The organism is Butyrivibrio sp. WCD2001 (assembly GCF_000424485.1).
In the GTDB taxonomy this organism is placed as follows: Bacteria; Bacillota; Clostridia; order Lachnospirales; family Lachnospiraceae; genus Butyrivibrio.
In genome coordinates this window covers 461,370-519,040 of record NZ_AUJZ01000001.1, presented here as the reverse complement: position 1 = coordinate 519,040, position 57,671 = coordinate 461,370, and the positions used below count along the sequence as shown (strand labels likewise).

44 protein-coding genes (2 of these 44 cut by a window edge) are annotated in these 57,671 nt (G+C 41.4%); 39 read left to right on the top strand and 5 right to left on the bottom strand.

All coding sequences use genetic code 11. From position 1 onward, the window contains the following. From G630_RS0102235 to G630_RS0102205, 7 genes are all read left to right on the top strand, one after another. On the top strand, window positions 1–29 hold the 3' portion of the coding sequence (locus tag G630_RS0102235; RefSeq protein ID WP_022759811.1) for a hypothetical protein. It extends 160 nt beyond the left edge of the window; only the last 29 of its 189 coding nucleotides appear in the window; its start codon lies off the left edge, out of view; its stop codon occupies window positions 27–29. 53 nt (window positions 30–82) lie between these two features. After that, the gene (locus tag G630_RS0102230) at window positions 83–334 is read left to right on the top strand and encodes a GlsB/YeaQ/YmgE family stress response membrane protein (protein ID WP_026497599.1); all 252 of its coding nucleotides are present in this window, start codon (window positions 83–85) and stop codon (window positions 332–334) included. Window positions 335–449: 115 nt separating this feature from the next. Beyond that, the gene (locus G630_RS20365) at window positions 450–1,499 is read left to right on the top strand and encodes a glycoside hydrolase family 43 protein (RefSeq protein ID WP_049946040.1); all 1,050 of its coding nucleotides are present in this window, start codon (window positions 450–452) and stop codon (window positions 1,497–1,499) included. A gap of 139 nt (window positions 1,500–1,638) precedes the next feature. After that, window positions 1,639–1,935, top strand: a complete 297-nt coding sequence (locus tag G630_RS0102220; RefSeq protein WP_026497598.1) for an STAS domain-containing protein — start codon at window positions 1,639–1,641, stop codon at window positions 1,933–1,935. A 124-nt stretch (window positions 1,936–2,059) separates the two neighbouring features. Continuing rightward, entirely contained in the window at window positions 2,060–3,499 is a 1,440-nt protein-coding gene (locus G630_RS23215) for a PP2C family protein-serine/threonine phosphatase (protein WP_049946039.1), read from the top strand. A gap of 108 nt (window positions 3,500–3,607) precedes the next feature. After that, window positions 3,608–4,756, top strand: a complete 1,149-nt coding sequence (locus G630_RS20355; RefSeq protein WP_022759816.1) for an HAD family hydrolase — start codon at window positions 3,608–3,610, stop codon at window positions 4,754–4,756. Beyond that, complete coding sequence (locus G630_RS0102205) at window positions 4,753–5,112, top strand: hypothetical protein (RefSeq protein ID WP_022759817.1); 360 nt, start codon at window positions 4,753–4,755, stop codon at window positions 5,110–5,112. Before G630_RS20355 ends, G630_RS0102205 begins: the two co-directional genes overlap by 4 nt. A gap of 71 nt (window positions 5,113–5,183) precedes the next feature. Here G630_RS0102205 and G630_RS0102200 read toward each other — a convergent pair whose 3' ends face one another. Both G630_RS0102200 and G630_RS0102195 read right to left on the bottom strand, forming a co-directional pair. Next, complete coding sequence (locus G630_RS0102200; RefSeq protein ID WP_022759818.1) at window positions 5,184–5,819, bottom strand: MBL fold metallo-hydrolase; 636 nt, start codon at window positions 5,817–5,819, stop codon at window positions 5,184–5,186. 66 nt (window positions 5,820–5,885) lie between these two features. Next, a complete protein-coding gene (locus tag G630_RS0102195; protein WP_081667756.1) occupies window positions 5,886–6,755 on the bottom strand; it encodes a helix-turn-helix transcriptional regulator in 870 nt (289 codons plus the stop codon). 330 nt (window positions 6,756–7,085) lie between these two features. Here G630_RS0102195 and G630_RS0102190 point away from each other — a divergent pair, with 330 nt between their 5' ends. Then, entirely contained in the window at window positions 7,086–9,503 is a 2,418-nt protein-coding gene (locus G630_RS0102190; RefSeq protein ID WP_026497596.1) for a glycoside hydrolase family 3 N-terminal domain-containing protein, read from the top strand. A 22-nt stretch (window positions 9,504–9,525) separates the two neighbouring features. After that, window positions 9,526–10,884 (top strand): MATE family efflux transporter, encoded by a 1,359-nt coding sequence (locus tag G630_RS0102185; RefSeq protein ID WP_026497595.1) that lies wholly within the window; start codon window positions 9,526–9,528, stop codon window positions 10,882–10,884. A gap of 34 nt (window positions 10,885–10,918) precedes the next feature. On the opposite strand, the gene G630_RS0102180 is transcribed toward G630_RS0102185, so the two are convergent. Further along, on the bottom strand, window positions 10,919–12,172 hold the full coding sequence (locus G630_RS0102180) for a helix-turn-helix domain-containing protein (protein ID WP_026497594.1): 1,254 nt from the start codon (window positions 12,170–12,172) through the stop codon (window positions 10,919–10,921). A gap of 287 nt (window positions 12,173–12,459) precedes the next feature. Between G630_RS0102180 and G630_RS0102175 the strand changes: the two genes are divergently transcribed. The 25 genes from G630_RS0102175 (at window position 12,460) to G630_RS0102055 (ending at window position 51,303) form a co-directional block, all read left to right on the top strand. After that, the gene (locus G630_RS0102175) at window positions 12,460–14,412 is read left to right on the top strand and encodes an ABC transporter substrate-binding protein (protein ID WP_026497593.1); all 1,953 of its coding nucleotides are present in this window, start codon (window positions 12,460–12,462) and stop codon (window positions 14,410–14,412) included. A 140-nt stretch (window positions 14,413–14,552) separates the two neighbouring features. Further along, window positions 14,553–15,557, top strand: a complete 1,005-nt coding sequence (locus tag G630_RS0102170) for an ABC transporter permease (protein WP_026497592.1) — start codon at window positions 14,553–14,555, stop codon at window positions 15,555–15,557. Between the two features lie 14 nt (window positions 15,558–15,571). Then, a complete protein-coding gene (locus G630_RS0102165; RefSeq protein ID WP_026497591.1) occupies window positions 15,572–16,813 on the top strand; it encodes an ABC transporter permease in 1,242 nt (413 codons plus the stop codon). 61 nt (window positions 16,814–16,874) lie between these two features. After that, window positions 16,875–17,918, top strand: coding sequence for an ABC transporter ATP-binding protein (locus tag G630_RS20350; RefSeq protein WP_022759826.1), 1,044 nt, complete (start codon window positions 16,875–16,877; stop codon window positions 17,916–17,918). Beyond that, window positions 17,875–18,741, top strand: a complete 867-nt coding sequence (locus G630_RS20345; protein WP_044958415.1) for an ABC transporter ATP-binding protein — start codon at window positions 17,875–17,877, stop codon at window positions 18,739–18,741. Before G630_RS20350 ends, G630_RS20345 begins: the two co-directional genes overlap by 44 nt. Window positions 18,742–19,014: 273 nt before the next feature. After that, window positions 19,015–20,511: an aminopeptidase gene (locus G630_RS0102150; protein WP_026497590.1), complete on the top strand. Its 1,497-nt coding sequence runs from the start codon at window positions 19,015–19,017 to the stop codon at window positions 20,509–20,511. 126 nt (window positions 20,512–20,637) lie between these two features. Beyond that, window positions 20,638–21,714, top strand: coding sequence for a tRNA preQ1(34) S-adenosylmethionine ribosyltransferase-isomerase QueA (gene queA, locus G630_RS0102145; RefSeq protein ID WP_305803574.1), 1,077 nt, complete (start codon window positions 20,638–20,640; stop codon window positions 21,712–21,714). Window positions 21,715–21,751: 37 nt separating this feature from the next. Continuing rightward, window positions 21,752–22,096: a PilZ domain-containing protein gene (locus tag G630_RS0102140; protein ID WP_022759830.1), complete on the top strand. Its 345-nt coding sequence runs from the start codon at window positions 21,752–21,754 to the stop codon at window positions 22,094–22,096. Between the two features lie 11 nt (window positions 22,097–22,107). Continuing rightward, window positions 22,108–23,358: a nucleotide sugar dehydrogenase gene (locus G630_RS0102135; RefSeq protein WP_026497588.1), complete on the top strand. Its 1,251-nt coding sequence runs from the start codon at window positions 22,108–22,110 to the stop codon at window positions 23,356–23,358. Between the two features lie 210 nt (window positions 23,359–23,568). Further along, entirely contained in the window at window positions 23,569–24,669 is a 1,101-nt protein-coding gene (locus G630_RS0102130; protein WP_026497587.1) for a prephenate dehydrogenase/arogenate dehydrogenase family protein, read from the top strand. A gap of 47 nt (window positions 24,670–24,716) precedes the next feature. Continuing rightward, window positions 24,717–26,048 (top strand): 3-phosphoshikimate 1-carboxyvinyltransferase, encoded by a 1,332-nt coding sequence (gene aroA / locus G630_RS0102125; protein WP_044958413.1) that lies wholly within the window; start codon window positions 24,717–24,719, stop codon window positions 26,046–26,048. Window positions 26,049–26,531: 483 nt separating this feature from the next. Continuing rightward, on the top strand, window positions 26,532–28,622 hold the full coding sequence (locus tag G630_RS0102120; RefSeq protein WP_022759834.1) for an elongation factor G: 2,091 nt from the start codon (window positions 26,532–26,534) through the stop codon (window positions 28,620–28,622). A 190-nt stretch (window positions 28,623–28,812) separates the two neighbouring features. After that, window positions 28,813–30,759 (top strand): EAL domain-containing protein, encoded by a 1,947-nt coding sequence (locus G630_RS0102115; protein ID WP_026497585.1) that lies wholly within the window; start codon window positions 28,813–28,815, stop codon window positions 30,757–30,759. A 95-nt stretch (window positions 30,760–30,854) separates the two neighbouring features. After that, window positions 30,855–33,272, top strand: a complete 2,418-nt coding sequence (gene leuS / locus G630_RS0102110) for a leucine--tRNA ligase (RefSeq protein WP_026497584.1) — start codon at window positions 30,855–30,857, stop codon at window positions 33,270–33,272. Between the two features lie 18 nt (window positions 33,273–33,290). Continuing rightward, a complete protein-coding gene (locus tag G630_RS0102105) occupies window positions 33,291–33,992 on the top strand; it encodes a fibronectin type III domain-containing protein (protein ID WP_026497583.1) in 702 nt (233 codons plus the stop codon). 203 nt (window positions 33,993–34,195) lie between these two features. Then, window positions 34,196–35,908: a methyl-accepting chemotaxis protein gene (locus G630_RS20340; RefSeq protein WP_049946038.1), complete on the top strand. Its 1,713-nt coding sequence runs from the start codon at window positions 34,196–34,198 to the stop codon at window positions 35,906–35,908. A gap of 166 nt (window positions 35,909–36,074) precedes the next feature. After that, window positions 36,075–37,496 (top strand): hypothetical protein, encoded by a 1,422-nt coding sequence (locus tag G630_RS0102095; protein WP_026497582.1) that lies wholly within the window; start codon window positions 36,075–36,077, stop codon window positions 37,494–37,496. Between the two features lie 57 nt (window positions 37,497–37,553). After that, entirely contained in the window at window positions 37,554–38,234 is a 681-nt protein-coding gene (locus G630_RS0102090) for a GntR family transcriptional regulator (protein ID WP_026497581.1), read from the top strand. Between the two features lie 14 nt (window positions 38,235–38,248). Then, the gene (locus G630_RS0102085; RefSeq protein WP_026497580.1) at window positions 38,249–39,454 is read left to right on the top strand and encodes an NADP-dependent isocitrate dehydrogenase; all 1,206 of its coding nucleotides are present in this window, start codon (window positions 38,249–38,251) and stop codon (window positions 39,452–39,454) included. 86 nt (window positions 39,455–39,540) lie between these two features. Then, entirely contained in the window at window positions 39,541–41,760 is a 2,220-nt protein-coding gene (locus G630_RS20335; protein WP_044958411.1) for a glycoside hydrolase family 3 N-terminal domain-containing protein, read from the top strand. Window positions 41,761–41,907: 147 nt separating this feature from the next. Then, a complete protein-coding gene (locus tag G630_RS20330; RefSeq protein ID WP_049946037.1) occupies window positions 41,908–44,832 on the top strand; it encodes a response regulator in 2,925 nt (974 codons plus the stop codon). A gap of 18 nt (window positions 44,833–44,850) precedes the next feature. Beyond that, window positions 44,851–45,618 (top strand): response regulator, encoded by a 768-nt coding sequence (locus G630_RS0102070; RefSeq protein WP_022759844.1) that lies wholly within the window; start codon window positions 44,851–44,853, stop codon window positions 45,616–45,618. A 7-nt stretch (window positions 45,619–45,625) separates the two neighbouring features. Further along, complete coding sequence (locus G630_RS0102065) at window positions 45,626–46,321, top strand: metallophosphoesterase (RefSeq protein ID WP_026497579.1); 696 nt, start codon at window positions 45,626–45,628, stop codon at window positions 46,319–46,321. Window positions 46,322–46,531: 210 nt separating this feature from the next. Continuing rightward, complete coding sequence (locus G630_RS20325) at window positions 46,532–49,306, top strand: FAD-dependent oxidoreductase (protein ID WP_044958537.1); 2,775 nt, start codon at window positions 46,532–46,534, stop codon at window positions 49,304–49,306. Window positions 49,307–49,308: 2 nt separating this feature from the next. Continuing rightward, on the top strand, window positions 49,309–51,303 hold the full coding sequence (locus G630_RS0102055; RefSeq protein ID WP_026497578.1) for an ABC-F family ATP-binding cassette domain-containing protein: 1,995 nt from the start codon (window positions 49,309–49,311) through the stop codon (window positions 51,301–51,303). Window positions 51,304–51,372: 69 nt separating this feature from the next. Here the strand turns inward: G630_RS0102055 and G630_RS0102050 are convergent, their stop codons facing one another. Next, a complete protein-coding gene (locus tag G630_RS0102050) occupies window positions 51,373–51,708 on the bottom strand; it encodes a hypothetical protein (protein ID WP_022759848.1) in 336 nt (111 codons plus the stop codon). A gap of 302 nt (window positions 51,709–52,010) precedes the next feature. Here G630_RS0102050 and G630_RS0102045 point away from each other — a divergent pair, with 302 nt between their 5' ends. The 4 genes from G630_RS0102045 to alr are packed head-to-tail and all read left to right on the top strand — an operon-like array spanning window position 52,011 to window position 56,252. Next, window positions 52,011–52,661 (top strand): redox-sensing transcriptional repressor Rex, encoded by a 651-nt coding sequence (locus G630_RS0102045; protein WP_022759849.1) that lies wholly within the window; start codon window positions 52,011–52,013, stop codon window positions 52,659–52,661. 32 nt (window positions 52,662–52,693) lie between these two features. Next, window positions 52,694–53,377: a hypothetical protein gene (locus G630_RS20320; RefSeq protein WP_044958409.1), complete on the top strand. Its 684-nt coding sequence runs from the start codon at window positions 52,694–52,696 to the stop codon at window positions 53,375–53,377. Then, on the top strand, window positions 53,355–54,998 hold the full coding sequence (locus G630_RS0102035) for a bifunctional ADP-dependent NAD(P)H-hydrate dehydratase/NAD(P)H-hydrate epimerase (protein WP_044958405.1): 1,644 nt from the start codon (window positions 53,355–53,357) through the stop codon (window positions 54,996–54,998). The genes G630_RS20320 and G630_RS0102035 overlap by 23 nt, the downstream gene beginning before the upstream one ends. 48 nt (window positions 54,999–55,046) lie before the next feature. After that, the gene (alr, locus tag G630_RS0102030; protein ID WP_022759852.1) at window positions 55,047–56,252 is read left to right on the top strand and encodes an alanine racemase; all 1,206 of its coding nucleotides are present in this window, start codon (window positions 55,047–55,049) and stop codon (window positions 56,250–56,252) included. A 158-nt stretch (window positions 56,253–56,410) separates the two neighbouring features. On the opposite strand, the gene G630_RS0102025 is transcribed toward alr, so the two are convergent. Further along, complete coding sequence (locus G630_RS0102025; RefSeq protein WP_196805728.1) at window positions 56,411–57,214, bottom strand: hypothetical protein; 804 nt, start codon at window positions 57,212–57,214, stop codon at window positions 56,411–56,413. 300 nt (window positions 57,215–57,514) lie between these two features. Here G630_RS0102025 and G630_RS0102020 point away from each other — a divergent pair, with 300 nt between their 5' ends. Next, window positions 57,515–57,671 carry the 5' portion of a hemolysin family protein gene (locus G630_RS0102020; RefSeq protein WP_022759854.1) on the top strand. It continues 1,250 nt past the right edge of the window, so 157 of the gene's 1,407 nt are visible here — the first part of the coding sequence; the start codon lies at window positions 57,515–57,517; its stop codon lies off the right edge, out of view.

Genomic DNA, 57,671 nt, shown 5'->3' with positions numbered 1-57,671 from the left:
TGCGTGAGAAAAATGAAGAAATGAAGTAAAGTGTGGTATTATTGTTTAGTATGTAAAAAGTATTTTGGAGAGGAGAACCAAAATGGGATTATTAAGAGGACTTATACTTGGTGCAATAGAAGGTTGTATAGCAAGCAGCATCATGAATGAGAAATCAGGAATGGTGAAGAATATTGTTCTTGGTATCGTTGGTGGATGCGTCGGAGGCTTTGTGTTCGGGCTTGCAGGTTTATCAGCAAGCGGACTTATAGGAAACCTTATCATTTCAACAATCGGTGCATGTATCTGCATCTGGATTGGAAGAAAGCTTTCCAGTTCTGACGATAAAAATTGAACCTAAGAAAATCGCACTATCTGAGCAGCACATATTCATTAGTGAATAGAGCGCTGCTCTTTTTATTTGTATAATTCATATAAATCATTTGGAAAAAGAGGGAGCATAGGGACTTATGGATGCAGAATACAGGAAAATTGTATGTGTTGCTGTAATAATCGCGTCTGCTGTTTTTCTAAGCGCTATCACTTTCAGCAACTATATTGGGACAAAGGCAAGTAAGGAGAATGACGTAATGAGTGAAGAAGTTAGTTTCAGGAAAAATCCTATTATAACGGATATTTATACAGCTGATCCGGCTCCGCTGGTGTATGGTGATACTCTTTATCTCTACACGACACATGATGAGGATGAGCTGATAAATGATTTTTATACTATGAGGGATTGGAGATGCTTTTCCACCAAGGATATGGTGAACTGGGAGGATCATGGATGCATTTTCTCTCTGGAGGATATCTCCTGGGCAGACGACAGGGCATGGGCTCCCCAGGCGATTGAGAGAAACGGTAAATTCTATCTGTATTGCCCGGTTCATAAGAGAAACGGTGGAATGGCCATAGCTGTAGGGATTTCAGACAATCCGGCAGGCCCTTTCAAGGATTTGGGTCATCCGCTTGTTGATGAGGGAGATTGGAACGACATAGATCCTACGGTTTTCATAGATGATGACGGACAGGCCTATCTTTATTTTGGCAACCCTGAACTTAGATATGTTCTTCTTAATGAGGATATGATTTCTTACGACAAAGAAGTGGGAGTTGTGAAGATACCCATGACAGAAGAAGCCTTTGCTAAGGGCAGTCATGATACCGGAACCTCCTATGGTGAGGGCCCCTGGTTTTATAAAAAAGACGGCCTCTATTACATGGTTTACGCTGCTTTCGGTGTGGGACAGCAAAATGAGCACCTGGCATATTCGACTTCGGATTCTCCGACAGGTCCCTGGAAATATGGCGGAGTTCTGATGACAGAAGAGGGCGGAGTTTTCACCAATCATCCCGGAATTGCTGACTTTAAGGGACATTCGTACCTGTTTTATCACACAGGAGAGCTACCGGGGGGAAGTCTTTTCCACAGAAGTGTATGCGTAGCGGAATTTAAGTATAACGAAGACGGTTCCATAGACACTATTTCCAAGTGTGATGGAGTACCGGCCATAAACTGAGCAAATGATAGTAGACTCTCAAGGTTAAAGTATTTATCGACCTTTGGGAGTCTTTTCATGTGGTGTGATAAATTTGTGATAGTAATATTGATACCATCAATACAGGATACATAAGGTGCACAAAGGTGAGGGTAGAAATATGACTATTACAAAAACTTTGAACGGAACTTCATTGTACATGGTACTTGGCGGAAGACTTGATACAAAGTCCGCGCCGGATCTTTATGAGGAGATCAATAATTCAATAGACCAGGTCGATAATCTTGAACTGGATATGGCGGATCTTAAGTACATTTCATCGGCCGGACTAAGAGTCCTTCTTACAACTCAGAAAGAGATGAACAAAAAAGGCACAATGGTCGTTAAAAATGTAGGCCCGGATGTGGGATACATTTTTGAGGTAACAGGATTTGACAATTTTCTTACAATAGAGTGATTTAGCAGATTTCCGGCAATTCCTGGGTAATACTTGTCAAAAAGTGATATGAAAATGCTGAACCAATCTGATATAATGATTGACGTATTACATATGTCCGAGCGGCATATTTGGGGAGATTGGTATGAGTTTATCACAGCATATTCATATTGCACTTGAGCTCTGGTGCGCTTTTTTCTGCGGCATTGCCATAGTCTGTGTTTTAGCGTCGAGATTTCAGGATAATGTAAAATCGAGACTTCTCATTTTTCAGTTGAATACCATTGCTTTTATAAATTTATTAGAGGTTCAGGCCTATTATTTCAGAGGGAATACCACAAAGCTTGGTTATTACTCTGTCAGAATAGCTAACTTTGGCGTCTTTTTTTTGAACCATCTGCTTTTGATATTCGCAACACACTATATCTGTCACAGGATGGGGAGTAGCCACAGCAAGGGAACAAAGCTAACCCGTAAGGCGATAACGATACTTTGCGTTATTGGAATGGTTCTGCTTATTCTCTCGAGAGTATTTGGGTTCTATTATGCATTTGACGATCAGAACAGATACTATAGATTAAACGGAACCTACTGGATTATGCTTTTTATTCAAATGCTGGCCATGATGATTTTGACAGGATACACCATATGTCACTGGAGGCATTTGAAAAATCTTGAGAAAGTCGCCTATTTATCCTATGAACTTCTTCCGGTTCTTGCAATAGGAGTTCAGAACTTTGTATATGGAATTTCACTTGCTACACTTGCAACCACTTACTCAGTTCTTCTCATGTTTGTTGTATATGAGATTGAGTATTCGGAGGTTGTGGTTCTGGACAAGCAGCGTATAGAAGCTGAATTATCTCTTGCGACATCAATCCAGACTTCAATGCTTCCGCATGATTTTCCGCCCTTTCCCGACAGGAAGGAATTTGATATTTTTGCCACAACTGAGCCTGCGAGAGAGGTGGGCGGCGATTTTTATGACTACTTCCTTGTTGATGATGATCACTTATGCATCGTTATGGCAGATGTTTCGGGAAAAGGCATACCTGCAGCACTTTACATGACAATATCCAAGGTGATCCTGAAAAATACTGCGATACTTGGAAAATCCGTATCTGAGATTTTGACCCTCACCAATGATGGGCTTACTAAGGAAAATAACACCGGTATGTTTGTGACTATCTGGTTAGGTATTCTGGAGATATCAACCGGAATACTTACCTGTGGAAATGCCGGTCATGAGTATCCTGCGATTATGAGAAAGGGTGGCAGTTTTGAGATTTTCAAAGATAAACACGGCTTCGTTCTTGGCGGAATGGAAGGCGTGAAATACAAAGAGTACACTATTCAGATGAATCCGGGAGACAGAATTTTCCTTTATACAGACGGTGTGCCGGAAGCAACTAATAATGCGGAAGATATGTACGGTATCGAGCGCATGATAGGTGCACTTAATAAAGAACAGGAAGCTCCTTTGGAAGAACTACTGAAAAATGTTCGCACGGATATTGGATCCTTTGTCAGGGATGCGGAGCAATTTGATGACCTCACAATGATGTGCCTCGAATACAGAGGATAGTTTTAATCATATATTTATGTGTAGTTTATCAGGTTTTTATTTCATTAATGCATAATGTAAGGTATATATGAATACACAAATTTGATTACTTATGAAGGGGAGATATTGATGGAAAATAAAAATCCAGAGGTTAATTACCTTAAGGTAGTAATTGTAATTGCGGTAATTTTTCTGATAGCAGCTTTCTGTATCATAAAAGGAGGAAGGGGAACGGTTAAGACGAATACTTCTTCCGGCAACGCCCTTGCATCCTGGACAGATACCGCGCCTGCGAAGGAAGCTCTTATAAATTATATGAGTGCAATCACTGATGAAAACAGTGCGGATTATATTCCTGTTGAGAGACGAATTGCCGTATTTGATCTGGATGGAACACTCTTTTCCGAGACAAATCCGATCTATTTTGATCACAGCCTTCTTCTTCACAGAGTGCTTGAAGATCCCGATTATAAGGATAAGGCATCCGATTTTGAAAAAGATGTTGCTGCACAGATTCTTCAGTGGATTCAGGACGGTGAATATCCTAAGACAATGGATATTGACCACGGAACAGCAATTTCAACTGCTTTTGCCGGAATGACAGTGGATGAATTCCAGGATTATGTTGAGGAATTCAGTAATCAGCCGGCTCCCGGATACGACGGTATGACAAGAGGAGAATCCTTCTATCAGCCGATGATGGAGGTTATTGATTTTCTTAATGAAAATGACTTTACAGTCTATGTTGTCAGTGGAACAGACAGATTCATAGTCAGAGGCGGAGTTAGAAATAACTTAAAGGTTCCAATGAATCAGATTATCGGTTCTGATGAAACTATCGAAGCCAGCGGACAGGGAGACGAGGATGGCCTTAAATACCAGTTTACAGCTGATGATAAGGTTATTACTGGCGGCGAGTTTGTGGTTAAGAATCTTAAGACGAATAAGGTTACCGCAATTGTTCGTGAAATAGGTGTTCAGCCTGTTCTTGCTTTTGGTAACAGCTCCGGCGATTTCAGCATGGCTAATTATGTAATTCATGATAATCAGTACAAGAGTCTTGCATTTATGCTTTGCTGTGATGACGTTGACAGAGAATATGGCAATCTTACAAAGGCAGAGAAAATGGAAGCTGACTGCGCAGAGCAGGGATTTATTCCGGTTTCCATGAAAAATGACTGGACTACAATTTATAAAGAAGGCGTTAAAAAGAATCCTGATGTAGGTCTTGATATCTATGATCAGGAATACGAAGAAATAATGGATGATGCGGCATGAGTGATAGAAGAAATAACGAGAGAATTCAAATGTACAGTAGTGCCCTTGTTTATATTGAGGGCTATGACGCTGAAATAGAAGCTATTGTCACCAATCTCAGCGAAGAGAATATTGGTTTAAAATGCCGTATTTCCGATGAGCAGAAAAAGAAGATTGAGGACAGTAAAATGATTACTTTCCAGTTTGTTGATACATATCTGGAAGGTAAAAAGGCAAAGACAGATGTTGTACAGGCCTGTGCTCTTATACAACGCATGGAATATTCAGATGGAGAATGTTTTATCGGCGGAGTGGTAAGAGACGAGAATTTTAAACGTTATGTTCTTCGAAGAAAGCTATCACCGTATTATAAATAAGTGATATAAAAAGCGTAGCAGTAGATGGTTTACTGCTACGCTTATTTTTTTCAAGTAATTATGAGATTGTCTTAGTGAATTTTGATTTCTACTTTAATATGAGAATCAACGTTTGACTTAAATACTTTCGCGTCTGAAGGGCTGCCAACAATGTTTCCGTAATGAGTGGGAATAGCTACTTCGGGTCTGATGATATTTACAAGCTCTGCTGCCTTCTGGGCATTCATGGTATACTTCCCTCCGATGGGAACAAGAGCGATATCACATCTGACCTGTTGTGCGTCCTTGGTGAGGCTGGTATCACCGGCCACATATATTCTTTTGTGATCGATTCTGAAAATGTAGCCTACATAGCCTGCTGCCTTCGGATGGAAGGGTTTAAGGTTGTTATAGGCGGGTACTGTCTCAAATTCAAGACCATCAAATTCTTTGTAAATTTTAGGCTTTACCCCAAGAACTTTTCCGTTCTCCAAAAGAAGAACTTCTGCTTTACTTGCGATTTTTTCCGGAGCAACAATACGTGTATCACTTTTAATGATTTTCTTTATGTCATCCGGAGAGAAGTGATCATAGTGATCATGTGTGATGAAGATATAATCCGCATCATGCGGAGCGTCCTTTATCTCAAAAGGATCGACATAGATTACTCCTTTGTCGGAATTGATTCTAATGCTACTGTGAGTAAGCACTTCAATGTTTTCAACCATTTACAACATTTCCCCCTGAAAAGATTCGTGTAAAAACACTATATATAGTATACCAGAAAATTTGACCTACAAACGAGAAAATGTTGTTTTATATTCATGCGGTGTAACTCCGTATTTTTGCCTGAAGTAGGTGATGAAAGCGCTGGTACTTGGGAATGCCAGAAGATCCGAGAGCGAAGATATGGATATGTCAGTAATCTCAAGTGCATGCGCTGCATATTCAAGCTTCTGATTTCTTATGAAAACCGAAGGCCTTTCAGATAATTCCTCTTCGAATATTTTGGAGATGTATCCCTCGCTTTTTCCGGTTATGGAAGAAAGGTCGGAAAGAGTGATTTTTTCATGGAGATGTCTTGAGATATACTCGCAGCATTTCTTCACGTACAGGCCGCAGCTTCTGTATTTGTAAGCGCTCACCTGATAGGTAAAATCGTAGAGCGCACAGTTTTGAAGATGATTGAGTTTTGAGATATCCGTCTCCATGAGGCTGTATTTAATATAGTTGTCACTCAGGGAATAAGCGATATGATCCGGGAGTCCGCCATCAAGTGCGGCTCTGGTATAGAGTGTTATTCCGCTGACAAACATACTGATTGCCTGGGAAAGAGGATTTTCCGAGACTTCGCCGATATCGTTGAAGGCTCCGGGACTGTAATGATTCTCGGAAGGATCGAAACTCTCTATTAGAGCCAGAATCTTGGTGAGATTACCTGTTGAAATATAGTACATGATTGTTTTTTCCGTTGCTCTCTTGTAGGAGATAGGATCTCCCTCGCCTTCAGTCTCGAAAAATACCTGCTCCTTGAAGCCCTTGAGGATGGTGTTTCTTATTTTTGAAACAGACTTGTCCGGTGTGAAGCTCTTTACTTCCGGTGCGAGCTCGTCATCGAGAAGGAGACGGTATAGATCTTGGGAGGTGGTAGTCTTTTTCATCATGTATACTCCTGTGTCCCCTCATCCGGCACTTCGTGCCACCTTCCCCCAGAGGGGGAAGGCAGAATAATATAAAGCCTTCCCCTAGGGGGGGCGCTCGACGTCCGGGGGACGTCGGTCCAGCGCGGACCGAAGCGGAGCGTAGACAGGTGCCCGAAGGGCGGATGAGGGGAATTAATAACATATATCATATAAATTAAATTGATTTCGTATATATTCATTTTATAAAAATGCTATTCTGAATTCAATGAGATAAAAACTTAAAGATTCTTTTTTAGGGTAAGGAAGCTTTAAGGGTAAGCAAAAACTACATCATTTATAGGAGAGATTACAATGGAAAAATACGAACAGGAACACTTGGAACTCGTAAGAAATACAGCCGCTGAGGGCACACTTTTTCTTAAAAAGGATGAGTCCTTCCCGCTTGCAGGTCCTTGCAAAATAGCGGCATTCGGAAACGGAATCCGTCACACGATTAAGGGCGGTACAGGTTCCGGTGAAGTTAACAGCAGATTTTCTGTTAACGTTGAAGAAGGTCTTAAGGATGCGGGTTTCACTATTACATCAGGTGAGTGGCTTGATGCTTTTGACGGCGTTCTTGCACAGACACATGAGAAATTCCTTGCAAAGATCAGAAAGGATGCAGAAGCTGTAGGAGCAAATCCTGTTATGTTTGCATTCGGTATGGTTCAGCCTGAACCCGAGCATGACCTTGAACTTACAGGTGACGGTGATGCTGCAATTTACGTTCTTTCAAGAAATTCAGGAGAAGGAAATGACAGAAAGCCTGAAAAGGGTGATGTTCTTCTTACGGATACAGAGGTAAGAGATATCCTCGCGCTCAACAAAAAGTTTGATAAATTCATGCTTGTTCTTAATGTAGGCGGCCCTGTTGATTTATCACCCGTTATGGAAGTTAGAAACATTCTTCTTCTTTCACAGCTTGGTGTTGTTACAGGTAACGTGCTTGCAGATATCCTTCTTGGCAAGGCTAATCCTTCAGGAAAACTTGCTACAACCTGGGCTAAGTGGGAGGATTACAGCACTCTCGGAGATTTTGGTGACAATGATGATGTTCACTACAATGAGGGAATTTATGTAGGTTACAGATATTTTGATACACAGAATGTAACTCCGCTGTTCCCGTTTGGATTTGGTAAGTCATACACTGAATTCACTGTTGAACCTGAAGCTGTTTCTAACAGTAAAGAGGAAATCACTGTTTCAGCTAAGGTTACAAACACCGGTAAGGTAGCAGGAAAAGAGGTTGTTCAGGTTTATGTATCATGTCCTTTCGGAAAACTGGATAAGCCTGTAAAGGACCTCGTAGCATTTGTAAAGACTTCCGAACTTGGATCAGGACAAAGCGAGACAGTAAAAGCTACCTTCAAGCTTTCTGATATCGCATCCTACGATGAGGAGGGACAGGCTTACATCCTTGATAAGGGTAATTATGTGATCTATGTAGGTAACTGCTCAAGAGACGTTAAGAAGGCAGGAGCTGTTGTTCTGGCTGATACAGTTACAACCATGAAGACAAGAAACTGCCTCGGAACTCCCGGTTTCAAGGATTTTGTTCCCGCATCCGCAAAGGAAGAGTCAGTAGAGGACCTTACCACAATAGAGCTTTCAGCTTCCGATTTTGATACACAGACAGTAACCTACGACGTTGATTATCCTGTGGATGATATTATTGCAGGTCTTTCTGATGAAGAACTAGCTTATATCAACACCGGTGCTTTTGATCCCAAGAACTCAGGTCTTCAGGTTATCGGTAATGCATCTTTTGCTGTTGCAGGTGCCGCAGGTGAGACCACAACAAGATATAAGGATAAAGGCATTAAGAGTATGGTTATGGCTGACGGCCCTGCGGGCCTTCGCCTTACCAAGGAATATTTTGAGGACGAGACCGGTGTTCACGGTATCGGTTCAGCACTTGGCAGCATGATGGAGCTTATGAGCGATGAGGAGAAGGCAGCAATCGCAGAGCTTGCCAAGGCTAATGCGCCTAAGCCCGGAACAGAGATTAAAGAGCAGTATGCTACAGCAATTCCGATTGGAACGGCTATTGCACAGACCTTCAACTATGATCTTGCTTATTCTTACGGCGATATCGTAGGAAAAGAGATGGAGAGATTCCATGTACAGCTTTGGCTTGCACCTGCTCTTAATATTCACAGAAGTATTCTCTGCGGAAGAAACTTTGAGTATTATTCAGAAGATCCGTTAGTAGCAGGACTTTTCGCAGCTGCTATAACAAACGGTGTTCAGAAGCATAAGGGCTGTGGTACTACAATCAAGCACTATGCAGCAAATAATGCTGAGACAAACAGATACAATAACAACAGCCATGTTTCCGAGAGAGCAATGAGAGAGATTTATCTCCGCGGTTTTGGAATCTGTGTAAGAAAGTCACAGCCTAAGGCAGTTATGACATCTTACAACCTTCTTAATGGCCAGCACACTTCAGAGCACAGAGGACTTATCGAAGATATCCTTCGCTGTGAGTATGGCTTTAAGGGTATCGTAATGACTGACTGGGTTGTTGAGATGCTCACAGTATCAAGCAAAAATAAGCACAGAGGTGCTCTTGCAAATGAAGTTGTAAAGGCTGGCGGAGATTTGTTCATGCCCGGAACTCAGGGTGATTTCGATAGAATCCTTGCAGACATTAAGTCCGGTGCAATCTCAAGAAAACAGATTGAGCAGAATGCTACAAGAGTATACAGAATGGCAAATGAACTTTCATGAATTTGATTCATAAAAGGTGATTATGAAAAAACTATTTGCAGATAAAGAATTTTATAACAAACTGGTGAGGCTCACTCTTCCAATTGCATTTCAGAGTCTGATGCTTGCTGCTGTTGCAGCAGCGGATGCCGTAATGCTTGGAAGAATAGAGCAGAACCAGATGGCGGCGGTTTCACTTGCTACGCAAGTGCAGTTTATTCAGAACATGGTTCTGAGTGCTGCGACAGCTGCGGGATCGATTCTTGGAGCCCAGTACTATGGTAAACAGGATACCGATACCATAAATAAAATTTTTGCGATGATGATGCGCTGTGTCGGCATTGTTTCCATAGTATTTGCAGGTGCATGTCTTCTTGTTCCGGAACTTCTCATGATGATATTTGCTCATGATCCGGAACTTATAAGAATTGGCGCGTCTTACCTTAGAATTGCAGGCTGGTCATATCTTCTTACAGGAATATCCGAATGTTATCTTACGATTATGAAGATAACGGATCATGTAAAGAGAGGAGCCCTGATCAGTTCCGGTACGGTTGTTATAAACATTATTCTGAATAGTATTTTTATCTTTGGCTTATTCGGAATCCCTGCTATGGGAGCAAACGGAGCAGCACTTGCAACGCTGCTTTCCAGAATCATCGAAGTTATATGGGCAGTTAGCTCAAGTTACCAGAAAGGATTTCTTCGTCCGCGGTTCGGTTATCTTTTGAAAAGCTTTCCGGGACTTAGAACCGATTTTATTAAAGTGTCGCTTCCATTACTCGGCGGTGGCCTTTTCTGGGGAGTAGGATTTACTTCCTACACCGCGATTATGGGCCACCTTGGAAGCGATGCGGCAGCTGCCAATTCTGTTGCAGCGGTGGTGCGTGATCTGTTCTGCTGTATGTGTAACGGTATCAGCAGTGCCGGCGGCATCATGGTTGGTAACGAACTTGGTGCAGGAAAACTTCAAAAAGGAAAGCAGTATGGAATACGCCTTGCAAAGATTTCTTACGTTATCGGATTTCTTTGCACAGCACTGGTACTTGCCGTAACAGTACCGGTGGTGAATTTTATGAAGCTTACGGATATTGCACGAAGCCATCTGATGGGGATGATGGTTGTCATGGCGATTTATATGATAGGGAGATGCGTAAACACGATTATCATCAACGGCATATTCGGAGCAGGGGGAGATACACTTTTCGATGTCTACAGCCTGGCTGTTTGCATGTGGTGTCTCGCAATACCGACTGCACTCCTGGGGGCCTTCGTATTTCACTGGCCGGTGGTGGCAGTATATGCCTGCACCTGTCTGGATGAAGTCGGGAAGATACCGTGGGTGATGTACCATTTTCAGAAGTATAAGTGGGTGAAGGACCTTACGAGGGAAGTTGTATAAAAAAGAACCGCGTGATGCGGTTCTTTTTTATGCCTTATTGTGAACTCATAACGAGCTCATCACGTTTTTCTCTGTATTCTTTAGGCGTCATGCCTTCCTTTTTCTTGAACAGGTTATTGAAGTAACTCTGGGAGCAGAAGTTCAGCATATTACTGATCTCCGAATAACTAAGATCCGTATTTCGCAGAAGGCGCTTAGCTTCATTGATTCTGATATTCTGCATAAAGTCAGATATTGAAGTTCCGGTCTCTTTATTGAAGAGAGCAGATAAGTATTTTGCTGAAATATGCAGTTCAGATGCAAGATCATCAAGAGTAATCTTATCAGGAAGCTTCTCAATGATGCGTTTAATGCACTTGTTGGTCATAGGAGAGTAGTTCTCACTTGTATGTGCATTAACCTCATGTGAACTCTTGGCAAACTCAAGTGTTCCGTTTCTAAGTACCGATACGATCTTTTCATAGCTCTTGCAGACCTTAAGCTCCTGTACAAACTTCTCGAACCTTGCCTGGCAGACCTTCTTGTCGGTCCCGCTCTCTATGGAGGCGATTTTTGCAATAGTTAACAGCTCAATTGAACGTATGCCGCAGTCTCTGTATGAAGTCTTGTCAGGGAACAGAACATCCATGATTTTTTCATCATCAAAAAGAGAGAAGAGTTTGTAAACACTTCCGTTTACAACAAATACATTGAATAATTCCTCGATTCTGCTGATCTCTTCATAGGCACGGGCATCCTCTGCAGATAACTCCGCGTCGAATGCTGCGATATCAGAAGACTGGGATTTCTTTTTTGCTGTATTAAGAAACTTCTCGGAATGAGCACTGAAATCCGGAGGCGTTTCTTCAAGAACTTCATTAAAGAAGTTTGTTATATGTAAAAGGAACTCTTCTTTGTTAATAACCGGAAGAGCATTGGAAAGAATTCTCTTTTGCTCAACGAACAGATTCTCGCCGAAAGTAAGATTAGGCCAGACGTTTCCGCTTGGCTTAACAGTCATGACGGGACCTATGACAACTGTATAGAACTGATGCTTTCCGCCGTCGGAGTTAAAGGAATAGTACATCTCATAAGGATTATCCAGATCGAGGTAGGATCCTTCAATAGAATGAGATATACGGAAATTCCTTGCCTTCTGCAACATTTCCTCCATGATATTAAGGATAGCGGAAGTGGTGAAGTTGGTAAAAACAAGGCTGTTATTCTGTTCGAAAACCCATACAGGAATTCGCGTTTTCTTGTAATACTCTTCAAATCGCCATGCAATGACTTTAAGATTAGTTTGCATATCATTTTCCTTACAATTATCAAATATTGCCTACACGAAAATTTTACATTAAATTCATAGAAAGTTCAAACTTATTATGCAAATAGACAACTGAAAACATGCGGATTTGTTAATAAAAGACAATCAAAATAGAAAAAAGAGAGTAAAAGTGTACAAATTGTATAAATGCGGAAATTTTTATATACATGTGGATATTTTTATATATAAAGCAATTTTTGATAAGTAAAATATTAACATGTTGTGGGTTATAAAACCCGAAAAAACACTTTTAGAAAGGGAGGTAAGTTATGAAGAAGAACTTACAGAAGGTTATGTCACTTCTGTGCGTATCAGCTATGTCACTTTCGATGATAGCTGGATGCGGCGGCGGTAACAACGGTGGCACAACTACAACTGAGACTCCTGCAGCTACAGAGGAAACTTCTGTTGAAGAGACCACAGCAGCTGAGGAGACCACAGAGGAAACCGCAGAAGAGACAACCGAAGAGACAGCTGAGGAAGAGACTACTGAGGAAGCTACTGAAGATACAGCAGCAGCTGACGGCGAGTCAACACCCAGAAACGAGACTCTGTATGAGGCTGGTCAGCAGTGGGGAACAATCAATGACTGGAACCCTATGTCAGCTAACTCAAACAATGGTCTTGCACTTTCAGCTAATGAGTCAGCACGTGAACTTGTTTATGAGACATTGTTCATGTTCAACGCTCTTGATGGCAAGCTCTATCCTCTTCTTGGATCAGAGTACAGCTGGAACGATGATCAGACAGAGCTTACTGTAACTCTTAACGGCGATGCTAAGTGGAGCGATGGCTCAGCTTTCACAGCTGAAGACGTAGCTTATACTTACGACACACATGTTAAGTATCAGTCTTCACAGGGTGCTGATTTCTCAACTTATGTTGATTCTGTAGAAGCTGTTGATGATTCAACAGTTCTCATCAAGGCTAAGGTTGAAAACGGCGTTGCTGTTAACCCTCTTAAGGTTACTTCTATCCTCAACACAATGTACATGATGCAGAAGGCTTATCTGCAGACTGTAGAGGAGAGAAACGGTGAGGATGCTGATAAGGTTAAACAGGATACTATGGAAGATCTTGTTCACACAGGCCCTTATGCTCCTTACATTTCTAACGACCAGAAGGCAGTTCTTCAGAGAGATGACAACTATTGGGGACAGGCAAGCTCCATGTGGGGTAAGCTTCCCGTTCCGAAGTACATCGCTCACACAATCTATAAGGACAATGCAGCAGGTCAGGTTGCGCTTTCTCAGGGCGAAGTTGATGTCTGCCAGCAGTTCATTACAGATGTACAGAACCTGTGGCTCGAAGATGATCTTCCGATTTCCACATGGCTCGATGATGCACCTTACGGCGCATGCGAAGTAATGCCTTCAATGTTCTTCAACACAGAGAGAGAAGGACTTGATCAGAAGGAAGTTCGTCGTGCAATCGCTATGGCAGTTGATTATGAGCAGATCATTGCATCCGCTATGTCAGGCCAGTCACCTACATTTGATGAGTATCCGAGATCAGTTGTTGGACCTACAGACGGCGAGAGAAAGTATGTAGACTTCGACGCTATCGCAGATCTTCAGTGGGATAACGCAGACGTTGACGGCGCTAACAAGCTCCTAGACGATGCAGGAATCGTTGATAGTGACGGCGATGGAATCCGTGAGTACAACGGTAAGAACCTTTCCTTCAAGGCTGAGTGCCCTACAGGATGGTCAGACTGGAACGCTTCTATGGAAATCGTAGCAGCAGCCGGCGAGAAGATTGGTATTGATATCCAGACATACTTCCCTGAGGCTTCTTCCTTCTACGATGACATGACAACATGTAACTTCGATATCTGCATGTGGTCAACACCCGGCGCAGGCGTTATGAACCCTTACTCAAAGGGAATGTTCTACTTCTCAGAAGAGTATGCAAAGCTTGCATCTAACTGGAGTGGTAACTTCGGTCACTACATGAACGATGATGCTGAGAAGATCCTTGAGGCTCTTCCTGCAGAGACAGACGAAGCTAAGCTTAAAGAGTACTATACAGAACTTTCAAGAATCCTTCTTGATGAGTGTCCTGCAGTTGCTCTTATGTATCGTCCTACATTGTTCTATGCTGTAAACGAGTCTGTATGGACAAACTATCCTGCAGCAGATGACGGAAGAAATATTCCTCCGACAGACTGCACAGACGGTTATGGTATTGCAGCACTTTACGAGCTTGAGCTTGTTGAGTAATTTGTAACAAAATAGTTTTAGTTAAGTAAATTGGGGGCTGCCGTGGGGCATGATCGCCAACGCGGCGACAAAACCACGCGGCAGTCCCTTAAATTACGCAAAAATTCGGCGTATGTTAGAAGAAGGGAGGTATTTCTAAATTGAAAGGCTATAAAAAATACTATGGTCAGAAATTATTCTGGTATTTTCTGACACTCATTTTCGCCGTAATCCTCAACTTTATTCTGCCGCGCCTGATGCCCGGAAATCCTGTTTCCGCTATAGCATCAAAGGCAGTCAGCGGTATGACGGATTCAACGGCTATTCAGAAGGTCTTAAATGACTATGCTACAAAATTCGGTATCAACGAACCGATGTACAAACAGTTCTTTATGTGGCTTGGAAATGCATTAAAGGGTGACTTCGGTGTTTCCTTCAGCCAGTATCCGAGACCTGTTTCCGATATTATTGCGAACGCAGTATGGTGGACAGTTTGCCTGCAGCTTCCCGCAATTATCGTTGGATGGATTCTCGGTAATATCTTAGGTGCGATTGCCGCTTATATCAAAGGTGCTTTTGATAAGGTAATCCTTCCTATTTTCCTCTTTATCGGAAATATCCCGGCATTTGGTATGGCAACAGTTCTTCTGTATCTGTTTGCAATCAGACTTAAAATAGCTCCTTCATCAGGTGGATATGGTTATGATCTTATACCTAATATGAGCTGGACTTTCATGAAATCGATTATCGCGCATTACCAGCTTCCTTTCTGGTCAATCGTTCTTATTACGATCGGCGGTCAGGCAATCGGTATGCGATCAATGTCAATATATGAGTTGAATGCAGATTATGTAAAATACTCAAGATTCCTTGGTATCAAGGACAGCAAGATTGTAGGATATGTGTTCAGAAACGCTATGCTTCCTCAGATCACAGGTCTTGCACTTTCACTCGGAACTATGATGGGTGGTGCTCTCGTTGCAGAGATGGTATTCTCTTATCCCGGACTTGGCATGACACTTCTTTCAGCTGTAAACGGTCAGGATTATCCGCTTCTTTCAGCTTGTACACTCATCATCACAATCATGGTACTTATCGCCAACCTTGCGGTCGAACTCCTTTATGGTGTTATTGATCCTCGAGTTAAGGCTAATCAGCAGGATTAAGGAGGGAATGAAAAATGAAAAATACAATAAAACAAGTTTTCCATTCCGGAAAATTCCTGTTCGGATTTGTAATCTTTATGTTCATACTGCTTACAGTCCTCATTTATCCTTTGTTTGTAACGGCTGACCCGCTGCAGATGATAGGTCAGGGTAACTTCTTCAAACCCGGTACATATGTATCTGTTGAGGAGGCAACACTTGAAAAATCTTATAACTTACAGATTCCCAAGCAGTTTTCAAAGCTTGAGATGGTACTCGATGTAGAAACAAGAGCAAAAATCCAGGAATTCCTTCTTAAGCAGGGCGTTGCAGAAGCTGATATAGATGTAACTGATGCTGAAGGTCTTGTAGCTCTCTGGAAAGCAAATTATGATCCCAACACAAAGTATAAGGGATACACAACTGCCAAGAGAAAAGCGCTTAAGAGACTTGATTCTCAGATTACAGCAGCTATGAAGGATTCCGGAGTTATCGTTGCTGAAAAGGACGAAGAGGGTAATCTTCAGCAGAGCAAGGTAATCAAGGATACAGATTATGTAAACATCAAAGATGTATCTAAGAAGACCTTCATTCTTGGAACAGATAACTTTGGACGTGATGTCCTCACAGAGCTTGTAGCAGCAACAAAATCTTCATTGAAGATCGGTCTTCTTGCAGGACTTATCGCTACTGCAATCGGACTTTTACTTGGCCTTCTTGCAGGTTACATGGGCGGACTTGCTGATAACATCATCATTTTCGTAACAAACCTGTTTACAGTTATTCCTTCCTTTGTAATCCTTATCCTCATTTCTTATTCAGTAGGAGATAAGGCAAGAGGTATTGCAATGGTTGGTATCATCATCGGTCTGACATCATGGCCCTGGACGACACGTTCCGTTCGTTCACAGGTTATATCACTCAGAAACCGTGATCACGTTAATTTGTCAAAACTGTCAGGACACAGCATGTTCAGGATCATCTTCACAGATATCCTTCCTTACATAGCATCCTACGTTGTTATGGCTATGATCCTGCAGATTTCATCAGGAATTCTTGCAGAAGCACAGCTGTCAATGATCGGACTTGGTCCTGCAACAACAAAGACAGCAACTCTGGGACTTATGATGCAGTGGGCAATGCAGTATTCTGCACACCTCAATGGTTCTTGGTGGGCATATTTCCCGGTAGTAATACTCATCGCACTTATTTCGTTCTCACTGAACCTTATGAATACAGGAATGGATCAGGTATTCAACCCGCAGCTGCGTGACTGATCGTAATCCGGAACAAAAGGTAACTGTGAATCTCACTTAAAAGAAAAGGAAAAGGTTAATAATGGGAAAAGTAATGCTTGAGGTTAAAGACCTCAAAACTAAATATATAACCAGATTCCATGAGGACGTATATGCGGTTGACGGTGTTTCCCTTAAAGTAGAAGAGGGAAAGTCACTCGGTATTGCCGGTGAGTCCGGATGTGGTAAATCCACACTTGCATTGTCACTTATGGGTTATTATTTCGCACCGCTTCATTATATAAGTGGTGACATAATCGTAGACGGTCAGACAATTTCTAACATGAAGCCTGACGATGTTCGTCGTAAAATTCTCGGTAACGAGATCGCGTACATCCCTCAGGCAGCTATGAATGCTCTGAACCCTACTCAGAAAATCATTCGTTTTATCGAGGATGTTATTCATGCACATGGAATTAAGATGTCCAAGAAGGATATCTATGACATGGCAAGAGAGCGTTTTGCTGAACTCGGACTTCCCGAAGAGGTTCTTGAGAAGCATGCGGTAGAGCTTTCAGGTGGTATGAAACAGCGTACAGTTATAGCTATTTCAACAATCCTTTCACCTAAGGTACTTATCGCCGATGAGCCTTCATCAGCGCTTGACGTTACATCTCAGAAGATGGTTATCCGTATGATGAGACAGCTCATGGAAAAGGGCTTCATCAAATCCATGATTTTCATCACACACGAGCTGCCGCTTCTTTATAACGTTACTGATGATATAGCAGTTATGTATGCCGGCCAGTTTGTTGAGCTTGGAACAGCAAAGCAGATGGTATTTGATCCTATTCATCCGTACGCTAAGGGTCTTATGGGATCTATCATCGTTCCTGAGGAGGGTATGAAAGCTCACAACCTTACAGCTCTTCCCGGAACTCCTCCGAACTTGAAAAATCCGCCTAAGGGCTGCAGATTTGCACCCAGATGTAAATATGCGGTTCCTACCTGTACCGCTATGGCACCGGATGAGAAAGAATTTGAGAATGGCAGATGTTATCGCTGCCTGATGTCAGTAAGAAAACTAAGGGAGGTATATTCAAATGGAAGCGACAGCAAACCAGAACCAGAAACAGACTTCGACTGATACCAATAAGCCCGCTCCGAAGCCATGCCTCTCAGGTAGAGGACTTACTAAGGTATTCGGTGTCGGTAAGGTACAGACCGTAGCAGTTGACCATGTAGACTTTGATTTCAACGAGGGTGAGATCATCTCAATCGTTGGAGAGTCAGGAAGCGGAAAGACAACACTTTCCAAGATGCTTCTCGGTCTTATCAGTACTACAGAGGGTACCATTGAATATCAGGGGAAACCCCGTGATATCAGTACAAATGCTAAAAAGAAGGAATACTGGAAGAATATTCAGCCGATTTTCCAGGATCCGTTTTCATCCTACAACATCTTCTACAAGATCGATGCGGTTCTTGATGACTGCCTTAATATGAGGGGCTTCAAGAATCTTCCCGAGGAGCAGAAGATACAGATGAAGACAGAGGCCTGCAGCTTCGTTAACCTGAAGTATGCAGAGCTTACAAATAAGTATCCTTTCGAGCTTTCAGGCGGACAGATGCAGAGACTTATGATCGCACGTATCTTCCTTCTCAAGCCGAAGATCCTTATGGCAGATGAGCCCACATCCATGATCGATGCCTGCTCAAGAGCTACAATCCTTGATATGCTCTTAAAGCTTCGTGATGAGATCAACATGACTATTATCTTTATCACACACGATATCGGTCTTGCATATTATATCTCCGATAAGGTTTATATCATGGAGCACGGTAAGTTCGTAGAGTCAGGTACAGCAGAGGATGTAATCATCAATCCTCAGGCTGATTACACCAAGAGACTTATCAGCGATGTACCTAAGATCTATGAAAAGTGGGATCTTGATACTGTTGTAAACTAAATAAGTATAAGAACTATTTCTTATAGTAAATATTCCTCCCTCCAGGTAGAAACAAGTTTCTTCTTCTACCTGGCAGGGAGGATAATTTTTGCCCTTAAGGAGCTTTGAATTGCAAACAGTTTTTATAAAAAAATAAGATTTAAAGACGCTTAAATATCCGGTGAACTGTTGAAAGTACTATTGATTTCATTTATCATATATAAGCACGATTTTTATGTAAATCTTACTGTTTTCTATAATAATAAACACGAAAACAGAGAAAGGAATAAATAAATGAAAAGAGCAAATGTATGGACAAAGTACAATGCAAAACAGCTTAAGGAAGTAGAGGCTTTTGCTGATGATTATAAGAACTTCCTTGATAATGCAAAGACAGAGCGCGAAGCAATCGACTGCATTGTTAATGAAATAGAGGAGGCGGGCTACCGCGAGCTTAACACGCTTATTGGATCTAAGACAAAGCTTAAGAAGGGTGATAAGGTTTACAGTGTTTGGATGAACAAATCCATCGCAATGTTCCAGATTGGTTCAGAGCCGTTGGAGAACGGTATGAATATTCTCGGTGCGCATATCGACTCTCCCAGAATGGATGTTAAGCAGAATCCGCTTTATGAGGATGGCGGTTTTGCTTATCTTGATACACATTATTACGGCGGAATCAAGAAGTATCTTTATGTAGCAATTCCGCTTTCACTTCACGGCGTTGTTGTTAAGAAGGACGGTACCACTGTTCAGCTTAATGTCGGTGAGGATGAGGATGATCCGGTATTTTTTGTAAGCGATCTACTTATCCACCTCTCAGGTGATCTTATGAGCAAGAAGGCTGCTCAGGTTGTAGAGGGAGAGGCTCTTGATCTTGTAATCGGTAACAGACCTTTTGTTGTTGAGAGTGATGAAAAGAAGAAGGCAGAGAAGAGAAACTCTAAGCTTACAGAGGGTCAGCAGTATGCTGTAGATTATGAGAAGGCAGAGAAGGAAGAGAGTGGCAAGGTTTCAGGTGCAGTTAAGCGCGGAATCCTTGGAATCTTAAATGACCTTTACGGAATAGAGGAGGAGGATTTCCTCTCAGCAGAACTTGAAATCGTTCCTGCAGGTAAGGCAAGAGATGCAGGCTTTGACCGCTCAATGATCCTTGGCTATGGTCAGGATGACAGAGTGTGTGCTTTCCCTTCAATGAGAGCACTCCTTGGAGTAAAGAACTTAAAGAGAACAGGCTGCTGCATTCTGGTTGATAAAGAAGAGATCGGCAGCGTTGGTGCTACAGGTATGCAGTCACGCTTCTTTGAGAATGCTGTTGCAGAGCTCATGAACCTCTGCGGTGATTACAATGACCTTAAGCTCAGAAGATGTCTTGCAAATTCCTGCATGCTTTCATCTGATGTTAATGCAGGCTTTGATCCTATGTACGCAGGCCAGTTTGAGAAGAAGAATGCATCCTTCCTCAGCCTTGGCCCGGTACTTAGTAAGTTCACCGGAAGCCGTGGAAAGTCCGGATCAAATGATGCAAACGCAGAGTTTTTAGCACATATCAGAAGCATTTTTGAAGAGGATGATATTACTTTCCAGACTGCCGAGCTTGGTAAGGTAGATGTAGGTGGTGGCGGAACTATCGCTTATATCCTTGCTCTTTACGGAATGAACGTAATTGATGCCGGTGTTGCTGTGCTCAATATGCATGCACCTTGGGAGGCAACATCCAAGGCTGATATATATGAAGCGCTTCGCGCCTACAAGACATTCCTTAATAAAGCAAGTCTGATGAATCAATAATTTATGCCCTCATCCGGCGCTACGCGCCACCTTCCCCCAGAGGGGGAAGGCAAAAAATATAAAGCCTTCCCCTTGGGGGGAAGGTGTCAGCGCAGCTGACGGATGAGGGGATTTTAGGAGAATACTTTGAACATAGAAACATCTACAAATGACCCTAACCTGGGTCTTCGCACCAGCGATTATTATTTTGATCTTCCTGAGGAACTGATAGCACAGGATCCGCTTCCCGCACGTGATGATGCTAAGCTCCTTGTGATGAATAAAAAGACAGGCAATATCGAACATAAGATATTCCATGATATTATCGATTATCTTAAGCCCGGTGACTGCCTTGTTCTCAATGATACAAAGGTTATACCGGCAAGACTTCTTGGAACAAAGAAGGATACCGGTGCTGCAGTCGAGATTCTTCTTTTAAAGAGAAGAGAGAACGATATCTGGGAGACTCTTGTTAAACCCGGTAAAAAGCTTCGCCCCGGTGCGGAGGTTACTTTTGGAGAAGGACTTTTAAACGCAAAGATCCTTGATATTGTTGAAGAAGGTAACAGACTCGTTCAGTTTTCATACGAAGGAATTTTTGAAGAGGTCCTTGATAAGCTTGGAGAGATGCCGCTTCCTCCTTATATTACGCATAAGCTTCAGGATAAAAATATGTACCAGACGGTTTATGCAAAATATGAGGGCTCGGCAGCTGCGCCTACAGCGGGACTTCATTTTACCAATGATCTTCTTAAGAAAATTCAGGACAAGGGAATTGATCTTGCTTACGTAACGCTCCATGTTGGACTCGGAACCTTCAGACCGGTTAAGGTTACAAACGTTCTTGAGCACCATATGCATACCGAATGGTATCAGGTGAATGCGGAGGCAGCTGAGAAAATCAATAAGGCAAAAGAGAGCGGACATCGTGTTATCTGCGTTGGTACAACCAGCTGTAGAACCATTGAAAGCGCAGCAGATGAGAACGGACATATTGAGCCCTGTGCGGACAATACTTCTATTTTTATTTATCCCGGTTACAACTTTAAGGTGACAGATTGCCTTATTACTAATTTCCATCTTCCGGAATCAACTCTGGTCATGCTTGTTTCGGCACTTGCAGGCAGAGAGAATGTTCTGAATGCATATGAGGAAGCTATAAGTAAACGGTACAGATTCTTTAGTTTTGGTGATGCTTGTTTCTTTACGGATGACGAGATTTAGGCTATAGTAATACTATATCTTATTCGAGGGGGATATTATGGAAGAAAGACGTAAATACAAAAGACTTGATCTGGACGGAGAGCTTTTAATGAGCCCTATCGGTAGTACTCAGGAACCAGAGGCTGTGGCTATTTCAGTTATGAACTGTTCACGTGCAGGAATGGGTTTTCAGTCAGATCTCCAGCTAACAATGGGAGACAATTACGAGTGTAATCTTACCATCTGGACCAAAGAGGTTCTTCATGTTTTTATTAAAATTGTACGAGGGACAGCTCTTGAGGACAGCTATGAGTATGGGGCTATTTTCATCGGAATGCCCGAGTATGACAGACAGAGAATCTCGGTGTACGAGACTGTTCAGGATACGCTCGATGAAATGTAGGGGTTAGAATTATGCGTGATTTTATGAATTTGCAGATCGCGGTTGCAGGTGCCGGTTATGTGGGACTTTCAATCGCGACTTTGTTGTCACAAAAACATAAAGTGACTGTTGTGGATGTCATTCAGGAAAAGGTGGATATGCTCGAAAAGAGGATTTCACCGATTCAGGACGAATACATCGAAAAATATTTTAAAGAAAAAGATTTGGATCTGCATGCGACAACAGACGGTGAGGCTGCTTATCGTGATGCAGATTTTGTAGTCATTGCAGCACCGACTAACTACGACAGCAAGAAGAATTATTTTGATACAAGTGCGGTAGAGGCTGTTATCAATCTTGTTCAGAAGGTTAATCCTGATGCTTATATGGTTATAAAAAGTACCATCCCTGTTGGATATACTGAGAAGATCAGAAATAAGACCGGCTCTGACAAGATTCTTTTCAGTCCGGAGTTTCTCAGAGAATCCAAGGCGCTCTATGACAATTTATATCCAAGCCGAATTATTGTAGGAACGGATATGGATGATGAAGATCTGACAAATGCCGCTCATATATTTGCAGAGCTTTTGAATGAGGGAGCACTCAAGGAAAATGTTGATGTTCTCTTTATGGGCTTTACTGAGGCAGAAGCTGTAAAGCTTTTTGCAAATACCTATCTTGCGCTGCGTGTTTCGTATTTCAACGAACTTGATACTTATGCGGAGATGAAGGGACTTGATACAGACAAGATCATCAAGGGAGTTTGTCTTGATCCCAGAATTGGTGATTTCTATAATAACCCGTCCTTTGGCTATGGTGGATACTGCCTGCCAAAGGATACAAAACAGCTTCTTGCAAATTATTCGGATGTTCCGGAAAACCTCATTGAGGCTATTGTTGAATCCAACAGAACCCGTAAGGATTTCATTGCAGATAGAGTACTCGACATCGCCGGAGCCTACGGCAACAGCGAAGCTTATGATGCAGCTCGTGAACATGAAGTTATCATAGGAGTTTACAGACTTACTATGAAGAGCAATTCCGATAACTTCCGTCAGAGCAGTATCCAGGGAGTTATGAAGCGAATCAAAGCAAAAGGCGCTACCGTTATTATTTATGAGCCTTCCCTTGAAAATGGGACAACCTTCTTTGGAAGCCTTGTGGTTAATGACCTTGATGAATTCAAAAAGAAAAGCGGCGCCATTATCGCCAACCGCTATGATTCTTGCCTTGACGATGTAAGCGATAAAGTATATACAAGAGATATCTTCAAAAGGGATTAAAAAAACAAAGTCCCCGAAAAATATATTCAGAACCATCCGATTATGCGCGCAGCGCAACAAGGATGCGAATGAATATATTTTCCGGGGGCGTATTATTTATTTTGGGGCGTATTATTCCATTTGATTTTCGCACTTTAACGTGGTATAGTGTTTACTGTTCGTAGTATTTATTGCAATTAAATTTCGTACTTCCAGGAGAGTAATTTAATAATGATTAATGATAATCTGACCTGCGGTTTTATAGGTCTTGGTCTTATCGGTGGCTCAATGGCCAGAGCCCTTAAGGCTAAAATGCCTGAAATACGCATTATTTCATATACACCACATCCGGAGACCTCATTAAAAGCGAAAGAGGATGGCATCGTGGATGTGGCCTGCGACAAGGTTGATGAGAGTTTTTCCGAATGTGACTACATCTTTTTATGCGCACCGATTGAAAGAAATAATGATAATCTTGCATTGATAAAGCCATATCTCAATCCCAAAACGACTCTTACCGACATCGGTTCGGTTAAAACAAGTATACATGAGCATGTAAAAGAGCTGGGATTGGAAGAGCAGTTTATCGGCGGTCATCCGATGGCCGGTACTGAGAGGATTGGTTACATAAACTCAAAGGCTTCCATTTTGGAAAATGCTTTTTACATACTTACAAAGACAGAAAAAACTTCTGATGAGAGACTTGAAAATTACAGAGAGCTTGTGGAGCTTATGGGAGCAACGCCGCTTATTATCCCTTATGAGCAGCATGATTTCATTACAGCTGCTGTAAGCCATGTACCTCATGTTATAAGCGGATGTCTGGTAAATCTTGTCCATGACAGCGATTCGGAAGACGGACTTATGAAAATGATTGCGGCCGGCGGCTTTAAGGATATCACCAGAATTTCATCCTCATCACCGGTGATGCTGCAGCAGATCTGTCTTACAAATCATAAGAATATTTCTACGCTTTTGGATACTTATATTGATTATTTGAACAGGATGAAGCAGGTGATTGATAAGGTTGATGGCGATGGCCTCATGGACTTTTTCTCATCAGCCAGAGAGTACAGGGATTCCTTCAATGATCTTAGAAGAGGACCCATTCAGAAGACCTATGTTATCAGAGTTGATATTGCGGATGAACCCGGTAATATTGCCTCTGTTGCAACGCTTCTTTCTGTTAACGGAATCAATATCAAAAATATTGGAATCGTTCATAACCGTGAGTTCGAGCATGGTACTCTTAGCATAGAATTCCACGATGATAAGGCTATGGAAAAGGCGCTAACACTTTTGGAAGCTCATGGATATCCGTCAGTTGACTGATACATTTTTGACACTATATTAAGGCTTGAAAAAAGAGGGAATTAACAATGATCAGTATTGAAAAAAGTTCAAAACCATTAACGGGTAATGTTTTTGTTCCCGGGGACAAATCAATTTCACACAGAAGTATTATGTTTGGGGCTTTATCAGAGGGAACCACTGAAATAACAGGCTTCCTCAAAAGCGGAGATTGTCTTTCTACAATAGAATGTTTTAAAAAGTTGGGCATTCTGATTGAGCATTCTCAAAGACCGATGAACGGTGTTCCTACAATAACAGTTCACGGAAAAGGACTTCATGGCCTGAAGAAACCTGATTCTACACTCTATACAGGTAATAGTGGTACAACTACCAGACTATTATCCGGTATTCTTGCAGCGCAGCCTTTTGATTCTATGATCACAGGCGACAGTTCAATCGAAAAGAGACCCATGAACAGAATTATCAAACCACTTTCGCAGATGGGAGCGGATATCAGTTCTGCGATGGGGAATGACTGCGCACCGCTTATAATAAAAGGCGGTAAGAAACTTCATGGTATTTCCTATCATAGTCCTGTAGCATCAGCCCAGGTAAAATCAGCAATTGTGCTAGCCGGTCTTTATTCCGACAGTGACACAGTGGTTTATGAACCTGCACTTAGCAGAAATCATACAGAGCTTATGCTTCGTGCTTTTGGTGCGGACATACACAACGAAGTCGACGTCAGGGGAAGCTCTGCTACAATCCTTCATCCCGGCATGCCGCTTCGCGGAACCAAGATAAATGTTCCGGGCGACATATCCTCCGCGGCATACTTTATCGCTGCAGCGCTTCTTGTACCCGGCTCTGACGTAGTTATTCATAATGTTGGAATCAATAAAACAAGATCAGGAATACTCAGCATCCTTACTCAGATGGGCGCTGATATTCAGCTTGAGAATGTGAATGAATCCATAGAACCAAGAGCAGATCTTCATGTTCGTTATTCGGAACTTCATGGCAATGAAAATGGAAGATTTGAAGTTGGTGGAAAACTTATTCCCACTATGATAGACGAACTTCCGATATTTGCTGTTATAGCAGCAACAGCTAACTGCACAACTATCATAAAGGACGCTGCAGAACTCAAAGTAAAAGAATCTAATCGTATTGATTCTGTCTGCAATAACCTAAAAGCTATGGGAGCTGATATTGAGCCTACAGACGACGGCATGATAATTCATGGTGGTAAGCCGCTTCACGGGACAGACATTGACTCCGATGCCGACCATCGTATAGCAATGAGCTTCGCCGTCGCAGCTCTCGCCGCCGAAGGCACCACCCGTATCCTCGACGACAAATGCGTCGGAATATCCTACCCGGAATTCTTCAAAGATTTAAAGACCTTAACTAATTAATTGCTTTAATATTCTAATCCCAAAAGTTCCTCATAACCTTCCCTTTTGGGGCAGGGGCTGGCGTTCAGATTTGTGACATGTACAGACATGAAATGTGTGGCGAGATATATTTGACATATTATTAGCCCAATATGTGGAAGTGAGAAATTTATAGTTCTCGGACGAGGAGATGATTTGCAGCAAAATGAAAAAGATGAATGACGACTGTTTCGAACAAGGAGAGAGTCGACATTCATCTTTTTTGTTTTGTTAGCAAATCACGACGCAGACGAAAACATAAATTTCTCACTTCCACATAAAGGGCTAAAACACAACGTATATTTCTCGCCACACAGATCATGCCCTTATAAGTTGTGCAAATTTGATGGAATTACTTGTATTGTTTGTACAATTTTAGTAAAATGTTCCTATAGGGTTTGGGGGAAATCTAAATATTCTTCATTAAATTTTCCCAACATAATTTAAGACTTGGAGGAGCAAGAGATGAAAGTTTACACAAGTGACAAAATACGCAATGTCGTACTCTTAGGCCACGGGGGAGCCGGAAAGACTTCGCTCGCTGAAGCTATGGCTTACCTCGCAGGAATTACTTCCCGTATGGGCAAAGTTGCTGATGGAAATACAGTCAGTGATTTTGATAAAGAGGAACAAAAGCGTCAGTTTTCAATTAGCACATCTACAATTGCATTGGAGTGGGATGATCATAAGATCAATCTCCTTGATGCGCCCGGATTCTTTGACTTCGTCGGAGAAGTACAGGAAGCTATGAGTGTTGCAGATGCAGCTATTATCGTAGTTTCCGGTAAGGCAGGAGTTGAAGTAGGAACAGAGAGAGCATGGGATCTTTGCGAGAAGTATGGTATTCCGCGTATGTTCTTCGTTTCTGATATGGATATCGATGATGCTTCCTACAGACAGGTTGTTCAGGATCTTACAGATAAGTATGGTAAGAAGATAGCTCCGTTCAACATGCCTTCTCGTGAAAATGAGAAGTTTGTCGGCTATGTAAATATAATTCAGGAAAAGGGCTTCCGTTGGGAAGGTAAGGATGCGGTAGAGTGTGAAGTTCCCGAGTATAACAAGGAATACATGCAGCAGTATCGTGACACTCTTATGGAAGCAGTTGCTGAGACCAGTGAAGAATTCATGGACAGATACTTCAGTGGTGACACCTTCTCAGAGCAGGAGATAAGATCAGCACTCAGAACCAACGTATGTGACGGATCCATTGTTCCTATCGAAATGGGATCAAGTATCCTTGCACAGGGTGTTTACACACTTCTTGATGATATTGTTAAGTATATGCCGGCTCCCGAGAACCGTAAGATGGCCGGAATTAACATGAAGACCAATGAGATTTTCGAAGCTAACTTCGATTTCTCCAAGCCGAAGACAGCTTTCGTATTTAAGACCATGATGGATCCTTTTATTGGAAAATACTCCATGATCAAGGTTCGTTCAGGCGTTATCAAGACTGATGACATAATGTACGATTCCAATAAGGACACAGAAGTTAAGATTGGTAAGATATATGTAATGCAGGGTAATAAGACTATCGAGGTTCCCGAGCTTCATGCAGGTGATTTCGGTGCTCTTCAGAAACTTGATGTATCCACAGGTGACACACTTTCAACCAAGGCTAATCCTGTACAGTATGCACCTATGGATATTTCACAGCCCTATACATACATGAGATACAAGGCTCAGAATAAGGCTGATATTGATAAGATTGCTCAGTCTCTGGCTAAGCTTTCTGCTGAGGATGCTACTCTTAAGGTTGTAAACGATGCAGAGAATCATCAGTCACTTATCTACGGTATGGGTGATATGCACCTTGAAATCGCAGTAAGTAAGCTTCTCAACGAGTATAAGGTAGCCGTTGATCTCGATAAGCCGAAGGTAGCTTTCAGAGAGACTATCCGCAAGAATTCTGATGTGGAATACAAATATAAGAAGCAGACCGGTGGACACGGCCAGTACGGACACGTTAAGATGCGCTTCGAGCCTTCAGGTGACGACAGCAAGGCTTATATATTTGATCAGGTTGTAGTAGGCGGAGCTGTTCCGAAGAACTACTTCCCGGCAGTTGAAAAGGGTATTGCTGAGGCTTCCCAGAGAGGACCTCTTGCAGCTTATCCAGTTGTTGGTGTTAAGGCTACTCTTTATGATGGATCCTATCACCCGGTAGATTCATCTGAAATGGCTTTCAAGGTTGCAGCAAGCAATGCCTTCAAGAAGGGCTTCATGGATGCAACTCCAGTACTTCTTGAGCCTATTGCTTCACTCAAGGTGACTGTTCCGGATTCATTCACCGGAGATGTAATGGGTGATCTCAATAAGAGAAGAGGACGCGTGCTCGGCATGAATCCTACAGGTGATGGCAAGCAGGTTATTGAGGCTGATGTTCCCATGATGGAACTCTTTGGATATTGCACAACGCTTCGTTCCATGACCGGTGGTGCAGGTGATTATGAGTACAGCTTTGCTAGATATGAGCAAGCTCCACAGGATATCCAGGCTAAGGAAGTAGCTGCAAGAGCTGAGAAGGTTAAGGAGAACGGAATCGAAGACTAATCACCTTGAGTGGTTATTTCGAATTTGGCTATAATGTATTAAAAGGCTGACATTCCATATACGGAATGTCAGCTATTTTATTGTTATTTTATAGTTTTTTTAAAACCTACTTATATCTGTATGTTACGATTATTTTGAAGATGTATAGGTATGGGTATTTATAAATCGTTTTCTTATGAGGGGTTAAATTATGCCGCATTTTGGTATGCATATAGGCTTAAGATATGACATTATCGGAGAGTATGCCAGCCTTCTTCTTGCAATTCTTTTGCTGGTTTTTATGTCTCTGACAAAGCCTAAAAAATCTAAAAGTTTCAAGTTCCTTGTTCTTGGAGTATTAACATCTATACTGGCAACGGCTACGCAGATAATGATTGTTGAAGTGGCAAGTAACGTTTCTGTCTACTACAACAGGTCAACTTTTACTGCACTTCTTACCTTTTTCCTGGTGCTTTACGCGGCTATTCTTGTCTTGATTTTTAATTACATAAATCTCATGAGCGAAAAGAGATTAAAGAAACGTTCTGTAATTATTATGCTCTATGTTTCCATTGCGCTTTTTTATTTTTCAGGCGTAGTCTATCAGGTTGCAATGAAAAGCCTTTATTTTGTCAGGACAGATGGTATTGATATTACACATTTCACAACTTTTTATTGCATGATGGGCATGTTGTGTGCAGTCATATGTTTTATTGTTGTTATGATCAGAAGAAGAACCATAGCAAGAATTGTAATAAGGGGAGTCCTGATAGTTGTTCCTCTCGATATTATTGTACTTATATTGCAGATTATTGATAAAAGAGCTATTTTCAGTGCATCGACCTATGTTATTCCGCTGGTTGCTTTTTATCTGCTTTTCCATTCGAATCCTTATGATGAGGATACCGGATGCCAGAATATTAGTGCTATGGAAAGCAGGTTCATAACAGATGTCAGGAGAAACAGAATATTTTACCTGGCATATATTGATTTTCCACAGCTTACAGATACTTCGTTTAGTCCTGACTATGAGATGCTTTCTATAGAATTGGCAAGAGTATGCAGAGAGATAGAAAGAATTTCAAGAAAAATACAGCTTTACAGAATCAGCTTTGGTACCTTTATGGCACTTATCGAGACAAAAGAACGATCAGATGCTCAGAACTATTCTGAACAGATGAGAGATATTCTTGATGCATTCCATGACAGAACAGAGGATCATTTTCACTATTTTCTTGGTGTGTGCGGAGATAGCAGGAGGTTTGCTTCTGTCGGGAATAAGTGGACACAGTTGTTCATGATGTATATAAAAGAGACAAAGCTTATCGACGGTGAGAATGTTTATTATTTTGCAAATGGATCGGACTTCAGAGATTTTGATGAGATTTATAAGATTGAGCAGACTCTTCTTGATGTCAGAATGAAGATGGATGCAGAGGATGAGCGTATTATCTGTTATGCACAGCCTATTTACAGTGTCGATAAAGATGAGTTCAGATCCGCAGAGGCACTCATGAGATTGCACATAGACGGAAAGATGATACCTCCGGATATGTTTATTCCGATTGCGGAGAGGAATAATTGTATTCACGCGCTCACGGTCATAATGATACATAAAGTATGCAAAGCTGTAGAAAATCTGTCTATAGAATACGATTTTGATGCTATAACCATAAACTGCTCGACTGCAGATTTTACCGATAAGACTTTTTATAAGGAAATTCTCGATATAATTCATGGTTACAATATTGATCAGAAGATGATCAGACTTGAATTAACCGAGTCCATGATGGCAGAAAACTATGAATCAGTTAAGCATAATATGGATATGCTTAATCGTGAAGGAATTCATCTTTATATGGACGACTTCGGAACCGGCTATTCCAATCTTGAGAGAGTTGTTGACGTGCCCGTTCAGACAATCAAGTTTGATAAATCTCTGTTATACAAGTCAATTAAGGATGACAGGGTTGATGATATCATTTCCTATATGATCGAGTTTTTCAAGAAAAACGGCTTTGTCACACTTATTGAAGGTGTAGAGGATGAGTCACAAAAGAAGTACAGTATTGATCGTGGTTTCGATTATATTCAGGGCTATCACTATGCTAAGCCCGGTCCGATCGAAAGCCTGAGTAAATATTTTAAACATAAGTAATCTGCGATAATCTGCAGAATCCTTGAATTATGATACTTCGGTATGGTAAAATCTTGACTATGTTTATAATTTCAATAAAAGCCGAGGTATCATAAATGTCAGAGTTATACAATCACAAAGAAGTTGAACAGAAATGGCAAAAGGTTTGGGATGATGAGAATGCATTTGCTGCAAGTAATGATTATTCCAAGCCTAAGTATTATGCGCTTGTTGAGTTTCCGTATCCTTCAGGACAGGGACTCCATGTAGGTCATCCCAGACCGTATACAGCGCTTGATATTGTTGCGCGTAAGCGCAGAATGCAGGGATATAATGTTCTTTATCCCATGGGATGGGACGCTTTCGGTCTTCCTACAGAGAACTATGCGATCAAGAACCATATTCATCCTAAGATCGTAACAGCCAATAATGTAAAGAAGTTCAAGAATCAGCTTCATTCTTTGGGTTATTCCTTTGACTGGAACAGAGAAATAAATACAACAGATCCCGATTACTACAAGTGGACACAGTGGATTTTCCTTAAGCTTTTCAAGGAGGGCCTTGCTTATAAAAAGGAGATGCCCATCAACTGGTGTACATCCTGTAAGGTTGGTCTTGCCAACGAGGAAGTTGTAAACGGCGTATGCGAGCGCTGTGGATCAGAGGTTGTCCGCAAGGTTAAGAGTGAGTGGATGCTGAAGATTACAGAGTATGCTGACAAGCTTATTGATGGTCTCGACGGCGTTGATTATATCGAGAGAGTTAAGGTTTCACAGAAAAACTGGATCGGACGTTCAACCGGTGCTGAGGTTGATTTCGAGATTGCCGGTACAGAGGATAAGCTTACTGTTTATACCACAAGATGTGATACTCTTTTCGGAGCAACTTACATGGTAGTTTCTCCTGAGCATCCTTATCTTGATAAGTACAAGGATAAGATAAACAATTTTGATGCTATTCTTGCATACAGAGAAGAAGCAGCAAAGAAATCCGACTTTGAGCGTGCCGAGCTTGCAAAGGATAAGACCGGTGTAGAGATTGACGGTCTTAAAGCTATAAATCCCGTAAACGGAAAAGAGATTCCGATCTGGGTTTCCGATTATGTACTTATGAGCTATGGTACAGGTGCTATCATGGCGGTTCCTGCACATGATGACAGAGACTGGGAGTTTGCTAAAAAATTCGGTCTTCCTATTATTCAGGTTGTGGCTAAGGATGGCGAAGAGGTTGATGTTAACGAAGCTGCGTTTACGGATGTTGCTACAGGAGTTCTTATCAATTCAGACTTCATCAACGGTCTTTCCGTAAACGATGCCAAGGAAAAAATGATTTCATTTCTTGAGGAAAAGAAGATCGGACATGCACAGGTAAATTATAAGCTTCGTGACTGGGTATTCTCCCGCCAGAGATACTGGGGCGAGCCTATTCCGATTGTTGAATGCGAAAAGTGCGGATTTGTTCCGATTGATGAATCAGAGCTTCCGTTGCTTCTTCCCGAAGTAGACAGCTATGAGCCTACGGATAACGGAGAGTCACCGCTTGCTGCTATGACAGACTGGGTTAATACCACATGTCCTTGCTGCGGAGGCCCTGCAAAGAGAGAGACAGATACTATGCCTCAGTGGGCAGGTTCATCCTGGTACTTCCTCAGATATACAGATCCTACAAACAAGGAAGCACTTGCAAGCAAGGAAGCACTTAAGTACTGGCTTCCCGTAGACTGGTATAACGGAGGTATGGAGCATACAACACTTCACCTTCTGTATTCCAGATTCTGGCACAAGTTCCTCTATGATCAGGGTGTAGTACCTACATCAGAGCCTTATCAGAAGAGAACAAGCCACGGTATGATCCTTGGTGAGAACGGCGAGAAGATGAGTAAATCCCGCGGTAATGTCGTTAATCCTGATGATATCGTTGAGGATTACGGTGCTGATACACTCAGGACTTATGAGATGTTTATCGGTGCATTTGATCTTGCTGCATCATGGTCAGATGATGGTGTTAAGGGCTGTCGAAGATTCCTTGAAAGAGTATGGAAACTCCAGGATATTATGGTAGATGGTGATGAGTACTCAGAAGAGCTTAAGGGTGAGATGCACAGAACAATCAAGAAGGTTTCAAGTGACTTCGAGAACCTTAAGTACAACACAGCTATTGCAGCAATGATGTCGCTTATAAATGATTTTTATAAGAAAAATGCTGTTACTAAGGCTGAGTACAAGACTCTTATCACAATGCTTAATCCTGTTGCACCTCATATTACTGAGGAGATATGGCAGAGGATCGGCGGAGAGGGCAGACTCTATCAGCAGACATGGCCTGAGTTTGATGAGGCGCTTACAGTTGAAAACACTGTAGAAATTGCTGTACAGGTTAACGGTAAGGTAAGAGCTACAATCTCTATCGGTAAGGACGATCCTAAGGATGAGGTTCTTGCCAAGGCGAGAGAAGCTATATCCGGAAAATTTGATGGAAATATTATCAAAGAGATCTATGTACCCGGAAAGATTTGCAACATTGTTATGAAATAACTATAAGGAGGGACATATATGAATTGGGGAAAAATTTTTAAACAGGTAGTAGTTGGGCTGGTATTTGCACTTTTCATTTTCGTCTTTGCTAAGGGCTTTGGCATGGAAGATGTAGAATATGCCGGATCTGTATTAGCCGTAACAGCAGGAGATGCATATTCTGAACTTTCGCTTACGGTGAATGAGATACAACTTGATCCCGGAGAAGTAGAGACCGTCGAAGGGATAGCTACACCGGTTGTTGTTAAGGATAAGACAATTTACTGGGAGAGCGATGATATCACTGTGGCAACCGTAGATCGAGATGAGGGTGCCTACAATAAAGCTTATATTACTGCTGTAGAAGTTGGTAAGACTCAAATTAAAGCCAAAAACGCTGTTGGAAATGTTATAGCAGTTTGCAAAGTTACTGTCGGAAATCCGAGCGGCCTTGAAAAGATGAAGCAGGTTAAGGCTTCAAAAGTAACTGTTTCTTCTCTTAGGGCTACAAAGGGGACTCTTAAGATAAAATATAAAGCGGTTTCTTATGCGACAGGATATCAGATTCGTTACAAAAAGAGTGGCGGCTCATGGAAAGACATTGATACAAAAAACAAGACATATACGTTAAGTAAACTTGCCAAAGGAAAGTACTACATAAAAGTAAGAGCTTACAAAAAGTATGATGGCAAGAAGTATTACAGTAAATTTACAAAAACCTATAAAGTCAAAGTAAAATAACATTATATAACCTGCAACAGATTATTCTGCTGCAGGTTATTTTATTTAATCATAAACGAAATATTAAATTTTTGAAAAATCGTATACAAATCCATGCATATTTCGATTAGTCTGTTAAAATGTATGTGTAACATTTTTTTGTTTGGAGGGGCGGGAAATATCAATAATTTCGAGTATGCGCCGGAATATGAACGGAGACAATTATGGGTATAAAAAATCTTGTGAAAGTCAACGAAAAAAAGATGCATGACATGAGCGTGCAGGAGAAGTTCAATTCCACGTTCAAGCAGATCATTATCATGTTCTGTGTTGCTATAGCAATTCTTGTATTAACCCTGGCATTTGCTGTAGTTTCCATAAGAACTATCTATCGTAAGTATTACAATATGAATACTATTCAGGCAGATATCAGAATTGATATGCAGGCGCTGTCAAAGGCTTTTCTTTGGGCGCTGTCATCACCTGATGATGCTATAAGAGAGGAACAGCTTGGTAAAGCTATGGAAAAGTTTGGCGAGTTCAGCGACAACCTAACTAAGCTTGCTGCTATTTCCGATGACGACGATGCCATAAATACTGTTTCTAATGATTTAATAACAGTAGAAAACAATGGGAAAACACTAGGAAATATGTTTACGGATGGATCCTCTTCAGATGATTTGTTCTACTATTTTAATGATACCCTTTATCCCTCAATAGATGTTGCTGTAAAAGACTTTAAGACAGTTTCAAGTTCAACTACTGAAGCTGCAGCTGCTGCCTACAGAAATTCGCTTATTATCGGAGCTATAATGTCCATAATCACATTTATCATAGTTGCGATGGTACTTATCTATATTGTGGATGTTAAGAAGAAACTGTCCTATTCAATCCTGGCACCTGTTGAGGAGATTTCCAAGGCTGCTGATCAGATGTCCAGAGGTAATCTTGATATCAATATTGATTACACATCAGAGGATGAGCTTGGTAAACTGGCAAGTGATCTGAATTCTTCAACAGCTGTAACAGCTCAGATTGTTTCCGATATCAGGGAAACTTTGAAAATGGTTGCCGACGGTGACTTTACTCAGGGAACGCTTCATCCTGAACTTTATAAAGAAGACTTTGCACCCATAAATGAAGCTCTTAACAATATTACAGATTCACTGTCAGATACTCTTTCACATGTACGGGAATCATCTAATCATGTATCCGAAGGTGCAAACGGCATGAGCAGGGGAGCAACTGACCTTGCTGAAGGTGCAACGGATCAGGCGGCAGCGGTTGAAGAACTAACGGCATCTGTTGCTACGGTTACAGCTCAGACTAAGACTATGGCAGAAACAGCTGAGAGATCAAGGCAGATGGCGGACAGAGTTCGCGATGATGCTGATGCAAGTGCACGAAAGATGCATCTTGTAACGGATGCGATGATTAGGATTACTGAGGCATCCAATGAAATCGAACAGGTAACCAATACTATTGAATCAATTGCAAAGCAGACGCAGCTGCTTGCTCTTAATGCTTCAATTGAGGCAGCAAGAGCCGGCGAATCTGGTAAGGGATTTGCGGTTGTTGCAGAAGAGATCAGTACTCTTGCCAGTCAGAGTAGTGAGGCTGCAAAGAATACACATCAGCTAATTCAGGATACTATGGAAGAAATCCGAAACGGAAATGACGTAGTAGGAGAAACCACCGATGCTCTTCAGCAGATGCAGTCCTCAGTTGAAGAAATTACAGGTATGATAGTAGAGACGGGAGAGATGGCACAGCAACAGGCAGCCAGCATGGAGGAAATCAATGACGGTATTGATCAGATTTCAACGGTTGTCCAAAGCAACTCCGAAACAGCCCAGGAATCCAGCAATGTTTCCCAAGAGCTTACCCGGCAATCGGAAGACCTTACTAGACTGATAAATCAATTCAAACTCAGATAAACAGAAAGCCCACGGAAAATATTCCGTGGGTATTTTTTATAAGTTGCACTTTATTGCATTAACGCGTTGACATATATGGTATTATTGTATACAATAATGCAAAACAATTATTTAAAATCATTTTAATGAATTCTATTAAGTTAGGTGTTTTTAGGAGGAACCAGAAATGCAGGATCAGACTTTCCAGAACAGACCGGTGACAATGAATGAGCACAACAATCTTTTACAGATTGAAGAGCATATGTATATTTTGGACGATGTTGAAAAGCCCAATGTTTTCAGAAACATGTTCCCTTATGATGAGGTTCCGAAGATTCCGTTTAATGATAGAATTGTTCCGCATAATATGCCAAAGGATATCTGGATTACAGATACTACTTTCCGCGACGGTCAGCAGTCAAGAGCTCCGTATTCCACAGAGCAGATTGTAAAGATATATGATATGCTTCATGAGCTCGGTGGCCCTAACGGCATGATCAGGGCAAGTGAGTTTTTCCTTTACAGCAAGAAGGACAGGGATGCAGTTTATAAATGTATGGAGAGGGGATATAAGTTCCCTGAAGTAACAAGCTGGATTAGAGCCAGCAAAGAGGATTTCAAGCTTGTAAAAGAGATTGGAATGAAGGAAACCGGAATTCTTGTAAGCTGCTCTGATTATCATATTTTCCTGAAGCTTAAAATGACAAGAAGACAGGCACTTGATCACTACCTTAGTGTAATCAGAGATTGTCTTGAAGAAGGTATTGCCTGCAGATGCCACCTTGAGGATATTACAAGAGCTGATATTTACGGATTTGTTGTTCCTTTCTGTGTTGAGCTTATGAAGCTTCGCGAGGAGTATGGTATTCCGATTAAAGTTCGTGCCTGCGATACGATGGGCTATGGCGTTAATTTCTCGGGTGCTGTTATTCCCAGAAGCGTACAAGGTATTATATATGCTCTTAACACAAATGCAGGTGTTCCCAGTGAGCTCATTGAGTGGCACGGACACAATGATTTTTATAAAGCAGTGTCCAATTCGACTACTGCATGGCTCTATGGTTGTTCAGGAGTCAATGCTTCTCTGTTCGGTATAGGAGAGAGAACGGGAAATACACCTCTCGAAGCTATGATCTTCGAGTATGCGCAGTTAAAGGGCACACTAAACGGCATGAATACACACGTTATAACAGATCTTGCCCAATATTACGAGAAGGAACTTGGTTACAAGATTCCGCCTCAGACACCTTTTGTAGGTAAAAACTTTAACGTGACAAGAGCCGGTATCCATGCTGACGGACTTCTAAAGAACGAGGAGATTTATAATATCTTTGATACGGATAAGTTCCTTGGAAGACCTCCGGTAAGCGCGGTTTCCAACACTTCGGGTCTTGCGGGAATTGCACATTGGATAAACGTTCACTATCACCTTAAGGATGATGCAGCACTTGGTAAGGATTCCAAGCTTGTTCAGATATTGAAGGAATGGGTTGACGGTGAGTACGAGAACGGCCGTGTAACCGTTATGTATGACGAAGAACTCACAGCCAAAATAGATGAAGTATCAAAACTAATCGGTATCGAAGTTCGGGATGGCTCAATCAAATAATGCCTTCCCCTTGGGGGGAAGGTGCCCGAAGGGCGGATGAGGGGCAAAGGTGAAATCATGGAAAAGAAAGATTTAAAACAGGAAGTTACCGATAAATATTCTCTTCGGGGCCGTGTTTTTCACAGGATAAGAGAGGATATTTTGAATGGTAAATATGAAGATCATGAGGAATTAAAGGAAGTAGCAATCGGCGAAGAGCTTGGAGTAAGCAGGACGCCGGTGAGAGAAGCTCTGCGCCAACTAGAGCTTGAAGGCCTGGTTCAGATAATACCGAACAAAGGAGCGTATGTAGTAGGTATAAGTGCTTCTGATGTCAGAGACATTTATATGATTCGTTCAAGACTTGAGGGACTTTGTGCAAGATGGGCCTGCGAGAATATAACAAAGGAACAGCTTGAAGAGCTTGAAGAGATAGTTTATCTGGCTGATTTTCATGAGAAAAAGGGCCATTTTGATCAGCTTGCAGAGCTTGATAACAGATTCCATACAATTCTTTATGAATCATGCAATTCGAAGATGCTTGAGCATCTTTTAAAGGATTATCATCAATATGTATGGCTCATAAGACAGAAGACTTTAACCGGTAGCCGAGGTAAGGATTCCAATAATGAGCATCGCAGTATAATGGAGGCCATAAGAGATAAAGATCCCGACAGGGCCGAAGAAATTGCCAATAGGCACATGCACAGTGCTTATGATAATATGGTTAAGAATGGTTTACTTGAAATGTTTAACTAAGGAGAGGAGCTTATATGTCCAGAATTAAAATGACTACACCCATTGTTGAGATGGACGGGGATGAGATGACCAGAATTCTCTGGAAGATGATCAAGGAAGAACTTATTGAACCCTATATCGAGCTTAAGAGTGATTATTATGATCTTGGTCTTAAGTATCGTGACGAGACAGATGATAAGGTTACTATAGACAGTGCCAATGCCACAAAAAAGTATGGTGTTGCAGTAAAATGTGCAACCATTACGCCAAACGCAGCACGTGTTGAGGAGTATGATCTCAAGCAGATGTGGAAGAGTCCAAACGGTACAATCAGAGCGATGCTTGATGGAACAGTTTTCCGCGCACCGATCCTTGTTAAGGGTATCGAGCCAAATGTAAAAACCTGGGAAAAACCCATAACTCTCGCTAGACATGCTTATGGCGATGTATATAAAAATGTTGAAATTGCTGTTCCCGGAGCAGGCAAGGCAGAGCTTGTATTTACAGGGGAAGACGGCAAAGAGATAAGACAGACAATACAGGAGTTTGACGGCCCCGGTATCATTCAGGGAATCCACAATAAGGATGCCTCAATAAAGAGCTTTGCAAAGGCTTGTTTTGAATATGCTCTTTCAACCAAGCAGGATCTTTGGTTTGCAACAAAGGATACTATCAGTAAGACCTATGATGCTAGATTTAGAGAAATTTTTGATACCACTTTTGAGAAGGACTATAAGCACAGATTCGATGCAGCAGGTATTGAATATTTCTACACACTTATTGATGATGCTGTTGCACGTGTAATGAAGTCAAAGGGTGGATTCATCTGGGCATGCAAGAATTATGACGGAGATGTAATGAGTGATATGGTTTCTTCTGCATGTGGATCTCTTGCAATGATGACTTCAGTTCTTGTTTCTCCGGAAGGAATATATGAGTACGAGGCAGCACACGGAACCGTTCAGCGCCACTATTACAAATACCTGAAGGGTGAGGAGACTTCTACCAATCCTGTGGCAACTATCTTTGCATGGACAGGCGCGATGAGAAAGCGCGGAGAACTTGATGGAATACAGGGACTTATTGATTGGGCTGATAGGATGGAAAAAGCAACACTTAAGACTATTGAGGATGGAAAGATGACAGGAGATCTTCTTCTCATTACTACCAATCCCAATGCTAAAAAGCTTAATTCCGAGGATTTCATAAGAGAAATCAGAAATACTTTTGATGCAATTTAATTGAAAATATATTAGAATTAATTACGCTGATGTATGTAATAAAAAGTACATCAGCGTAAATTTTTTGTATAAAAAGGGGATTACACATGAAAAACGAAGATTTAAAGAAGCTCCTTGATGATATGTCACTTAAAGAAAAGGTGTTGCAGCTGGTTCAGCTTCCGGGACAGGCCTTTGAGGAAAATGCTGCAGTAACAGGCCTTAGTGATGAAGGTGCAAGCGAGGAAGAAAAGAGTCTTGTTGGAAGTACTCTTGGTATTTGGGGCGCGGAGAAGATCATAGAAATTCAGAAAAAGTACATGGATAAGCATCCGCACCACATTCCGCTTTTGTTTATGTTGGATGTTATTCATGGTCACAAAACTGTATTTCCCTGCCCGCTCGGACAAGGTGCTACGTTTGATCCTGAGATTGCCAAAACGGGAGCTGAGGTTCAGGCAAGAGAAGCTGCCGCAGAAGGCGTACATGTGACATTTTCTCCCATGGGGGATCTTGTAAGGGATGCAAGATGGGGAAGAGTTCTTGAGTCAACCGGTGAGGATCCTTGTCTCAATGGCAAGATGGTCTCTGCAATGGTAGAAGGCTACCAGGGAAAAGACTTAAAAGATATAAATCATATTGCAGCCTGCGTGAAGCACTTTGCTGCCTATGGTGCTGCTACATCGGGAAGAGATTATAACAGTGTTGAGCTGTCTGAATCCATGCTCAGAGATCAGTATTTGCCTGCATACGCTGAAGGAATAAAAAAAGGTGCAAGACTTGTGATGACCAGCTTTAATACGCTTAATGGTATCCCTTCCTCAGGAAATACATGGCTTATGAGAGATATACTCAGAAATGAGATGGAGTTTGACGGAGTTCTTATTTCTGACTGGGCAGCTGTTGCTGAGATGGCAACCTGGGGCTTTGCAAAGGATCTAAAGGAAGCAGCAGAGCTTGCCATGAAGGCGGGTGTCGATATTGACATGTGCACGGAAAGCTACGGAAGAAATCTTGAAGAGCTGTTGGATGAAGGAAAAATTTCCAAGGATCTTCTGGATGAAGCTGTTATGAGGGTTCTTACTTTGAAAAATGATCTGGGTCTTTTTGAGGACCCGTTCAGAGGCGCTTCTGCAATAAGAGAACGAGAAGAATGTCTTTCTGATAAAAATCGTGAGATAGCAAGAGATGCTGTCAGAAAGTCGCTTGTTCTTTTAAAGAACGACTATAATGCACTTCCTCTGGTTGAAAAGAAAATAGCATTTATAGGCCCTTATTCAGATGAGAAAAATCTTCACAGCTCCTGGGCTATATCCTGTGATTCTAAGGATGCTGTATCTGTAAAAAAGGCGGCAAAAGAGCTGTACGATGATACAGATACCAAAATTAAAGTCGCAAAAGGATGTCTTATAGCATCAAACGGCGATGAGTTTATGAACGGAACTTTTTCGGATGAAAAAGAAAAAGAAAAAAACAAAAAGCTGTTTAAGAAAGCCATGGAAGTAGCAGAGTGGGCTGACGAGATAGTGTTCTGTCTCGGAGAACATATTGGTCAGTCAGGAGAGTCCACAAGTAAAACGGATCTAAGAATTCCCAGAGCTCAAAAGAAAATTTTTGATAAAATCTGCAAGAAGTTTAGAAATGAAAAACATATCATTACTCTTATCTTTTGCGGAAGACCACTTGAGCTTGAAAATATTCCGGAGAAATCTGATGCTCTTATGATATGCTTCAGACCAGGAACCGAAGGTGGCCATGGAATTATGGATGTACTTGGCGGTAACTATTCACCATCCGGCAAACTTTCCATGAGCTTCCCTTATAGTGCGGCGCAGGCGCCTTTAAATTACAATGCTTTTTCAACCGGAAGGCCTAAGCCTTCCGAAGGACCTACAATTTTCACTACAAGATACCTTGATTGTCCAAATGAGGCCAGGTATCCATTCGGATTCGGACTTACCTATTCGCAGTTTAAAATATCCGATGTCATCTTGAATAAGAATACATTGAATAAAGCGGATGAGGATGACTTTATAAGAGCAACGGTGACTGTAAGGAATACAGGCTTCCATGAGGCAACAGAGACAGTTCAGCTCTATATACGTGATATGGTAGGGAGCAGAGTTCGACCGATTAAGGAACTTAAAGGCTTTAAGAAGGTTTCATTATTACCCGGAGAATCCAAAGAAATCAGTTTTGATATATCTGAAGATATGCTGAGGTTTTGGACAATCGAGAATAAAAATGACAGTGAGCCCGGGGACTTCAAGGTGTTTGTTGGATTTGACTCAACTACTGATAATTCTGAAGACTTTGAATTGATTTAAAAGTTTCTTTTTAATTAGATTTTAACCTTTAAGAACGATAATTTATTTACGCTTTTTTAATAATTCGCAGTGTGGACTTCATTGTTTGCACTGCGTTATTATTATTTATAGAAACGTTAACAGGCTTAGGAAATAAGCGAGGTCTCTATGGATAATAAAGTAAAAAAAATAAGTGCTGTATATAAATGCGTTTCTGCTCTTATATGGATAATCCTTACGTCATTATGTGTTTATACTTCCCTGTATGGCGATAAGTTTATGTATGTACATGACGATAAGATCTTGTTTACATTTTATCTGTTGCCGTTTCTTCTTGTCGGTGGTCTGTTTGGTTATTTCTTTGGCATGATTTCGTTTATGATAGCTTTCGTTGTCTCTATCGTTTCAGCGCTTACAACAGCTTACAATATGTCGATTTATCTTGTTGCAACGCTATGCATTTCCATTTTTGCACAATATATGTTTTTTAAAAATATTAAAAAGACTGCTATTGCCTGCATTGCGACACTTCTTATTACTACACTTATCGAATATGCCTGCCTGTCAGTGGTACAGGTCGGAAGATATGATCTTTCCAATATCTCTCATTTTATCGACTATATTTGCAGGGATGTGTATTCTGTAATATTCTCAGTACTTGTTGTATATATCATTCTGTCAAAAGCACCCGATTTTATAAAAATATTTTTCCCAATTGGGATTGCTTATACTAAGGCGTATGAAGAAAACAAGGAGCTACAGAAGAACGTCAGAAAGACAAAATTAAGTGTTAAAATTACTACTATTATCATCGCACTTGAGCTAATTCTTGGTATAGCTGTTGCTGTTTATATGATGATCCTTTTCCCGGACCTGAAAAATATGTTTGTGGGAGGTATTGAGAGACGTGAACCGGTCCATATAGAAAATACCGAAGATATGGTTCAGGAAATTAAAGACCTTGATTTCAAATTTGATGATGCAGCTCTTAGCTTTGATATTAAGATGATACTACTCATGATGTGCGTGGGTGTGCCGCTTGCTTCAATAGCAAATTTTTACACGAAGATGGTCATAGGCGGCCCTATCGGACGTATGTCTGATTTTATGTATGACTACGCCAATGCTGATGACGATACAAAGCTTGAGGTAGGAAAAAAGGTTGACAATCTTACAATAAAAACAGGTGATGAGATACAGGTTCTTCATGAATCCATGCAAACCACGGTTCATTCCATAGAGGACTATATAGGACGATTAAAAGCGAAACAGGAGCTTGAAAAGGAGCTCGAGGTTGCGCAAAAGGCCAGTGAAGCAAAGTCGTCCTTTTTATCTAATATGTCTCATGAAATAAGGACTCCCATAAATGCAGTCCTCGGAATGAATGAGATGATACTCAGGGAGTCGGATAATGACAGAATTCTTGAGTATGCAAATAATGTAAAAAGCGCCGGAAATTCTCTTCTTGGAATAATAAACGACATACTGGACTTCTCAAAGATTGAAGCAGGTAAAATGGATATTCTTCCGGTGCAGTATCATTTGGGATCAACAATAAACGACCTCATAAATATGGTGGCTGTAAAAGCCGAAGAAAAGGGGCTTAAACTCGAACTTAATATAGATGAGACGCTGCCTACTGTTCTTATCGGAGATGAGATCAGAATAAAGCAATGTGCCACCAATGTGCTTTCAAATGCTGTAAAGTACACCGAGGAAGGAAGTGTTACACTCAACATCAGCTACAGAAAAGTAGATGATAAGAACATTATGCTTAGATTTCAGGTGGTTGATACCGGTATAGGAATAAAGGAAGAGGATATAAATAAGCTATATTCACCCTTCGAAAGGATTGAGGAAATCAGGAATCGTTCAATAGAGGGTACCGGCCTTGGAATGAGCATAGTTAAAAAGCTGCTTGCGCTCATGGATACGAGACTTGAAGTAAAGAGCGTATACGGAGAGGGTTCTGATTTTTCATTTGAAGTGCGACAGCAGGTTGTATCCTGGGAAGAACTGGGAGACTTTAAAGAGATGTACAAGGAGTATCTAAAAACGCTTGAAAAGTACCATGAGAAATTTAAAGCTCCCGAGGCGGAGATTCTTGTGGTTGATGATACACCGATGAACCTAACGGTCGTAAAGGGACTTCTAAAGACAACGCAGATACAGATTGATACCGCTGAGAGTGGAAGGGAGACGCTTGAAAAGGTAAAGAATAAAAAATATGATGCGATTTTCATAGATCATAGAATGCCGGAAATGGATGGCCTTGAAACCCTCGCTGCAATGAAGAAGATGGAGGAAAATCTATCTGTTGATGCTCCGTGCATCGCACTTACGGCAAATGCAGGTGCAGGTGCCAGAGAGGAATATATGGCAGCTGGTTTTGATGATTATCTCTCAAAACCGATTGACGGCGGACTTCTGGAGGATATGCTTAAGACATATCTGCCTCCTGAAAAGCTGATACTTGAGGAAGAATCAGAAGACGTCTATGATAAAGATGAGAACGATGAGAGACAAAAGCTTTATAAAACCATAGAAGGTATAGACTACGAGGAGGCATTAAAAAACTGCGGAAGCCTTGATATTCTTCAAAATGTTATAGAGGAATTCCATGTGTCCATAGATTCGAAGGCTGATAATATTGAACGATTTGCAGCAGATAATGATTACAGAAATTATACGGTTGCTGTTCATGCACTGAAAAGTTCAGCCAGGCTGCTTGGTGCGATGAAGCTTTCTGAAGATGCCGCATATCTTGAAAAATGCGGTAATGATGAGAGTACTGAAGAGATAAAGGAAAAGACTCCTGAGCTTCTAGCTCTTTACAGAAGCTATAAGGATAAACTTCAGCCCGCAATTGAAAAGAGCGAAGAAACTGACCTTCCTGAAATACCGGTAGATGAACTTGAAGGCGCTTTTTCAGATATGAAAGAATTATTGGAAGCCTACGATTTTGACACGGCTGATGGAATAATGAAGATGCTGTCCGATTACAGTATTCCGGATGACTATAAAGATAAATATAATAAAATTGTGGAATTGATGGCTGCTGTTGATAGAGATGCACTTCTGGAACTTCTTTAAAATATGAGAGGGGTTTTTATGGATAAACGAGTACTGCTTGTGGGTGGTAAGAAGAGCTTTATGGTAACTTCGATTGAAAAGGAGCTTAAGGCGGAAGACTTTGAGGTAATTCGCGCGGATGCAGATGTAACTCAGATTGAAAGAATGGAAGATAAACCGTCTGTATATCTTATTTATGTTGATGACATTGATGAGATGCTGGAGCTTTTTGTGTATCTGAAGGATAAATCAGTTGAAGATGATATCTCCATAAGTGTGATAGGATCCAGTGATGAACTTGAAAAGATATATTCAAAAATCTCACAGGACAGAATCGCTGCGGTTTTTGAGAGACCGGTCAATGTAAAAGAGCTCGGAAGTAAAATGACTGCTGTTGTCCAGAATGAGGAAGTGCGCCTGCAGAAAAAGAAGATTCTTGTTGTTGATGATGACGGCACAATGCTGAGGACAATTAAGAGCTGGCTGTCGGAAAAGTATCAGGTCTTCATGGTGAATTCCGGAATGAATGCCATCACTTTCCTTGCTAAGAACAAGGTTGACCTGATTCTGCTTGATTATGAGATGCCCGTTATTACAGGGCCCAAGGTTCTTGAGATGCTTCGGAGCGAGTCAGGAACAAGTGATATACCTGTTATGTTCCTTACCGTTAAAAATGATAAGGAGAGCGTAGCTCAGGTCATTTCACTTAAACCTGAGAAATATCTGCTTAAAACCATGCCTCCTGCTGATCTTATCGCCAATATCGATGAGTTTTTCGAAAAGCAGAAAATAAAGAATTATAAGTGAGGTTTTTATGTCGCTTTTTGCACTTGGTGATCTGCACCTTTCCTTTCAGTCCGACAAGAATATGGATATTTTCGGGAAGGTGTGGAAGAACCATGAAAAGAAGATAGAAAAGAATTGCAACAAGCTGATCACTGACGATGATACGCTTGTGCTGGTGGGGGACCATACCTGGGGCAAGGGACTTGAGAACTGTGAAAAGGATTTTGAGTTTATAGAAAAACTCCCCGGAAGAAAAATACTTATTCGCGGAAATCATGATAATTTCTGGAACGCTAAGAAAACCCAGCGCCTTAATGATATGTTTAATGGAAGGCTTTTGTTTTTACAAAATAACTACTATCCCTATGGGGACTACGCACTGGTAGGGACCAAGGGATATTGTTATGAAGGATTCGATACAAGGCAGCACGCCGATATGCTGATTGAACGTGAGGCAAAAAGACTAAAGGTGTCTTTTGAAGCGGCAAGGGCAGACGGGTTTGATAAATTCATCATGTTTCTGCACTATCCGCCAACTTCAATTGATGAAAGAACAAGCAGATTTACGTTTATGGCACAGGCCTACGGGGCAGAACAGGTAATTTATGCTCATTGTCATGGAAAAGAGAGATTTCACGACAGTCTTTTAGGAAAATTTGACGGAATAAAATATAGTCTCGTTTCCGGGGACTATCTAGATTTCAAGCCTTTGAAAATTCTTTAACAAAGAGTTTCCAAAGGCTTATTTTATGGGGAAAATGGGTATCTTAAATCGTGGATATATGATATTATGTTACATGTAGTAGGAGTTTGCGCATTGATGAGACAGGAGAGAAATGTGATGCCGCATCGTGCGCTATAATTATGCAATTTTTTAGAAAGTAGGTTATTTCTTATGGGTAACAGTATTAAAGACTGGAAAATCGGTGACCCGATGATCAATGAGAATGATTATTGGCAGGATCCAAATTATGTGGCAGAGGATCCCGAGAAGGAGCAGCTTGTTTTAAAGCTCGCATCCATGATTACCGATCGCTATGCGAAGAAGCTTTTTGGAAAGCTTAACAACAGAGACCCCGAGTATTGGATGCTTGACCTTATTCTTAATAAAGAGCAGGTTAAGTTCCTTATCAACTTTAAGAAGACTCGTGTGCCTTACAGTATTGAGGAACTTGCCTCAATGAACAACATGAGCGTCGAAGATGCTCAGAAGATGATAGATCGTCTCGTATGGATCGGTATTGTCGAGATGAATCGTGCCAAGACTGCAGATAAGCACAAGCAGTATGAGCTTCCGATTTTCGTACCCGGTTCTGCCGAGTTCATGATGATGCAGGATAAGCTTACGGATGAATTCCCGCAGCTTGCAACATTCTTTAATCTTATGACACAGCTTCCGCTTGGCGGCATTACTCAGATGGTTCCTCCCGGAGGAGCAGGTGTAGGTATGCACGTTATTCCTGTTGAGAAAGCTATCAGCATTGAGAATACATCAGTCCCTGTTGAGCATCTTTCAAGATGGATTGATATGTATGATAAATACGGTATCTCCGAGTGTTCCTGCAGAAAACAGCAGACAATGCGCGGAGAGGGAAGCGGTGAAATTCGCGGTGACTACTGTATCGGAATGGGCGATATGGCTGAGTATATGGAAAGCCGTGGAATTGGCCATTATGTAAGCAAGGAAGAAGTTTACGAGATTCTTGAGCGTGCAGAACGCCACGGATATGTTCACCAGATTACAAATATCGATGGAGAAGGAAAAATAGTTGCTATCTGTAACTGTGCTCCCGGTGTATGTAATGCACTTCGTACCTCACAGCTTTATAACACACCCAACCTTTCTGCATCTGCATACCGTGCACATGTCGAGAAGGATAAGTGCGTTGCTTGCGGAAAATGTGTTGAGGTATGTCCTGCAGGTGCAGCTAAGCTTGGTCAGAAGCTTTGCAAAAAGGATGGCTCACAGGTTACTTATCCTAAACAGGAACTTCCTAATTCCAAGAAGTGGGGACCTGAAAAGTGGAATTACAATTATCGTGATGACAATAAAGTTAACTGCTATGAAACAGGTACAGCTCCCTGTAAGACAGCATGCCCCGTACATCTTTCCGTTCAGGGATATATCAAGATGGCTGCAGAAGGAAGATATGAGGATGCCCTTAAGCTTATAAAGCAGGATAATCCGCTTCCGATGATCTGTGGTGCTGTATGTAACAGACGCTGTGAGGATGCTTGTACAAGAGGTACTATCGATCAGCCTCTGGCTATCGATGAAATCAAGAAGTTCATAGCTTCTCTTGACCTTGAGAAGGATTCAAGATATGTTCCGCTTTGCGAGAAGCACGACGGCGGAATGTGGTCAGACGACTACAAGATGGCTATTATCGGTGGAGGCCCCGCGGGACTTTCCGCAGCATATTTCCTCAGAAGAGACGGTTATCCGGTAACAGTATTCGAGAAGGAAAAGAGACCCGGTGGAATGCTTATGAACGGTATACCCAGCTATCGTCTTGAAAAAGATATCATCGAGGCCGAGATTGACGTTATGAAGCAGATGGGCGTAGAGTTCAAGTGCGGCGTTGAAGTAGGTAAGGATGTTACTATCGAGGAACTCAGGAAACAGGGGTATAAGGCATTTTTCCTTGGAATCGGATGCCAGGGCGGAAGACTTGCAGGTGTTCCCGGTGAGGACGCTGAAGGAGTTCAGACAGGTGTTGATTTCCTCAGAAAGGTTAACCTTGATCACAGTGTAAGATTAAATGGCGACACTGTTGTTGTCGGCGGTGGTAACGTAGCAATCGACGTTGCAAGAACTGCAGTAAGAGCAGGTGCTACAAAGGTGACAATGCTTTGCCTTGAGAGTGAAAAAGAAATGCCTGCCGCAAAGGATGAAGTTGAGGAAGCTAAAGAAGAAGGCATTGAAGTATTAAACGGATGGGGACCTAAGGAAATTCTTACAGAAAACGGTAAGGTTACAGGCATAGTATTCAAAAAATGTACTTCTGTAAAGGATCCTGACGGAAGATTCAATCCTAAGTACGATGAGAACGAGACCATCACTATTAAATGTGAGAACGTTCTTCAGTCCATTGGACAGTCAATTGTATGGGGTGATCTTCTTAAGGGAACCAAGGTTGAACTTCGTCCTAACGGTGGAGTTATTGCTGATTCACTTACACTTCAGACTGCAGAGCCTGATATTTTTGCAGGCGGAGATGTATTTACAGGTCCCAGATTTGCAATTGATGCTATCGCAGGTGGTAGAGAAGCATGCGTTTCAATGAACCGTTTTGTACATCCCGGAAACAGACTTGACCTTGCAAGAGACAGAAGAGAGTTTATAGAACTTGATAAGGATGATATACTTGTTGAGAGCTTTGACAATGCTCCGCGTCAAATTCCTGGCAAAAAAGCCGGAATTGCAAAGGATACCTTTGACGATCTTCGCCTTACCCTCACAGAGGAGCAGGTAAAGAAAGAGGCAAACAGATGCCTTGGATGCGGTGCAACTACTGTTGATGAAAACAAATGTATCGGTTGCGGTCTGTGCACAACAAAATGCGAATTTGATGCAATTCATCTTAGCAGGGATATACCTGAAGCAAGTACTATGGTAAGATCAGAGGATAAGCTCAAATTGGTCGGACCGTATGCTGCGAAGCGTGCGGCCAAAATAGTAATTAACAAGGTGAAAGGTAACAAATAATTTTGGTACTAAACTGTCATGATCTTTCAAAATCCTTTGATGGTAAGGATGTTTTGAAGGGAGTATCTTTTCATATTGAGGATAACGAGAAGGCTGCGATAGTAGGAATAAACGGTGCAGGGAAGACAACGCTCATCAGAATGATTATTGGTGAGCTTACTCCCGATACCGGATCGGTTACGTTTTCAAGAGACACGACTTTTGGATATCTTGCTCAGAATCAGAACATAGACAGTGCGCACAGCATCTATGAAGAGCTTCGCGAGATGAAAAGGGATGTTATTGATCTGGAGACTGAGATACGAGCTGCGGAAGCTCAGATGGATATTCTTCGCGGCGAAGAACTCGATCGGCTCATGGAACGCTATGCCCAGATGAACCACGAATTCCAGCTTAAAAACGGTTATGCCTGGGAGAGTGAGGTCATTGGTGTAGCAAAAGGCCTTGGATTTTCTGAGGATGAATTCGATAAGAAAATATCGACACTTTCCGGAGGTCAGAAGACCAGAGTGGCTTTGGGTAAGCTTCTTTTGCAGAGCCCGGATCTTATAATTCTCGATGAGCCTACAAACCATCTTGATATGAACTCTATAAGGTGGCTTGAGGGTTATCTTATGAATTATAAGGGTGCAGTGCTTATTGTATCCCATGACAGATACTTTCTGGATCGTATTGCCCAAAAGGTGATCGAAATAGATCAGACAAATGCTGATGTTTATATTGGAAACTATACTGCATATGCAAAAAAACGCGAGCAGATCAGAGCTGCCAAGCTGAAGGCATATCTGAATCAGCAGGCAGAAATTAAGCATCAGGAAGAAGTTATAGATAAGCTTAAACAGTTTAACCGTGAAAAGAGTATCAAACGTGCCGAGAGCAGAGAGAAGATGCTCGATAAGATAGAACGTCTTGAGAAGCCCACGGAGGTAAGGGATGATATGCGTATAACCCTTACACCTAACTGCGTGAGCGGTAATGACGTAATGCATGTTGAGAGTATTGCCAAATCCTTTGGAAATGAGCAGCTCTTTAAGGATATTTCTTTTGATATTAAGAGGGGTGAGCGTGTTGCAATTATCGGCGATAACGGAACCGGTAAGACAACAATGCTTAAAATCATTAATGGCATGGAGACTCTTGATGAAGGAGAAATCATTCTCGGAGTAAAGGTTCATGTCGGTTATTACGATCAGGAACATCAGGTTCTTCACAATGAAAAGACTCTTTTTGAAGAATTATCCGATGCATATCCGTCAATGAATAATACTGAGATCAGGAACACTCTTGCAGCGTTTCTTTTTACCGGTGATGATGTGTTTAAACGCATCGGAGATCTTTCAGGCGGAGAGAAGGGAAGGGTTTCACTTGCAAAGCTTATGCTTTCAGAAGCTAATTTCCTGATTCTCGATGAGCCTACGAACCACCTGGATATTACCAGCAAGGAAATTCTTGAGGATGCTCTTTGCGGATATGAAGGAACTGTTTTATATGTCAGCCATGACAGATATTTTATAAACAAAACAGCGACCAGAATACTTGATCTTACTCACGGATCACTGGTTAATTATATTGGTAACTACGATTACTATATGGAGCATTGTGAGGAACAGACAGCTCGTGCTATTGCTGAAAAAGGAGATAATTCCTCTTTTGGCAGAGGAATCGAGATGGATTCCGCAGATGCTGTTTCAGGTTCGGGGTTTGGCAAGCTTGCTTCAAAAGGCAGTACTTCCGATGCTGATTCCGGTTCAGGTGCAGCAGACTGGAAAGCACAAAAAGAAGAAGCAGCCAGAAAGCGTAAGCAGGAAGCTGCTCTGAAAAAATGTGAAGATGAGATAGCTAAGTTGGAAGAGAGGAATGAGAAAATAAATGAAGAACTCTCAGATCCTGATGTAGCGACCGATCTTGCTAAGGTTAGAAAGCTATCCGATGAACTTTCATCAAATGAAGAACGCCTTTCGGAACTCTATGATGAATGGGAAAACTTATCTGAGTAATCAAAAAAGAAGCTCTTTCAAGGACTAACTTGGAAGAGCTTCTTTTTTTTCTTTTCTCATTTAAAACCCTTATGCAAAAGCATCAAAGGAACTACCGGGTTGACTGTAGGAATAACCTGACATATCACGTCCGTAACCTACCGTTGTGTTACCGAATTTTGAAGCAATCTGATTATATTGCTGGCTTACTTTCAGAGCTTCATCCTTGCCATCGGTACTGGCAACTTCACCGACTTTTACTTCCTGAGCATTAGGATAAACGACAGGAGCAACAGTGGCGATATCACCAACAGCCTTATGCTTGTCATACACATCCGATACAGGAGCCTGATTGGATACTGTATAATTCATAGGCCTTGCCTGGTACATATTGTAAGCACCTAATCCATCAATTGACATTCCCATATTTTTATCTCCAACTTCTAAAAAACTACATAGGAAGATATGGTTATTATAATTTCCAATTCGAAACAATTCATAAACTGGGTATTAAAGAAAAGATAAAAATGCATATTTCTGAAAACTAATTTCATCAGATATTATCTACGTTGAAACATTTTTTCAAATTTGTATTAATGACAAATAAAATTATTGTAAAGTCAATTTATAAGATTGACGAAAATTTAACAGATAGTATAATTAAAATTAGCCGAATTTTACAGAGTAATAAATAACATAATTTTTTCGGTGTCAGTCATGGAGGATGTATGGCGAGAAAAGAAATATCTCAGGCTGTTATCAGCCGATTGCCCCGCTATTTCAGATACTTAGGTGAACTGAAAAGTCAGGGAATAGATAGAGTTTCATCTCAGGAACTCAGCGATATTATGAAGGTTACTGCTTCACAGATCAGGCAGGATTTTAATAATTTCGGAGGCTTCGGACAACAAGGCTACGGCTATAATGTTGAGTACTTATATGAGGAAATAGGTAAGATACTCGGCCTTGACAGGGAGCATACACTTATCATTATTGGGGCAGGTCATCTTGGACAGGCTCTTTCCGGTTATAACAATTTCTTCAACAGAGGATTTATATTTAAAGGAGCTTTTGATTTAAATCCTAAGCTTCATGGTAAGAAAATACGTGATATTGAGATCAGACCTGTCGAAGAGATTGAACAGTTTGTAAAAGAAAATAAGATAGAGATTGCGGTCCTTGCAATACCTAAGGATCAGGCTGTTCCTATGGCGGATAAACTTGTAAAATGCGGCATAAAGGCTATATGGAATTTCGCACATGTTGATCTTGATCTTCCTGAGAATGTTCAGGTCGAAAATGTTCATCTGTCAGATTCGCTTATGAAACTTTCATATAGCATTGATAGATATGAAAATAATCACAACTCCAGGAAATAACAAGTGATTTAAACCGCTTGGAGGATGCCAATATGGCTAATAATGACTATTCTGATGCTCTTGTCGGAAAGGATATTCCGATTCTTTCCAAGGATGAAAAATGGCAACAGCTTTTCCTTCTTAGTCCCAAAACTCCCAAGATAAAGGAGCTTGAGGCTGAGCTTAATAAGCTTGTGAACATACAGGAAAAGACAAGGGAAAAAATTAAGGACATAAAGAGGCTTAAGAAAAAGCTTCTCGGTGAGATTGTTGTCCTAAGAGATGATGCGGGAAAGAATCCAAAGAAGCGGAAGAAGATTGAGGCCGAAATTGATGATCATACACGCCTTATCAAGGAGTGCAATGATAAGATAGAGGAGTGCGAGGACGATATGCTCGGACTTCCCAGAGAGATTTATCAGATCGATTATCAGCTCATGATCGAGACGATGAATATCTTTTATAAAAGAATGCATGATAATACCCTCGAAATCGATGCTGTTGATGAGTGGATATCAAAAGTAAGGGTACAGCTGAAAAAGAATATTATCCGAATGCAGGAAAAAGAGCTCGAAAACTTTAATGTATATTCCTATATGCACAACATTTTCGGACCTGAAGTTATTGATCTCTTTGATCTAAAGTACGATCCTGAAAAACGACACCCTGTAATCAGACCCGGAATGACTGAACGCGATGGGATAATAGTAGAAGATGAAAAATTTACCGATAATTGATAAAAATTCAAATTATGTTGTAAGCGCTGCCGAGATGAAGCGATGTGATGCGGCTACAATCTCCGAGTTCGGAGTGCCGCAGGATGTTCTTATGGAAAGGGCGGCGCTTTCTATATGCAAATATGTAAAAAAAGCTCTTCCGGAGGGCGGTAAGGTTCTGATTCTTGCGGGAAGTGGGAATAACGGCGGTGATGGAATTGCAGCGGCCAGACTTCTTTTTCAGGATAAAATACCTGTCACGCTTGTTCTTGTTAATCACAGTCTAAGTGATAAGGCTTCAAATACAAAAAGGACTTCCGCATGTAGCTCACAGCTGAAAATAGCATTGTCCTATGGCCTTAATGTCGTGGATTTTGATCAGTCCAAACTTGGCTCTCAAATAAAAAAATGTGACGTAATAATTGATGCCATGCTGGGGATAGGCTGCTCAAGGGACCTTACGGGGGATTATTCAGCCGCGGTATGGGAAATCAATTATTCAAGAGAAGATTATGATGGGAAATTCCCACATGTTATAGCAGCTGACATACCAACAGGTATTAATTCGGATACGGGGCAGGTACATGGCTATGCAATAAGGGCAGATGAGACAGTGACCTTTGGCTTTTTGAAAATGGGGCTTGTTTTTTATCCTGGAGCTGCTCATGCAGGTGAGATACATATAGTGAATGTGGGTATCACTGAGGATGGCTTTTTGAAGGATTATCCCAAATTTAAGTATGTTGACATCCCTGATAAAAAGGAAATCCCGGTTAAGCTGCTGCCACCAAGAAATCCTGCGGGTAATAAAGGTTCGTTTGGGAAAGTTCTTGTGGTTGCCGGAAGTAAAAAAATAAGCGGTGCATGCATAATGGCTGCTGAGAGCTGCATTCGAAGCGGTGCCGGCATGATAAAGGTTTATACAGATGAGGCAAATCTCTCGGCTATTCAGACACTTCTGCCTGAAGCCATGACGGATACTTATACCGAAGAGGGATTCAATCTTTCTGATACTATCGAATATAGCAAAAGCAAAGAAGCTCTTATTTCAGCAATCGGATGGGCGGATGCTATAATATGCGGACCGGGAATAGGAATCAGTAATTCTGCAAAAGAAATCATGAAGATTATTCTTCAAAATGCTGTGCTCCCTCTTATTCTTGATGCGGATGCACTTAATATCATATCATCCGAAAAAGATATAAGAGATCTTGTTTGCGCATACAATGCAGATATTATTATGACGCCTCATCTGGCTGAGTTTTCAAGACTTAGCGGTAAGGATATACATGATTGCAGGACTTGTATCATGGATGAGACGGCAAGACTTGCAAAAGAATTTCATGCGAGTATTATATGTAAGGACGCACGAAGTGTTATTTCCGACGGAGAAAGAAATTTTATTAATATAAGCGGAAATGATGGAATGGCGACTGCAGGAAGTGGTGATGTTCTTGCAGGTCTTTTGGGTGCGCTCGTTCTTTCAGGATACAGTGATGTCTTTGAAGCTGCTGTGGCCGGTGCTTATCTGCATGGTGTAGCAGGAGATATGGCGGCAGTAAAGCACGGAAGGCAGGGTATGACGGCAAGAGATATCTCAGGAAGTCTTCGAGATATTTTTTCCGGAAATATGAGCTGTTAAGCTTTGAGTTAAAAAACAAATATTATGAAATCAGAGGCAATATGAGAAATGCTTGATGAATATTCAAGAGTATATGCAAAGGTAGACTTGGATGCGATATCCCACAATGTGGATTGTATGTATAATTCGCTTCCGAGAAATACAAAAATGCTGGCTGTAGTTAAGACAGACGGCTATGGATTTGGTGCGGTTCCGATCGCAAGGATGCTCCAAAATGATGTTTATATATGGGGATTCGCAACAGCAACTGCAGAGGAAGCCTTTGAATTAAGAGAAGCAGGCGTAAGTAAGCCTATTCTTGTTTTAGGCTATACTTTCCCTTATGCATACGAGAGAATGCTCAGAGAGAATATAAGGCCTGCGGTTTTCAGATATGACATGTTGAATCATTTGTCAGAGCGTGTAAAAAAGAGACGAGCTCAGGGCGGAAAAGAGGTTTTTCATGTGCATATTGCAGTGGACTGTGGAATGAGCAGGATTGGAATTCGCCCTGATGCTGATGGCGAGAACTTTGTAAAAACTGCTCTTGCTACAGACGGAATAGAGGTTGAGGGTATTTTTACCCATTTTGCAAGAGCTGATGAGGCTGATCTTACCGATGCCCACACAAGACTTAAGGAGTTCGGTGATTTTGTTTCAAAAGTTGAAGAATATAACGGATACAAGATACCGATAGTGCATTGCTCAAATAGTGCAAGCATAATCGATATGCCCGAAGCTCATATGGATATGGTCAGGTGTGGTGTAACCATGTACGGCATGTGGCCTTCGGAAGAGGTGAGCAGAAATAAGATAGACATTAAGCCCGTAATGTCGTTATACAGCCATATATCATACATAAAGGATATCCCGGAGAATACTCCCGTGAGCTATGGCGGAACATTTGTGTCCGATAGGAGAATGAGAATTGCGACCATTCCGGTAGGTTATGGTGATGGTTATCCCAGAAGCCTTTCAGGCGGCAAGGGATATGTTCTTATTCATGGTGAAAAAGCCAGAATTCTCGGAAGAGTATGCATGGATCAGTTTATGGTGGATATATCCGGTATTCCCAATGCAAAAGAGGGAGATGAGGTTATCCTTATAGGCACTGCCGAAAGCTCTTTCGGAGAAGGAGAACCCGCTAGAATAACTGTCGAGGAGCTTGGTGAGATCAGCGGAAGATTTAACTATGAATTTACCTGCGATTTAAATCACCGCGTTCCAAGACTTTATGTCAAAGATGGAAAAATATTAAAGGATTTTGAGATTTAATAAAAAAAGCCTTCCCCTTGGGGGCGCTCGACGTCCGGGGTTGCTACTCGTCCGGGGGACGAGTGCTTAGCAACGACCGGAGTGGAACGTAGACCGTCGGTTCAGCGCGGACCGAAGCGGAGCGAAGACAGGTGTCAGCGAAGCTGACGGATGAGGGGTTACCCCAGTCTTTTTTTTGCTTCGCTGTATTGATGGTTTATCTCTTGCAAAGCGGAAGTATCACCATCCATATTATCCGGGTGATAGAGCTTTACAAGAGATTTATATTTTTTATTTGCTGAATCAAGGGTTGTGCATCCGGCAAAGAAGTCAAAGTGCTCAGCAGCAGAGCTGTGCTTAAATGGTTTATTAAAGCGGCTTTTTATTGGTTCTTCATCATATTCTGTATCATCAAAGTCTTCCTCATAATAGAGGTCTGATCCATTTTCATATTCCTCAAAATCTTCTTCATATTCATTACTGTAATCATCCTCATATTCATCTTCGTAGTCCTCTTCATAAAAATTATCAAGAGCTTTCTGTCTTTTTGTCTGAGCGAAAGTATCATTTTCAAACTCATCGTGGTGTCTTTGAAGCCATCTGTCATAGCTCTTTTCGTTAAGCTTTCGTCCTACTGAAGGGAAAAGTCTGCGATATCTGGCTTTGAATACATCAGAAGACGATTTTCCTATAATTACGCTTCCGACAAGATATCCGAATAGATCTATCAGTACTGGGATGAGCAAAATTCTTCCCGCATAGACAAAGGTCCCTGCACCGATAAATACAAGAAATATCGGAACCGCAAGTATGAGCAGAAACAAAAACAGTATAAAATACATAAGAGTTCCCCTGTACTGGGACAGAAGTGTAAGATATCCCTGAAGCGTTTCAAGGATAAGATTTTTCGTGCTTGTGGAATCAAAATTGATGGGAAGTATAGAAGACAGGACGTTTTCACCTGCAAAAACTTCTATTATCAAGGCAATAAAAAAAAGACTGTAAACAATTCCTGTAACAGGCAGTATAAGTAAGAACAGTCGCAGTAGCCAGAATAATAAGCGCAGGAAAAAACCTATCATATCGAAAATGTTTTTAATTATCCATATAAGTCCTTTTGTAAGGAACTCAAAAAATGCTGAAATCATATGCTTATTTTACTTTAACGAAAAAACGATGACAAGTGGGTAAGAAATTCTCGTTTTCTTGACTGTAAATACGCAAAATGCTATATTTTATTTTGACGCATTTTGCGATTTAGATAGCAAAGGAGATGAAAATAGATGGACGATGGTGGGCCTACTGCCACTGCTTTTTTACTGATATTTATTGTCATGATTCTCATGGATGTGCTCTGTTATGGTTTTGGGGCAGCAATTGAGAATCTGAAACCGGATGATCTAAATAAAAATGGTGATAAGGATGAGGATAATCCAAGTC

Coding starts and splice junctions, on each gene's coding strand:
- G630_RS0102230 (WP_026497599.1), top strand. CDS start 83: ATGGGATTATTAAGAGGACTTATACTTGGTGCAATAGAAGGTTGTATA.
- G630_RS20365 (WP_049946040.1), top strand. CDS start 450: ATGGATGCAGAATACAGGAAAATTGTATGTGTTGCTGTAATAATCGCG.
- G630_RS0102220 (WP_026497598.1), top strand. CDS start 1,639: ATGACTATTACAAAAACTTTGAACGGAACTTCATTGTACATGGTACTT.
- G630_RS23215 (WP_049946039.1), top strand. CDS start 2,060: ATGAGTTTATCACAGCATATTCATATTGCACTTGAGCTCTGGTGCGCT.
- G630_RS20355 (WP_022759816.1), top strand. CDS start 3,608: ATGGAAAATAAAAATCCAGAGGTTAATTACCTTAAGGTAGTAATTGTA.
- G630_RS0102205 (WP_022759817.1), top strand. CDS start 4,753: ATGAGTGATAGAAGAAATAACGAGAGAATTCAAATGTACAGTAGTGCC.
- G630_RS0102200 (WP_022759818.1), bottom strand. CDS start 5,819: ATGGTTGAAAACATTGAAGTGCTTACTCACAGTAGCATTAGAATCAAT.
- G630_RS0102195 (WP_081667756.1), bottom strand. CDS start 6,755: ATGATGAAAAAGACTACCACCTCCCAAGATCTATACCGTCTCCTTCTC.
- G630_RS0102190 (WP_026497596.1), top strand. CDS start 7,086: ATGGAAAAATACGAACAGGAACACTTGGAACTCGTAAGAAATACAGCC.
- G630_RS0102185 (WP_026497595.1), top strand. CDS start 9,526: ATGAAAAAACTATTTGCAGATAAAGAATTTTATAACAAACTGGTGAGG.
- G630_RS0102180 (WP_026497594.1), bottom strand. CDS start 12,172: ATGCAAACTAATCTTAAAGTCATTGCATGGCGATTTGAAGAGTATTAC.
- G630_RS0102175 (WP_026497593.1), top strand. CDS start 12,460: ATGAAGAAGAACTTACAGAAGGTTATGTCACTTCTGTGCGTATCAGCT.
- G630_RS0102165 (WP_026497591.1), top strand. CDS start 15,572: ATGAAAAATACAATAAAACAAGTTTTCCATTCCGGAAAATTCCTGTTC.
- G630_RS20350 (WP_022759826.1), top strand. CDS start 16,875: ATGGGAAAAGTAATGCTTGAGGTTAAAGACCTCAAAACTAAATATATA.
- G630_RS20345 (WP_044958415.1), top strand. CDS start 17,875: ATGGAAGCGACAGCAAACCAGAACCAGAAACAGACTTCGACTGATACC.
- G630_RS0102150 (WP_026497590.1), top strand. CDS start 19,015: ATGAAAAGAGCAAATGTATGGACAAAGTACAATGCAAAACAGCTTAAG.
- G630_RS0102140 (WP_022759830.1), top strand. CDS start 21,752: ATGGAAGAAAGACGTAAATACAAAAGACTTGATCTGGACGGAGAGCTT.
- G630_RS0102135 (WP_026497588.1), top strand. CDS start 22,108: ATGCGTGATTTTATGAATTTGCAGATCGCGGTTGCAGGTGCCGGTTAT.
- G630_RS0102130 (WP_026497587.1), top strand. CDS start 23,569: ATGATTAATGATAATCTGACCTGCGGTTTTATAGGTCTTGGTCTTATC.
- aroA (WP_044958413.1), top strand. CDS start 24,717: ATGATCAGTATTGAAAAAAGTTCAAAACCATTAACGGGTAATGTTTTT.
- G630_RS0102120 (WP_022759834.1), top strand. CDS start 26,532: ATGAAAGTTTACACAAGTGACAAAATACGCAATGTCGTACTCTTAGGC.
- G630_RS0102115 (WP_026497585.1), top strand. CDS start 28,813: ATGCCGCATTTTGGTATGCATATAGGCTTAAGATATGACATTATCGGA.
- leuS (WP_026497584.1), top strand. CDS start 30,855: ATGTCAGAGTTATACAATCACAAAGAAGTTGAACAGAAATGGCAAAAG.
- G630_RS0102105 (WP_026497583.1), top strand. CDS start 33,291: ATGAATTGGGGAAAAATTTTTAAACAGGTAGTAGTTGGGCTGGTATTT.
- G630_RS20340 (WP_049946038.1), top strand. CDS start 34,196: ATGGGTATAAAAAATCTTGTGAAAGTCAACGAAAAAAAGATGCATGAC.
- G630_RS0102095 (WP_026497582.1), top strand. CDS start 36,075: ATGCAGGATCAGACTTTCCAGAACAGACCGGTGACAATGAATGAGCAC.
- G630_RS0102090 (WP_026497581.1), top strand. CDS start 37,554: ATGGAAAAGAAAGATTTAAAACAGGAAGTTACCGATAAATATTCTCTT.
- G630_RS0102085 (WP_026497580.1), top strand. CDS start 38,249: ATGTCCAGAATTAAAATGACTACACCCATTGTTGAGATGGACGGGGAT.
- G630_RS20335 (WP_044958411.1), top strand. CDS start 39,541: ATGAAAAACGAAGATTTAAAGAAGCTCCTTGATGATATGTCACTTAAA.
- G630_RS20330 (WP_049946037.1), top strand. CDS start 41,908: ATGGATAATAAAGTAAAAAAAATAAGTGCTGTATATAAATGCGTTTCT.
- G630_RS0102070 (WP_022759844.1), top strand. CDS start 44,851: ATGGATAAACGAGTACTGCTTGTGGGTGGTAAGAAGAGCTTTATGGTA.
- G630_RS0102065 (WP_026497579.1), top strand. CDS start 45,626: ATGTCGCTTTTTGCACTTGGTGATCTGCACCTTTCCTTTCAGTCCGAC.
- G630_RS20325 (WP_044958537.1), top strand. CDS start 46,532: ATGATCAATGAGAATGATTATTGGCAGGATCCAAATTATGTGGCAGAG.
- G630_RS0102050 (WP_022759848.1), bottom strand. CDS start 51,708: ATGGGAATGTCAATTGATGGATTAGGTGCTTACAATATGTACCAGGCA.
- G630_RS0102045 (WP_022759849.1), top strand. CDS start 52,011: ATGGCGAGAAAAGAAATATCTCAGGCTGTTATCAGCCGATTGCCCCGC.
- G630_RS20320 (WP_044958409.1), top strand. CDS start 52,694: ATGGCTAATAATGACTATTCTGATGCTCTTGTCGGAAAGGATATTCCG.
- G630_RS0102035 (WP_044958405.1), top strand. CDS start 53,355: ATGAAAAATTTACCGATAATTGATAAAAATTCAAATTATGTTGTAAGC.
- alr (WP_022759852.1), top strand. CDS start 55,047: ATGCTTGATGAATATTCAAGAGTATATGCAAAGGTAGACTTGGATGCG.